Annotated in this window: 39 protein-coding genes; 15 read left to right on the forward strand and 24 right to left on the reverse strand. The window is 69.5% G+C overall.

What is annotated here, in order from left to right; genetic code table 11:
* The first annotated feature begins 1,139 nt into the window (after positions 1-1,139).
* A complete protein-coding gene (locus KBX34_RS26375) occupies positions 1,140-1,319 on the forward strand; it encodes a transposase (RefSeq protein ID WP_307871500.1) in 180 nt (59 codons plus the stop codon).
* Between the two features lie 56 nt (positions 1,320-1,375).
* Here the strand turns inward: KBX34_RS26375 and KBX34_RS26380 are convergent, their stop codons facing one another.
* Both KBX34_RS26380 and KBX34_RS26385 read right to left on the reverse strand, forming a co-directional pair.
* Positions 1,376-3,127 carry a glycoside hydrolase family 2 protein gene (locus KBX34_RS26380; protein ID WP_210927579.1) on the reverse strand — a complete coding sequence of 584 codons (1,752 nt, stop codon included), beginning with the start codon at positions 3,125-3,127 and terminating at the stop codon, positions 1,376-1,378.
* Positions 3,124-4,464 (reverse strand): MFS transporter, encoded by a 1,341-nt coding sequence (locus KBX34_RS26385; protein WP_307871501.1) that lies wholly within the window; start codon positions 4,462-4,464, stop codon positions 3,124-3,126. The genes KBX34_RS26380 and KBX34_RS26385 overlap by 4 nt, the downstream gene beginning before the upstream one ends.
* 207 nt (positions 4,465-4,671) lie before the next feature.
* Between KBX34_RS26385 and KBX34_RS33820 the strand changes: the two genes are divergently transcribed.
* Positions 4,672-5,079, forward strand: coding sequence for a creatininase family protein (locus KBX34_RS33820; RefSeq protein WP_247672261.1), 408 nt, complete (start codon positions 4,672-4,674; stop codon positions 5,077-5,079).
* Positions 5,080-5,114: 35 nt separating this feature from the next.
* On the opposite strand, the gene KBX34_RS26395 is transcribed toward KBX34_RS33820, so the two are convergent.
* From KBX34_RS26395 to KBX34_RS26410, 4 genes are all read right to left on the reverse strand, one after another.
* Positions 5,115-5,363, reverse strand: a complete 249-nt coding sequence (locus KBX34_RS26395) for a hypothetical protein (RefSeq protein ID WP_210927580.1) — start codon at positions 5,361-5,363, stop codon at positions 5,115-5,117.
* A 347-nt stretch (positions 5,364-5,710) separates the two neighbouring features.
* Entirely contained in the window at positions 5,711-6,067 is a 357-nt protein-coding gene (locus tag KBX34_RS26400) for a hypothetical protein (protein ID WP_210927582.1), read from the reverse strand.
* A gap of 185 nt (positions 6,068-6,252) precedes the next feature.
* Positions 6,253-7,152 (reverse strand): AraC family transcriptional regulator, encoded by a 900-nt coding sequence (locus KBX34_RS26405; RefSeq protein ID WP_210927583.1) that lies wholly within the window; start codon positions 7,150-7,152, stop codon positions 6,253-6,255.
* Between the two features lie 78 nt (positions 7,153-7,230).
* Positions 7,231-7,989, reverse strand: coding sequence for an SDR family NAD(P)-dependent oxidoreductase (locus tag KBX34_RS26410; RefSeq protein ID WP_210927585.1), 759 nt, complete (start codon positions 7,987-7,989; stop codon positions 7,231-7,233).
* Between the two features lie 320 nt (positions 7,990-8,309).
* Between KBX34_RS26410 and KBX34_RS26415 the strand changes: the two genes are divergently transcribed.
* Positions 8,310-8,777 (forward strand): hypothetical protein, encoded by a 468-nt coding sequence (locus KBX34_RS26415; protein ID WP_210927588.1) that lies wholly within the window; start codon positions 8,310-8,312, stop codon positions 8,775-8,777.
* Here KBX34_RS26415 and KBX34_RS26420 read toward each other — a convergent pair.
* The 5 genes from KBX34_RS26420 to KBX34_RS26440 form a co-directional block, all read right to left on the reverse strand.
* Entirely contained in the window at positions 8,763-9,518 is a 756-nt protein-coding gene (locus KBX34_RS26420) for a hypothetical protein (RefSeq protein WP_307871502.1), read from the reverse strand. The genes KBX34_RS26415 and KBX34_RS26420 overlap by 15 nt on opposite strands.
* Complete coding sequence (locus tag KBX34_RS26425; RefSeq protein WP_210927589.1) at positions 9,485-9,646, reverse strand: hypothetical protein; 162 nt, start codon at positions 9,644-9,646, stop codon at positions 9,485-9,487. The genes KBX34_RS26420 and KBX34_RS26425 overlap by 34 nt, the downstream gene beginning before the upstream one ends.
* 92 nt (positions 9,647-9,738) lie before the next feature.
* Positions 9,739-10,299, reverse strand: coding sequence for a hypothetical protein (locus KBX34_RS26430; protein WP_210927591.1), 561 nt, complete (start codon positions 10,297-10,299; stop codon positions 9,739-9,741).
* Positions 10,300-10,409: 110 nt separating this feature from the next.
* Positions 10,410-11,648 carry an ATP-grasp domain-containing protein gene (locus KBX34_RS26435; RefSeq protein ID WP_247672262.1) on the reverse strand — a complete coding sequence of 413 codons (1,239 nt, stop codon included), beginning with the start codon at positions 11,646-11,648 and terminating at the stop codon, positions 10,410-10,412.
* A gap of 2 nt (positions 11,649-11,650) precedes the next feature.
* Positions 11,651-13,045: an MFS transporter gene (locus KBX34_RS26440; protein WP_210927595.1), complete on the reverse strand. Its 1,395-nt coding sequence runs from the start codon at positions 13,043-13,045 to the stop codon at positions 11,651-11,653.
* A gap of 158 nt (positions 13,046-13,203) precedes the next feature.
* Here KBX34_RS26440 and KBX34_RS26445 point away from each other — a divergent pair, with 158 nt between their 5' ends.
* The 3 genes from KBX34_RS26445 to KBX34_RS26455 are packed head-to-tail and all read left to right on the forward strand — an operon-like array spanning position 13,204 to position 16,313.
* On the forward strand, positions 13,204-14,064 hold the full coding sequence (locus KBX34_RS26445) for a TauD/TfdA family dioxygenase (protein WP_197699617.1): 861 nt from the start codon (positions 13,204-13,206) through the stop codon (positions 14,062-14,064).
* Positions 14,065-14,104: 40 nt separating this feature from the next.
* The gene (locus tag KBX34_RS26450) at positions 14,105-15,358 is read left to right on the forward strand and encodes an ATP-grasp domain-containing protein (protein ID WP_210792648.1); all 1,254 of its coding nucleotides are present in this window, start codon (positions 14,105-14,107) and stop codon (positions 15,356-15,358) included.
* A 4-nt stretch (positions 15,359-15,362) separates the two neighbouring features.
* A complete protein-coding gene (locus tag KBX34_RS26455; RefSeq protein WP_210927597.1) occupies positions 15,363-16,313 on the forward strand; it encodes a GNAT family N-acetyltransferase in 951 nt (316 codons plus the stop codon).
* A gap of 212 nt (positions 16,314-16,525) precedes the next feature.
* On the opposite strand, the gene KBX34_RS26460 is transcribed toward KBX34_RS26455, so the two are convergent.
* Entirely contained in the window at positions 16,526-17,437 is a 912-nt protein-coding gene (locus KBX34_RS26460) for a TauD/TfdA family dioxygenase (RefSeq protein WP_210792650.1), read from the reverse strand.
* Between the two features lie 267 nt (positions 17,438-17,704).
* Here KBX34_RS26460 and KBX34_RS26465 point away from each other — a divergent pair, with 267 nt between their 5' ends.
* Positions 17,705-18,982, forward strand: coding sequence for an amino acid deaminase (locus KBX34_RS26465; protein ID WP_210927599.1), 1,278 nt, complete (start codon positions 17,705-17,707; stop codon positions 18,980-18,982).
* Positions 18,983-19,052: 70 nt separating this feature from the next.
* Here KBX34_RS26465 and KBX34_RS26470 read toward each other — a convergent pair whose 3' ends face one another.
* A complete protein-coding gene (locus KBX34_RS26470; RefSeq protein ID WP_210792652.1) occupies positions 19,053-19,934 on the reverse strand; it encodes a GNAT family N-acetyltransferase in 882 nt (293 codons plus the stop codon).
* 4 nt (positions 19,935-19,938) lie between these two features.
* Positions 19,939-21,192 (reverse strand): helix-turn-helix domain-containing protein, encoded by a 1,254-nt coding sequence (locus tag KBX34_RS26475; RefSeq protein WP_282102682.1) that lies wholly within the window; start codon positions 21,190-21,192, stop codon positions 19,939-19,941.
* 362 nt (positions 21,193-21,554) lie between these two features.
* On the opposite strand from KBX34_RS26475, the gene KBX34_RS26480 reads away from it, so the two are divergent.
* Both KBX34_RS26480 and KBX34_RS26485 read left to right on the forward strand, forming a co-directional pair.
* Entirely contained in the window at positions 21,555-22,763 is a 1,209-nt protein-coding gene (locus KBX34_RS26480) for a fatty acid desaturase family protein (RefSeq protein WP_210792653.1), read from the forward strand.
* Complete coding sequence (locus KBX34_RS26485; protein ID WP_210927603.1) at positions 22,760-23,896, forward strand: aminotransferase class V-fold PLP-dependent enzyme; 1,137 nt, start codon at positions 22,760-22,762, stop codon at positions 23,894-23,896. The genes KBX34_RS26480 and KBX34_RS26485 overlap by 4 nt, the downstream gene beginning before the upstream one ends.
* Positions 23,897-23,946: 50 nt before the next feature.
* Here KBX34_RS26485 and KBX34_RS26490 read toward each other — a convergent pair whose 3' ends face one another.
* The 5 genes from KBX34_RS26490 to KBX34_RS26510 form a co-directional block, all read right to left on the reverse strand.
* Positions 23,947-25,215 (reverse strand): helix-turn-helix domain-containing protein, encoded by a 1,269-nt coding sequence (locus KBX34_RS26490; RefSeq protein WP_210927604.1) that lies wholly within the window; start codon positions 25,213-25,215, stop codon positions 23,947-23,949.
* A gap of 206 nt (positions 25,216-25,421) precedes the next feature.
* Positions 25,422-26,837 (reverse strand): glutamine synthetase family protein, encoded by a 1,416-nt coding sequence (locus tag KBX34_RS26495; RefSeq protein ID WP_210927606.1) that lies wholly within the window; start codon positions 26,835-26,837, stop codon positions 25,422-25,424.
* Positions 26,834-27,580, reverse strand: coding sequence for a thioesterase II family protein (locus tag KBX34_RS26500; protein WP_210927608.1), 747 nt, complete (start codon positions 27,578-27,580; stop codon positions 26,834-26,836). The genes KBX34_RS26495 and KBX34_RS26500 overlap by 4 nt, the downstream gene beginning before the upstream one ends.
* A 5-nt stretch (positions 27,581-27,585) precedes the next feature.
* A complete protein-coding gene (locus KBX34_RS26505; protein WP_210927615.1) occupies positions 27,586-29,553 on the reverse strand; it encodes a non-ribosomal peptide synthetase in 1,968 nt (655 codons plus the stop codon).
* A gap of 79 nt (positions 29,554-29,632) precedes the next feature.
* The gene (locus tag KBX34_RS26510) at positions 29,633-32,641 is read right to left on the reverse strand and encodes a type I polyketide synthase (RefSeq protein ID WP_210927617.1); all 3,009 of its coding nucleotides are present in this window, start codon (positions 32,639-32,641) and stop codon (positions 29,633-29,635) included.
* A 174-nt stretch (positions 32,642-32,815) separates the two neighbouring features.
* Here KBX34_RS26510 and KBX34_RS26515 point away from each other — a divergent pair, with 174 nt between their 5' ends.
* From KBX34_RS26515 to KBX34_RS26535, 5 genes are all read left to right on the forward strand, one after another.
* Positions 32,816-36,064, forward strand: coding sequence for an AMP-binding protein (locus tag KBX34_RS26515; RefSeq protein WP_210927619.1), 3,249 nt, complete (start codon positions 32,816-32,818; stop codon positions 36,062-36,064).
* Positions 36,061-37,305, forward strand: coding sequence for a cytochrome P450 (locus KBX34_RS26520; protein WP_210927621.1), 1,245 nt, complete (start codon positions 36,061-36,063; stop codon positions 37,303-37,305). Before KBX34_RS26515 ends, KBX34_RS26520 begins: the two co-directional genes overlap by 4 nt.
* A 110-nt stretch (positions 37,306-37,415) precedes the next feature.
* On the forward strand, positions 37,416-37,823 hold the full coding sequence (locus KBX34_RS26525; RefSeq protein WP_088947628.1) for a RidA family protein: 408 nt from the start codon (positions 37,416-37,418) through the stop codon (positions 37,821-37,823).
* Complete coding sequence (locus KBX34_RS26530) at positions 37,823-38,806, forward strand: alpha/beta hydrolase (protein WP_210792661.1); 984 nt, start codon at positions 37,823-37,825, stop codon at positions 38,804-38,806. Before KBX34_RS26525 ends, KBX34_RS26530 begins: the two co-directional genes overlap by 1 nt.
* Before the next feature lie 662 nt (positions 38,807-39,468).
* Positions 39,469-40,107, forward strand: coding sequence for a CGNR zinc finger domain-containing protein (locus tag KBX34_RS26535; RefSeq protein ID WP_210792662.1), 639 nt, complete (start codon positions 39,469-39,471; stop codon positions 40,105-40,107).
* Positions 40,108-40,443: 336 nt separating this feature from the next.
* Here the strand turns inward: KBX34_RS26535 and KBX34_RS34115 are convergent, their stop codons facing one another.
* On the reverse strand, positions 40,444-40,578 hold the full coding sequence (locus KBX34_RS34115) for a hypothetical protein (protein ID WP_255508804.1): 135 nt from the start codon (positions 40,576-40,578) through the stop codon (positions 40,444-40,446).
* A 262-nt stretch (positions 40,579-40,840) separates the two neighbouring features.
* Here KBX34_RS34115 and KBX34_RS26540 point away from each other — a divergent pair, with 262 nt between their 5' ends.
* Entirely contained in the window at positions 40,841-41,197 is a 357-nt protein-coding gene (locus KBX34_RS26540; protein WP_210792663.1) for a nuclear transport factor 2 family protein, read from the forward strand.
* A gap of 82 nt (positions 41,198-41,279) precedes the next feature.
* On the opposite strand, the gene KBX34_RS26545 is transcribed toward KBX34_RS26540, so the two are convergent.
* From KBX34_RS26545 to KBX34_RS26560, 4 genes are all read right to left on the reverse strand, one after another.
* Entirely contained in the window at positions 41,280-41,483 is a 204-nt protein-coding gene (locus KBX34_RS26545; RefSeq protein ID WP_013283833.1) for a cold-shock protein, read from the reverse strand.
* Positions 41,484-41,826: 343 nt separating this feature from the next.
* Positions 41,827-43,080 carry an iron-containing alcohol dehydrogenase gene (locus KBX34_RS26550; RefSeq protein WP_210792664.1) on the reverse strand — a complete coding sequence of 418 codons (1,254 nt, stop codon included), beginning with the start codon at positions 43,078-43,080 and terminating at the stop codon, positions 41,827-41,829.
* A 105-nt stretch (positions 43,081-43,185) separates the two neighbouring features.
* Complete coding sequence (locus tag KBX34_RS26555) at positions 43,186-44,646, reverse strand: NAD-dependent succinate-semialdehyde dehydrogenase (protein ID WP_210927623.1); 1,461 nt, start codon at positions 44,644-44,646, stop codon at positions 43,186-43,188.
* Between the two features lie 150 nt (positions 44,647-44,796).
* Positions 44,797-45,299: TOBE domain-containing protein (locus tag KBX34_RS26560; RefSeq protein ID WP_210927625.1), on the reverse strand; the 503-nt coding region annotated here is incomplete at its 5' end.

Raw genomic sequence — 45,299 nt, forward strand, 5'->3', positions numbered from 1 at the left:
CCCAGCGCGACGCCCTGCCCGCGGTACCCCAGGGCGTAGGCGGTGGACGCGTTCACCGCGACAAGTTGCCATGGGGAATCGACCGCAGCGCCAGGGTTAGAAGGATTATGGCCGGTATAGTAACCATATTCCGGCGTTTCCCAACTGGCTTTAGCGGCATCTAGTTCCCCTGGCCTAGTGGCGACAAAGCCGGGGTCTCCGGGGTACGCTGGCCCGCCGCCTGCATGGCCAGGGATCGATGTCGGACCGGCCTTAGGTGATGCCGAGGCGAACCCCGCCGGAAACAACGCGATGCTTCCTCCGGCAGCAAGGGCACCTCCCAGCCGACGCAGAAACTGCCGCCGATTCACGAACCTCATGCTCATCTCCGACTCCTTCCGATGGGTCGATATATCTAACGGACCAGGGCGGCCCGTTGCGTCCCAGGGCCATGGTCTGCCTGCGCTGGTCGGGGCAAAATAATGTGCCGTTCTGCCGCTTCTGTCAGACGGATGTCGACGGCTTTATTCGGGATCCCGACTGCGGCGCGAGCCGAAGTATGAACGTCGGGCGCCAACTGTTTTTGGGGCCGGCACCGAGGGTGACTTCGACGCCGGGAACGCTTCATGCCAGTGGCAGTGCAGACGGCACAAGCCCGGTAACCGGCAACAGCCATTGCGAGCCGACGCGGTGCGCGCACCTTTGTGGCGTCAACCGCGATCAGAGGGAACCCCTGCCACGTCAGAACGGCGGACTGGATCGCTCCCACGAGTGGGCCTCCCTCCATGGTCACCAAATTAGACTGCGATGGAACTCCTTCGTCAAGGGGGCAAAAGCTGTCTACCAGAAACGGTTTTTGAGTGACCGTCCATATCTTTTATGTAACTGTTGTGCACTGGGCCACAGGTTACATCCACGGAAGTGGTGTACGGCTTGTCCATAATGGGCTTTTTGCGTAGATAAGAGACGGTCACCGCACGATCCTTCGAGGCGGCAAAGTCCGAGTGAAGGAGTGTGATGCGCGATGGCCGTACCTGAGAAGCGCGAGCCCTGCTGACCTGCTGTGCGAGCAGATCGCGGGCACGTCGCCGAATCTGTTGCAGCGATGATCAGAACGTCCGCGCAGGCAGTGACCCGCCGAAGCCGACGCGGTCTGCGGCGTGGGTTACCGGCAGCGCAGCGACGAGCGGGCCAGCTCCCGCAACGGTTACCGGCGGAGGGAGCGGGATGCCCGGGCCGCGACGATCGACCTTCGGATCCCGAACTGCGCCAGGGCTCCTACTTCCCGGACTGAGCTGACTCACCGCCGGCGGGCTGAGCAGGCCTTGGTGTGGTGGTAGCGACCTCGTATCTGCTCGGCTGGGCCGAGGAGGCACGTAACCGCTGGTAGCCCTCGTCAGAGACGTAGCTGCCGGTTGACCTCTGCCACCAGCTCGGCGGGCAGTTTGAGCAGCCGGCGGTCGTAGCTGAGCAGACCGTTCACCTCGTCTTCGACATCGGAGAGTTGGGTGTAGACCGTGGCGCTCAGACCTCTGGCGATCGCCGGAGCGATCTGTTCGGCATGCAGTCGGCGGAAAGCCGCACCGAGCGACGCCGCGTCGCGGAAACGGCGGTAGCCGAACTCGCGATCGGTCGACGTGTGCCCGCTGACGGCAAGGCTGTAGCCGCCGTACTCGGACAACACCAGCACCCGGTGGTCCCGGCCGCGCCGCGGCACCCGGAAACGGCGGAAGTAGACGTGCAGGCTGCGCAGGTCGCCGCCGCCCTGGTCGTGCCAGCCGCTGGCGTGGTCGACACTGCGGGTCGGGTCCAGTGCGGCGACCTCGGCGGCGATCGCGGCGGCGTCGAACTGACCCCACCCCTCGTTGAACGGCACCCACACGGCGATGCTGACGACGTTGCGCAGCTGCTCGACGGTGTCGTGCAGCTCAGCCCGGAACTGCTCGCGCCCGGCGTCGTCGTCGCGGGCGAACCACCGCCGGCGTCGGTCGGTCAGCCGCAGCGGGCTGACCGCCGGAGCGGTGACTACCAGCGGCCGATACCGGCCACCACCGTTGACCATGTCCTGCCAGACCAGCATGCCGAGACGATCACAGTGGTAGTACCAGCGCGCCGGCTCGATCTTGATGTGCTTGCGGAGCATGGTGAAGCCGAGTTGCTTCATGGTCGCGATGTCGTGGACCAGGGCCTCGTCGGAGGGGGCCGTGTACCAGCCGTCGGACCAGTAGCCCTGGTCGAGGATGCCGGCGTGGAAGTACGGTGCGCCGTTGAGCAGCAGCCGTGGCGTGCCGTCCGGGGCGGGGCCGACGCCGAAGGAGCGCATGCCGACGTAACTGCGGACCCGGTCGTCGCCCAGGTCCACAACCACCCCGTAGAGGTACGGGTCCTCGGGGCTCCACCGCCGTGCCGCAGGGACCGGAACGCGAACCGGCCGTCCGGCGGGTGCCTGCGCCACGCCTACCACGTCGTCGCCGGCCAGGATCGTCACTGTCGCATCGAGGGCGCCCGGGTCGGCGTGCACCGTCACCTCGAGGCAGCCCTCGTCGAGCAGCGGGGTCAGGCTGAGTCGCCGTACGTGCCGCGCGGGCACGCACTCGGCCCAGACGGTCTGCCAGATCCCGGACTGCGGGCTGTACCAGATTCCGCCGCGGCGCAGCCGCTGCTTGCCGCGCGAGTGGTGAGCGGTGTCGGTGTCGTCTCGTACCGCGACGGCCAGCGTGTTGTCATCGTCGTGCAACGCATCGGTGATGTCGCAGTGAAACGGCAGGTAGCCGCCGGTATGCCTGCCCACCGGCGTGCCGTTGACAAGAACCTCGCAGGTCTGGTCGACGGCCCCGAAGTGCAACAGCACCCGCGCCGACGGGTCGGGCCGGAAACCGTCGGGCAGTCGTAAGATCCGGCTGTACCACAGTGTCTGGCCCGGTAGCAGTTGCCGGTTGACGCCCGAGAGAGGCGTCTCCGGCGAGAACGGGACGATGATCTCCCCGTCGTACCCCTGCGGCTGTTGGTGGCTGTCGGTGATCGCGTACTGCCAGCGGCCGTTGAGGTTGAGGTAACTGTCCCTGACCAGTTGCGGGCGGGGATACTCCGGCAACGGCCGGTCCGGGTCGAGCGTCTCGCCCCACGGGGTCAGCAGTGGCCGGATCATCCGCGCGTCGCCGAGTCGTACCGGCGGCGCAACGTCAGCACCGGCACGACGATGAGGGCGAGCACTGCCAGCGCCGCCAGGAAGATGCCCGGCGCCGGCACCTGTTTGACCACGCCGAGGTCGGTGTAGGTCTCACCGGTGCCGTTGATGACCGCCGCGCCGAGGTAGGGCCCGACGACCATCGGCAGCAGGATCGCGAAGATCATGCGCAGGCCCTGTACGTGGCCGGCGCGCTCCGGCGGGGAGAAGTCGCGTACCAGCGCCCCGATCGGGGCCAGCACCAGCATGAAGCCGGACATCATCAGCAGTCCGGCAGCGATCACCTGGCCGGTGCCACGGGCCAGGTACATCGAGAACAGACCGGCCGCGTACACGGCGACGGCGGCAAGCAGGAAACTGACCCGGCCCATCCGGTCGATGAACCGGCCCACGACCACGCTGACGAGGGAGGCGCCGAGCAGCACGACGCCGAGCACGAGGGCGTAGCCACCGATGTCCAGGTAGCGCTGCAGGTAAATGATCAGATATGGCAGGAAGACCTGGGTCGAGACACCCCAGATCGACCATGCGGCCAGCGCCAGGTAGAGCCGGGGGTTCGCGCGTACGGCAGCCGGGCGCAGCCCGTACAGCATCGAGCCGAGCAGGCGCTCGCCCCGACGGACGGGCACGGGCTCGTCGCGGACCAGGAACCAGGCCAGCACCCCGACCGCGGCGGTGATCCCACCGACGATCAGGAAGAACGTCCGCCACTGGCCGGCGCGGGTGAGACCGTCGAACCCGCCGAAGACGGCGAGCATGGCCAGTAGCGGCATCGCGGCCAGCACCGACTCCACCCGGCCTCGGTTCGCCGGTCGGGTCACGTCCGTCACCCAGGCCTGGAACGCGGCGTCGTTGGCGCCCGAGCCGAGGAACGACATCAGGCAGTCCAACGCGATTACGGCGAGCAGTGCCAGTAGCACCGCGTCGGCCGCTGGTGCCAGTGCGGCAACAGCGTCCACAGTGAGCAGGCCGAATGCCGCGGTGGAGACACCCCACGCGAGGTAGCCGCCCGCGATGAAGGCCCGGCGACGGCCGGACCGGTCGGAAATCGCTCCGATCAGCACGGTGGCCGCCGTCGCGGCCAGCGCACTCGCCGCGACCATGGTGGCGATGGCGGTCGGATCATCGGTGATCGTGTCGTGGACGAACACGTTGAGGTACATGTTCTCGACCGCCCAGGCCAGTTGGCCGACGAAGCCGAGCAGCACCAGTGAGGTCCAGGCGCGTCTGCCGAGCCGCGGGTCACCGGGGCCGGCGGGGGAGAACGTCGCGGGACCGGTGGCGGTGGGTACGGGCACAGCGCACCGTCCTTGCTAGCCGAGCCGGGGGCAGCCCGAAAGTGAGAGAGATTCTACAGATGTCCGTGTCTCGGCTGAGGGTGCCGTTCAAAGATCGAGGCGGCACCGTGGTGTACCGGCGTACCGCAGTCGGATGAGCAGGCGGTAGCCGAGCCGGGTGGCCGGTACTTCGAGCATCGCGTCAAACGGCTGCTACCCGGTACGGCGGTGGCGGATCTGGTGGCTCTCACCGATCTGGTCGCGCCGCACGGGGCGCGGCTGTCACGCAACGCCCGCCGAGAGTTTGCCGACGGTGCGCAGGAACGGTTCGTCAACCAGCGCTGTCACGGTGCTGGGCTTGCCACGGCTAGGCAGCGGCTAGACGAGCTCGTCGAGGCCCTGCGCTACAGCGACGAGGCTGACTCCCTGACTCGATCCGGCGTCGAACACCCGGTCCTCATCAACGGACACGGCGGCAACTACGTCCTGTCGAACGTCGTTCAGGGGTACACCGCAGCCAGCGGACTCACGATGAGCCTGTACCCGCAGGGCCATGACTGGACCAAGGCCCGCACCGATGCCGGCATGGAAACCAACAGCCACGAGGACATGCACGCGGGCGAGCTGGAGCCGTGAGGTTTCCTGACGCAGGACCGGATGTTGCGAATCCTTCAGGTGCTCAGCCCGTTGGTGTCGGCTATCTCTTCGCGGAGACGGCGCTGCTCGGCCTTGCTCAGCGAATTGCCGTCGGTGACGTGTAGGGCCCATGGTGTTGGGCAGGGGCCCTCGTGAGCGGTGTCCGGGCAGAGAGTTTCGACCAGACGATCGGTCAAGGCATCGACCTCGCTGGCAGCGGCGACCACCGGGATGGTGATCCGCCATAGCTGGGCTCGGCCGTCATCGGCCTCGGGAGTGGTCATACGCGGTATCTCCATCTGTCGGCAAAGGGCCGGCGCCGACTCAGCAAGCCGGCGCCGACCTCACACGCAAGCCCATTGTGCAGTCCACCGCCCGGCAGTGCTTGGTGCGGCAGCCTCGCGGCGCTTTGCTGGACAAATCTTTCTTGGCGCTTTTGACCGCGGCGCTCTCGGTCTTGCCGCTGCCGGCGCCCCAGACGTAACCAGTGCATTTTGAGTCGTTGCCGACCAACCCGCAATTGGCCTTGCATTTCCACGCTTGGCCATCGAGGTCGTACTGGTTGACCGGATCGGCGGGGTAACCGTCCTCGTCGGGGGAGCCTGGGAGGTCGGAGACAGCGACGAGGAGTTCAGATCCTTCGCTGTAGGTTTCGCAAATCCACACCGATGCATGCGATGACTGAAGTGGCGTCGGCAGCCAAGAAGAGCTGAAAGTGGTAGGGAGGATCGAATTGGCTCACCTGGCCAAGTCGTAGCGGCTGTTCGTCGAGCGCGTGGAGCGCCTTGACGGCCGCTGCAAAACCGAGGGTCGGAGTACCCCGCTTCCTAATGAGCACCTCCCGCACCCGGTAGATGCGCGCAAGCCTGCTTGCAGGGACCAATCCGTCCCAGATGTCGAAGGAGGCCCCCAGCCCAACGGCTTTACGGCACTTCTTGTTGACGGCACTGTCCTCGGCAAGCAGAGCGATCAAGTCCTCACGGTTCACCAGGCGACCGTACAGCCGCTCGTACAGCCAAACCGACCCGCCGACACCGACGCTGAGGGACAGGCTGACGAGGTGTGCAGTCGCCCGACCGGGCATCCGTAATCTTTCTGATCCCAAGGCCGCTCACGGCCGCCGAGGGCGAGATGCGCCGCACCGGAACACCAAGATCCCCGACAGGGTCGAGGTCAGGGCAGCGCGGTGACGAGTTCTGCTGGCGGAGTGCGGAGCTGGGTGTCCTTGCTGGGCGGTGTGCCGAACATGCGGCGGTATTCGCGGCTGAACTGGGAAGGGCTGTCGTAGCCGACGCTGAGACCCACACCGGTGATGTCTGAGGGGCGGCTGGCGAGCAGGAGCCGTGCTTCTTGCAGGCGGATGCGTTTTTGGAACTGGATGGGGCTCATCCCTGTGACGGTCTGAAAGTTGCGGTGGAACGCGGAGACGCTCATGCCGGCGATTTCCGCCAGGTCCTCTACGCGGAAGGCGGTGGCGAAGTTCTCCCGGATCTGCCGCACGGCGCGGTTGATGTGGGCCAGTCCGCTGTCGGCGAGACCGAGTTGGCGGATGGCGACTCCCTGCTCGCCGCGCAGGAGATGCCAGAGGATTTCCCGCTTGACCATGGGAGCGAGGATCTTGCGGTCTGCGGGCTGCTCCAGCAGGCGCAGCAGGCGCACGATGGCGTCCAGCAGTGAAGGCGAGGCCGTGGAGACGGCAATGCCGGGTGATGCGGTGCGTGGGGTGGTCGGCAGGTCTCGGGGGTCGGCTTCCAGGAGGAGCTCAGCGAGGGCTGAAGGAGCGAGAGTCATGCCGAAGCCGAGGGTGGGCTGCCCGGTGTCCAGGACATGGCCGGTGACGGGGAGATCGGCAGAGGCGATCAGGTACTCGCCGGGCCCGTACTCGTAGAGGCGCTCGCCGAGGGCGAGGCGTTTGCCGCCCTGGGCGATGACTGCGAGCACGGTCCCCGACATCCCGATCGCCGAAGCATTGGGATGGGTGAACTTGCATACCCGGATGCCGTCGATCGCCGTGCTCATGTCGGGCCGCGCGTGCCGGTTGAGAAGCTCACGCATTTCGTCCAGGGCAGGCATGAATCCATTTTTGCACGAACCTGCACACGGGCTCGCTGGCCGGGCAGGATTGGGCACGCATCCGACGGTAGAAGTGGTTCAGAGGTTCTGACCTCCGGAGACTTCGATGTCCTGGGCGGTGATCCACCGGCCTTCCTCGGAGACCAACATGGCGATGACCATGCCGATGTCGTCGGGCTCGCCGACGCGGCCGAGAGTGAAGGTCTTCGCCAGTTCCGGGATGATCTGCGGGTTCTTGCGAAACGCGTCGTCGGCGAAGCGGGTGACGGTGGCTCCCGGTGCGACCGAGTTCACGCGGATGCCGCGGGGACCGAACTCCTTGGCCATGTAGCGGGTGAGCACCGCCACGGCGCCCTTGAGGGCCGCGTAGACGGAGTACCCCGGCGCGGTCACCTGGGGCAGCGTGGAGTTGCTGGTCAGGTTGACGATGGCACCGCCGTCGGCGAGGAGCGGCAGCAGGGCCTGGGTGAGGAAGAAGGGCCCCTTGAACAGGCCGTCCGTGAGCCGGTCGAATTCCTCCTCGCGGGTGTCCTCGATCATCGCCATGCCGGCGAATCCGGCGTTGTTGACCAGGTGGTCGAAGGAGTCCCGCTGGAAGGTCTCGCGCAGCACCTCGGCGACGGTCTCCCGGAAGATGGTGAATCCCGCCGTGTCGCCGAGATCCAGGTGCAGCGCCACGGCAGTACCGCCCCACTGCTCGATCTGGGCGACGGTGTCCTTGGCACCCTGTTCGTTGGAGCTGTAGGTCAGGATGACGCCCGTACCGCGCCGGGCGATCTGCAGGGCGGCGCTCTTGCCGATGCCGGAGCTTGCACCGGTGACGACGGCTACCTTCATGGTGTGCCTCCTGGCTGAGGATTCGTTCGTCGGAATCCGTGGGGAGTGTGTCCCTTCCAGGAGACCGCTGCGCCGGGCCCGCGAAAAGAATGATCCTCTTCGCCTCTTGCCCAATCCTCTTGCACGGCCGGGGCAGGGCCCATGTCAGCCGTGCCGGGAGCGTTGGCCTTTGCGTGACTGCCCGGCTCGTCGCCGTTCTGCGCCTGCGCGTGGGCAGGATCGTGCAAGGATCCGCCAGGATGTCCCTAGCAGCCCTCCCGGCGTGACGGTTGACTTGCCTCAAACGCCATTTCCGTCAGGCACGAGTGAGGCAGCCGACCATGACCGACACCGCGGACAGAAGCTACAACGTGGGCGCGGTCCGGCGCGCTCTGGCCATCGGTCCAGGCTCGCCGCGCGAGGCACGCACCATCGACATCACCACCCTGGGCGGGCGCCGGTCGCCCAAGGCGCATCGAGATCTGGTTCCACCATGTCGGCGGCCGCTGGTACCTCAGCGGGATGCCGGTGCCCGAAGCTGGTACGCGAACCTGTCGGCGCATCCCCATTTCACCTTCCACCTCAAGAACGGCGTCCGGGCGGACCTGCCGGCCACGGCAGTGCCGGTCAAGGATCCCGCGGTGCGCCATCGCGTACTGTCCGGCCGCAACGGCCGATGCCCGCTCCCCGCGGCTCCGAGCGCACTGGCCCCTCCAGTGCGCTCGGAGCGACGAGATGAGATCGTCCGGGCTTGTGGGCTCCCCGTCATGGTTTCCCGGGTAGTCGGGATCGGATCAGATGCCGAGTGACCTTCGGGTGGCTTGGACGGTGTCGAGCAGTTCCTCGTAGCAGTCGAAGCCGCGCTCGATGCAGTCCATGTCGATCCCGCATTCGCGCTGTCGAGTTCGCAGCAGCGACTCGTCTGGCACGTACGCCGGGAAGGTCAGGAAATCAACGTCGGGAACCCGTTCCCGCAGCACGGCGATGTCGTCGTGCCCACCTTCTCTGAGTTGAAGCCAACCGTTGAGGTCGTCGTAGACGACCGCGCCCGCGGCGATCCCTTTCGTCCATCCGGTGAAGAGCGCGGCGAGACTGGTGGCCGCCCGAGCCGAGCCCCAGATGTCGGGGGTGAACTCGTAGCGCCAGATCTCGCCCTCATGATCACCTGCGAGTACGAACGTGTAGACCAAATGCTCGAAGTTGAACAGCCGCACTTGATGCCGCCACGGGAAGGGCGTGCCGATCGATATCGCCAGGGTGTCGAGTTCCTCGCCCCCGTCGGTCGGCCACGGCATGATCCATCCCCCGTTGGGCAGCAGCCGTCGGGGCGGCCATTTCTGCGACTGGAACCAGGCCAGCTGCTCGGCGACGTGGTCCACACCGAAGAGCCGGTAGACCAGGTCGGGGGGCTGCGCGACGGGCGCTTCAGCGTGCTCGGGCCAGTCGAGGCCCGCAGCTGTCGCCGCCGCACGGTACTGCGCGACCGCGTCACGCAGCACGCGCATGTCGTCGAGCATCAGGGCACCGCCGGTGAGTTGGGGGTCATGCACATGCTGGCTCCGCCCTCGCTGACCCGGAATCCAAAGCTCGGCCCGTTCGCCGCGACCCATGGCTTCACCGGCAGCACGATGAACCGCTCGCCGTCGGCTACGTCGCACTTGCGGAAGAACGCAGACATCTCGGTGCCCTGTGGGCTCGACTCCGAAGGCGGGACCGGTTGGAGCCGGGCCCGGGTGGGCTGGCGTGGGCACGCGCTGCGGGGCCGTCGAACTAGTTGCTGTCTCTGGCGGGTGGCATCGCCTGCACAGACGTCTTCGCGGTCAGTCGCGCAGCGAGCCGCTCGTCGAGGTACGCGGCCAACTGCGCGTCCTCACCCGAGGTCATTGTCGTACGGCAGAGGTACCGCGGCTCGTGCCGGTCGGCGCAGTCCACGCGGTAGGCCTCCCGCAGCCGACTAACATGCTGGATCGCCGCCCATGGCACCCGCAGTGAGGTGTGGACGGTGTGCCACTCGATGGCATCCGTGCTGAATACATACCGCAGGGGCGCCAGCATTTCCGGGTTGCGCCGCAGGTGCAACGGACCGTTGATCAACCCGGCAAAGCACCAGATCACCCCGAACGGGAGGCCAAACAGCCCGGCGAGAAACCACGCACCCTCGGCCATGAACGTGCCGAGGCTCGTGATGGAAAGAAGCAAACCTGCGATGGCAAACGTACGGCTGGTCCGCCGCACATCTCGCCGCAGCAACCGTGCGAACCTGGCATCCGGAGTGACAACCAAGTCGAATCCGTCTTGGAGGCCTACGTTGCTGAGCTTCTCGTCGCCCACATGCACCCCTCGCTGTCCTTCAATAGGAGCCCTCGGCGAAATCTAGCCCCTGCCGACCCGCACCGCGATCATCGCCAGTTGGCAGAGCTTCTCCTCGTCGAGACGCACACCTAGGCCTTGCCTCCGCTGGGGACGGTGGTGCGGCCGTCGGCGACGGCGATCTGGAAGGCGGCGTCGATAGCGGCGACGTTGCGGGTGATGTCGCCGCGGGTGGCGGCCCGCATGATGACGACGCCGGCGTAGACGGACGAGTCGAGCGGCCCGCTGACGTTGTCGCCGACGCGGGTGGTGATGGTGGCGTCGACGACGCAGTCGAGGCGCAGCAGTTCCTCTCGGCTGGTGATGGCGGTGACGGTGCCGGCGGGGCGGGGCAGCATGTACTGGATCATGTGGTCGTCGCGGGGTGCGGGGGCGATGTCAACGCCGGCGCCGGTGGCGAGGTCGAGGAAGGTGTCCCACAGGTCGATGCCGTACTGGTGGCGGATCTGCGCGGTGATGCCGCCGCCGCCGGGGCGGCAGGCGATCTCACCGATGAGGTAGCCGTCCGGGCTCTTGAAGACTTCGAGATGGGTGACGCCGTCGCGGAGCCCGAGGGCGTCGACGACCTGGGTGTGCAGGTCGGCGATGAGGTGGGTTTCGGGGTCGTGGTCGGGCAGGGTGTACGAGCCGATGACGCCGCCGACACTGTCGAGGACGGGCGCGAAGTAGCGGGACACGGGCGCGAACCGCACGTGACCGTCGATGACCACGCCGTCGCAGTGGTATTCGGCTTCGATGTCGACCATCTGTTCGGCCAGCAGGGGGAACGGTGCGGTGCGCATGGCGGCGCGGCTGTCGTCGGCGAAGACGTCGTGCAGGTGGTCGGGGTCGCGGATGACGACGACGTAACCGGCGCCGCCGCCGCACGCGCGTTTGACGACGACGGGCCAGCCGAGGTGCCGGGCGGCCTCGACCGTGTCGTCGAGGGATTCCATCCGCCGGAACGCGGTGACGGGCAGGCCGGCGGCTGCGAGTTTCTGCTTCATCACGAACTTGTTGGAGAACGCGTTGGCGACCTCATATCCGGGGCCGGGCAGGCCCAGGTAGGAGCGCAGGTAGCCGCCGGCTTGGACGCTCCATTCGGAGGGTGCGACAACCCAGTCGAAGGGGTGCCTCTCACGGATTCGCAGGGCGGCGAGCCGTACGCCGGTGAGGTCGGCCACGGAGTCGACGAGTTCGACGTCGGTGCCCGGGTCGTAGAAGTGCCGGTACTTGTCGATGGTGATGACGGAGAGCCGGACGTCGGGGCGGTCCTGCAGGAGCCGGGCTCCGGTGCGGCAGTTGGAGTTGACGAGCAGCACGTTGGGCATGGTCACCCCACCGTTTCCTGAGGCACGGCGTGGGCCATGGCGGGGGTTTCCGTCCGGACGGGTCTGGCGTCGGTGGACCGGCTGGTGCGGGTGGGCGATCTGGTCCAGATGACGACGGCCAGTACGGCGGTGACGGCGGCGGGCAGAAAGACGAACACGGAGCCGGTGAGGCCGACGGTGAGGCCGAGCAGCAGTGACGACAGCGGCACGGTGCCGGTGATGAAGGTACGGATGACGGCGTTGACCCGGCCGGACAATTCGGCGGGAATCTCGGCTTGGCGGTAGGCCATGGTCGTGGCGTTGACACCGCCTTCGCCGAAGCAGAGCAGGCAGAACGCGATGACGACGAGGATGGGCGCGACGAGCAGCAGGCCGACGGAGCCGAGGGCTGCGACGCCGAGCCACACGCCGATGCGCAGGTGGCGTCGGTGCGGCCCGTTCGGTGCCAGAGGGCTGACCCAGGAGCCGATGGCAGCGGCGACGGCACCGAAGGAGACGGCGATACCGAGCGCACCAGGGGACCAGTTCCACTGGTTGGTGCCGATCGTGAGGATGGTGGGTTCGACGGCGCCGGCGCCGAGGTTGTAGAGGGCTACGGCTGCGGTGAGCCGGCGCAGGTCTGGTCGGGCCCGGAAGTAGGCGATCCCTTCGCGGATCTGCTCTCGCATGGTGGGGCCGTGGCGTTCGATGACGGTGCGCACCTTGGGTAGGAACAGGGCGGCGACGGCGGTGACGAGGAAGCTGCCGGCGTCGATGATGAGGGCCCACGTGACGCCGGCGGCGGCGATGGTCAGACCGGCCAGGGCAGGGCCGGCGAACCGGGCGACGAGCTGCGCGGAGTTGAACCAACTGGCTGCCTGGTCGAGCCGTTCGCGGGGGACGAGGGCGGGGATCAGGCCGTAGTCGCCTGCCACGTCGGAGACCACCTTGGCCAGGCCCATGACGGCGAGCATGACGAAGACCAGGGCGACCTGTTCGAACAGGAGCAGCAAGGGGATCATGGCCACGGCGGCACATTGGACGATCTCGCCGGCGATGAACAGGGTGCGCCGGTCGTGCCGGTCGATGAACGCGCCGAGGAGCGGGGCAAGCAGGAAGGGCGCGGTCTGGGCGGCCATGCTCGTGACGGCGAGCAGGCTGGAGCCGGTGGATTCGAGCAGCGCCCAGGGCACGGCCAGGTACAGGAACGTGTTTCCGGCCATGGAGATGGCCGTCGCTCCGGTGTACAACCAGAACTTTCTCATGATCTTCCCATCGCCGTCGCGGCCGGGTGCGGCTCTCGCTGTGTGGGGCAGGGCCTTGGCGGTGCGGCGGACTCCGTTGGGGAAATCGTCCGGCGCGGCTATCCGTCGACAGTCATGTTGCCACGTCTTGCCAAATCTTGGCAATGCGGTCACGATGATGGCGCGATGAGGGGTGCTCCCGCTTCGCAGGATTGGCAACAATGGCCAGGCCTTGTGCGTGCCAGGCGAGCCAGGCGCAATCCACGCCCACACTCATCCGAGAGAGAGGCAGTACCGTGGCGCAGACCCTCGTGGCCCCATCGTCCGTCACCGTGACCCGGCTCGCGGGCAACATCGGCGCCGAGATCGGTGGTGTCGACACCAGCGGACCGCTCAGCGACGCCGCCGTCGCCGCCGTCCGTGCCGCCCTGCTGGCGCACAAGGTGGTGTTCCTCCGCGACCAGAACCTCGACTACGACAGCCAGCAGGCGTTTGCCGAGCGGCTGGGCGAGCTCACGCTCAGCCACCCCATCTACGCCGCACCGGAGCGCCGTCCCGCGTTGCGCGAGATGGACTCCGCCCATGGCACGAAGGCAAACCACTGGCACACCGACCTGACCTTCATCGAGCGCCCACCCGCGTTCTGCCTCCTTCATGCCAAGATCATTCCGCCGGTGGGCGGGGACACGATGTGGGCGAACTGCGTCACCGCGTACCAGTCGCTGCCCGCTCCGCTGCGCGCACTCGCCGACGAGCTGCGCATCCTGCACAGCAACGACTCCGACTTCACCGACGACACCGTGGACCACCGCGACGACTACGTGTCCACCGCCTACGTCGCTGAGCACCCGGCTGTGCGGGTGCACCCGGAGACCGGCGAGCGTGCGCTGCTGCTCGGTGGCTTCGCCCGCAGCGTCGTGGGGATGACCCCGGCCGCCGGCCGCGACCTCATCCGGCTGCTGCAGGAGTACGTGACCCAGCCCGAGCAGACCGTCCGCTGGCAGTGGCGCGTCGGCGACCTCGTCATCTGGGACAACCAGGCGACGATGCACTACGCGATCTACGACTACGGCCGGGAGCGCCGTCGTGGCGAGCGACTGACGACCATCGGCCAGACCCCGGTCGGCATCGACGGCCAGGCCAGCGTCACCATCGCCGGTGACACCTCCGCATACAGCGCCGGCCTGCGCTGACGCCACGGCCCTTGTCGGACCGTGAGGAAGAGGCTGTGACATGAAGAACGTGCTGCTGATCAACTCGGGTCGCAAGGCCGTCGGCTGCGCACTCCAGGAACGGGACGACATCCTGCTGTCGGTCATCTCCATGCCCGGCTACCTCGACTGGTACGACGCGGGCACCGACCTGGAGGTTGTCGACACCATCGAGAACCTGGATCTGGTACGCGCGGCCGCCCTGCGGATCCGGGAGCGTAATCCCTTCGACTACGTGGTCGCCCCGTCGGAGTGGAGCGTCCCTGCCGGAGGCTTCATCCGTTCCTACTTCGGCATCCCCGGGCCGAGCTTCGACGTGGCGAACGCGTTCTCCAACAAGTTCGTGATGAAGCAGAAGGTCGCCGCGGCCGGGCTGCCGGTGGCGAGGTTCCGTCGGGTGAACACGCTCGGTCAGCTCGTCGCCGTCGGTGACGAGCTGGGCTGGCCGTACGTGCTCAAATCCGCCTTCGGCGGCGGCTCGGAGAACGTGTTCGTCGTCCGCGACACCGAGCACGCCAAGTCGATCATGGCCGGGGAGACCCTGGCCCGTCTGAGCGACCTGGACAGCCCGATGCTGGCCGAGGAGTTCGTCGACATCGACACCGAGTTCCACTGCGACGGGGTCGTCGTCGACGGCAAGGCGGTGTTCGCCGCCGCCTCCCGTTACCTCGCCCCGGTCCTCGACAGCCTCGGCGGCGTGATCGGCTCGTACACGCTCCCGGACGACCACGCCGACGCCCGCCTGATCTGCGACCTGCACGATCGGGTGATCACCGCACTGGGGCTCCCCGACGGCGTCACCCACCTGGAGGTTCTCAAGTCCTCGCGCGGCTACCTGGTCGGTGAGATCGCCTGCCGGACCGCTGGCGGCGGCATCCCTCTCCAGCTTGAACACCAGTACGGAGTGGACACCACCGACGCCCTCATCGCCACGTCCATCGGCGACCCGGTCGAGTTGGACGTCCCGTCCCGATCCGACTACATGATCCAGTACATGCTGCCCCGGCCGGTGGGCACCGTCACCGCGATCAGTGCCGCCGCCGACCTGCGCTCCGCGCCTGGCGTGGAGTACGTCGAGATCAGCACGAAGGTCGGCGACCACCTCGCCGGTCCGGTGGACTCCTCGGTCTACGCCGGCATCGTGCTGATCCGGGCCGCGACCGAGGCGCAGGTGGCCGAGCGATGCGCGGAGATCGCGCGCCGGTACCGCATCGACGTGGCAGCGGAGCCGGTCGGCGACTCTGCGACGGCTGTCCTGGCCGAGACGAGGGGGTGACGCTGTGCGGATCACCGACCACCATGGCCTGGCTCTCGCTGACATCGTCCCGGAGGAGGTGGCGCAGCGGCCGTGGCGCGGCAGCGACAAGCACATCGACGTGGTACGCCTGCCAAACCCCCCGGACGATTTCCTGCCCGAACTCGCCGGACTCGGCTTCGTCCACAAGCCGGAACTGCTGTCGTGGCGCGCCGAACTCGGCCCGGACGAGGAGGAGTTCCTGGCCCGGCTGGCCACGAAGCCACGCCAGGACATCAGGCGCTCCATCCAGCGGGCCGAAGCCGCGCTCACCCTGACTGTCCACGACACCCTGCCGGCGCCGTTGCTCGACCGGTTTCTGGACCTGTACCGCTCGCGTGTGGCGGAGATGACCTACGGAATCACTATCGCGTGCCGGTACCGGGACGCGATGCTCGACGGTCCGGACAAGTACTACGGCGTCTTCGCGATGGACGGCGCGGAGATCGCCGGCGGGTGCCTGGTCCGTGAATGCCCGGACGAGGAGACGGTGCGCATCCGCTTCTCCGCCGTGACCGAGGAGTGGCGCCGGGCCAGCCTGGCTCGCACCCTCTACTTCGGGGCGATGCGAGTGGCCCGCGACAAGGGCTTCAAGTGGGTGACGCTGGGCGATGAACCCAACCTGTACGGCCACCTGACCAAGATGGGCCTGTTCCCATTCAAGGTCGCCATGGGCTTCCACCCGGTGCCGTCGCAGGACAATCACGACCCCGAGGGCCGCGACCTCGCTGACCTGGTCCTGACCGGCACGCACCTGAGCGGGCCCGGGCTGATGCTCGGGTATGTGCCCGGCCGTCGCCACGAGCGGCAGTTGACCGGGTACGTCATCAGCGACGAGCCGGTGGACCTGAAGCGGATCGCCGCCCCGTTCCTGGACGCGGTGGTCCAGGTGCCGCCTGGTGAGCGCGCCGCCTCGGCGGCGGTCCCGCTGCCCTGAGCGGCGCTGCTTGTCCCCGCTGCCGACACTCCTGGACTGACTGACGCGACGGCTCCCGGTCCCGCCGGGAGCCGTCGTCGTGTTCCACCACGCCCGCCGCCTGATGAATCCCGTAGCGGCTCGCCGATGGCCGGTGACACGGCGAACCCCGGGTGTACGCCGGCGGACCGGCGCACACCCGGGGAACTGGCCCCGCTCACGTTGGCGGTGGGCTACATGCCCGCGCCCGCCACGAAGTCGGAGGTGTTGCCCTGCAATGTGACAGCGGGAGCGCCGTCGACACCGACAGTGGTGGTGCCGGCGACGGTGACCCGCTCACCGCGGCGGTGCTCGGTGTAGTCCTTGATCGCGTAGTGCAGGGTCGCCTGGTTGTCCCAGATCACCAGGTCGCCCTTCTGCCACTTCCAGCGCACCGTGTACTCGGGCTTGGTGGCGTACTCCGTCAGGATCCGGAGCAGGTCGCGGCCGGCCTGCGGGGTGTAGCCGGTGACAGCCCGCGCGAACCCGCCCAGCAGCAGGCAGCGTTCGCCGGTTTCCGGGTGCACCCGGACGGCCGGGTGTTCGGCCGCGAAGCGGTTCTTGAGGTACTTGGTCCGCACGTCGCCGTCGTAGGTGGCGTCGGTGAAGTCCGAATCGTTGGAGTGGACGACGCGCAATCCGTCGGCCAGCGTGCGCAGTCCCTCCGGCAGGTCCCGGTATGCCGCACCGGTGTTGGCCCAGATCGTGTCGCCGCCGACCTCGGGGCAGACCACGTTGTGCAGGAAGGCGAAGGCCGGCGGGTTGTCCATGTAGGTGAAGTCCGCGTGCCAGTAGTTCGCGCGGGTGCCCTCGCCGCGGGAGTCCATCTCCCGCAGCAGCGGCTTGCCCTCGGGGCCGCCGTAGATCGGGTGCCCCAGGGTCAGGGTGCCGAACCGCTTGCCGAACGCCACCAGACGGTCGTAGTCCAGATCCTGACGCCGGATGAAGATCACCTTGTGCGTCAGTAGCGCCTGCCTCAGTTCGCGGATCACATCGTCGCTGAGGTCCTCGGAGGCGTCCACGCCGAGGATCTCAGCGCCGATGTTGCCCGCCACCTGCCGGATCCGGACCCGGGTGTTGACGGGGTTCTCGATGGTGTGAGTCACCTGGTCCTGCCCTTCCTTGTCGGAGTCGACGGCTCTGCCCGCGTGGAGCCTGGGAGGTGCACACGCTCCACGTCTGGGCGCCTGGCCAACGCCGCCGGTCTTGAGAGCCATATTGCCAAGTCTTGCCAGCCCTGGCAACGCCTGAATCCGCAGTATGAGAACTACTTTTCAGTCAGCAGCAACCTCGGCTCGGCGTTCGCCGATTGCTGGCCGTTGCCAAGTCTGGCAAGCTTTGGCAAAGCGCATCGTCTCGTGGGAGGGCTAAACATGATCGATACCGAGGCCGTGGAGGCGATCCGCCAGGAGCTGATCACCTGGAGGTACAAGGGGCTGCCGGTGGCGCTGGACGGCTGCACCATCGCCAACGCCGCGGAACGCGGGCTCAACCTGTTCGAGGACGGATTCCTCGGGCCGATGCTCGTGCTCGACGACGACGCCCTGACCCACAACCTCACCACGATGGCGAAGTGGTGCGCCGACCGGGGAATGCAGCTCGCCCCGCACGCGAAAACGACGATGGCGCCGCAGCTCTGGGCTCGCCAGATCGAGGCGGGGGCGTACGGGCTGACTGCGGCCAACACCGCCCAGCTGCGGGTGTACCGCGCCTTCGGGGTGTCCCGGGTCATCTTCGCCAACGAACTGGTCGACAGTGCCGGGCTGCGCTGGGTCGACGAGGAACGGTCCGCGGACCCCGGGTTCGAGTTCGTCTGCTTCGTCGACTCGGTCGAGGTGGTGACCCAGATGGAGGCCTCGCTGCGTCAGGTGGGCGCCGCGCCGGTGGATGTCCTGGTCGAGGTCGGCCGGACTGCCGGACGGGCCGGGGCGCGGTCGGTGGCCGAAGCGACGGCGGTGGCCCGCGCGGCCGCGGCCAGCCCACTCCTGCGTCTCGTCGGGGTGGGGGGCTACGAGGGTGTGCTGGTCAACGACCCGTCGCCGCACAGCATCTCGGTGGTCAACGAATTCCTGCACCGAATGCGCGACCTGACCATCGCCCTGCATCGCGAGGGACTGTTCGAGACCGACGAGATCCTGCTCACCGCAGGGGGCAGCTGCTTCTTCGACCAGGTCGCCGAGGTGTTCGGCGGGCCGTGGCCGGGCATGTCGGTGACCACCGTGCTGCGCAGCGGGTGCTACGTCACCCACGACGACGGCTTCTATCGGTGGATGTCGCCGTTCTCGCGGGGCGAGGCCGCCAACGGCTCGCTACGGCCGGCCCTGAAGCTGTGGGCGCGGGTCACCTCGATGCCGGAGCCAGGGTTGGCCCTGCTGACTGCCGGCAAACGGGACCTGTCGTTCGATGCCTGGCCGCCGGAACCGCAGCTGGTCCGCGGCGTCGGCGGCGAGATCCGTGAGCTGGCCGACTGCGCCATCCGTGCGGTCAACGACCAGCACGCCTTCCTCACGCTGCCCGCCGGGCACGGGCTCGCGGTGGGGGACTGGGTCATGCTCGGACTGTCCTACCCGTGCACGGCCTTCGACAAGTGGCAGCTGATCCCGGTCGTGCGGGGCGAAACCGTTGTCGACTTCGTCCGGACCTACTTCTGACGAGGCTGCCCGGTGTGGGCGGCGCCGCCGTGGCGACGCCGCCCACACCGGACGGCTCGGGCCCCGCTGACTAGAGAAAGTGGCCGCTGGCAAGGTACGGCGTGGGTTCCGTCATGCCCCGTAGCGCAAGATAGCCCTCCTGGCCGATGTCCAGCCGGGCGGCGAGCCCCACGTCGATCGCCCAGTGGTTGGCGGTGGTGATGCAGTTGATCAGCGTCGGCCCGTGCGACGAGGCCAGCGCCTCCCACAGCAGCGAGGACGCCGTCTGCGGGTCCTCGGCCGCCAGCAGCTTCGCCTGCCCGAGATCCTCGTCGATGAACACGTACCCCTGCCGACCCGACTGCCGGGACACCACCAGACGCATCCGGCGAATCATGTATTCGTGGTCAGGGCCGTGCCCGGCGCCGCGCCGGCTCACGTCCAGCCGATCCATCCACTCGATGTCGTTCTCGTCGCCCTCGCTCAGGCCGGAGACCGTCGGCAGCGTGGACCGGTCCACGGTGCCCACCATGCGCATCTGCGGATAGAGCAGGAAACCCGCCAACCGGTAGCGGCGGGTGGCCCCGGGGTGCACTGTCGACGAGAACAGCCCCGGACGCCCATCGGCATGGGCCAGGACGGCGTCCATCAGCTGTCGGCCCAGCCCGCGCCCCTGGTGCTGGGGCAGCACGCCATACGTGGCCAGATACCAGACCTGTTCCCGATTCTGCGAGATGGCGAAGCCGACCATGTCGTCACCGTCCATGGCCGCCCAACAGCCGCCCGGATCGGTCTCCACGAGGTACGACATCCGGTCGATCCACTGCTTGCCCACCGCGGCGGACCGGGGCTGAACCTCCGGCTCGCTCACCCGGCGGCTGAGCCGGTCGCCTTCGAAGAAGGTCGCCGCCGAGGCTCGCTCGGCGGCTGGCACGTCCTCGACCCGCATCGGCCTGATCTGCGTCTCTCCCACGATCTCAACCGTCCTTTCCGCTGCTCGCCGGTGGTCGTGCGCTCATTCCCCGTAGCCTGGCCGACGCCGACAGCGTCTCGGCCAGACTGCGCCAGGCCTCCGCCGCCAACTCCAGGTTGTGCGCCGCAGTGGCGTTGTGCGCCAGCCGCTGCAGGTGCGCGATGCCGGCCTCGGTGTCGCCTCCGACGATGGAGAGTCGGCCGCGTAGCACCTCGATCCGCAGCCGATCCCGGAACGACAGGCGCCCGTCCGAGTCGTCGATCCTGCCGGCCAGATCCTGGGCCTCGGCGAACCGCCCCTCCTCGAACGCCAGGTGTGCCTGCAGGGAGAGCATCTCCTGCTGGTGCAGCTCGGACCCGATCATCCGCAGCACGGGGGCGACCTCCTCCAGGCGGGCACGTGCCTCCGCAACCTGCGCCGGGGTGCTCTGCAGGTACAGCGAAGCAGCGGCGAGCCTCAGTCGCACCCACAGCTTGAGATCTTCGTGGCTGTCCAGCAGTCGCAGCGCCTGTTCCAGCATCTCCTGCGAGGCACGGTAGTCACCCTGGCGCATGCTGACCGTCGCCGATGCCCACAGCGCCTCCACGTACGGGGTGCCCGGAGTGCCTTCGGTGAGGGCGCACAGCAGGTCGGCGTGCCGGCGTGCCTCGCTCAGCCGGCCCGCCTCGGCCTCGGTGGGGATCAGCACGTGCAGGGCGGCCGTCCGGTCCGGCAGAGCGAGCGCGGTGGACAGTTTGACGGCCCGCTCGGCGTACTCGCGGGCCTTCACGATGTCGCCGAGGACTCGCAGGCATCGCGACATCCGGGTGCACGTGCGCACCAGCAGTTCGGGCACGTCAAGTTCCTCGGCCAGCGCGAGCAGCTCGGTCAGCAACGCGTACGCCGCCTCGTGCGCGCCCTCGTCACTGCGCAGCCCGGCCAGCAGCCACAGGGCCTGCCAGCGCAGCTCCGGCGCGCGTCCGTCGTCGAGGCGGAGCGCCTCGGCCACGCGTTCGGCGCTGTCGGTCTGCACACCCGACGTGACCGAGGCGAGCACGATTGCCAGTGTTGCCGACATCGGCTGGGAGAGGAACGCGGCCTCCTCGACCCCGAGCCGCTCTGCCAGGTACGCCACCACACGTGGCGTGGGTTGCCGGGCGCCCGACTCCAGCCGCGACAAATAGCCGGTGGAGATGTAATCCCCTGCGAGTGCAGCCTGCGACAGTCCGCGTCCCAATCGGAGGGCCCTCAAGCGTCGACCGAACTGCGGCTGATCCAATGTCTCATCCCTGAGGTGTGGGAGGCGGTGCCACTCGGCATCGACTCACATCTGCCGAGACACGCAATCACGGCAGAATGCAGACGGGTTGCGGCATCACGAATGTGATCCCCCCAGCGCCTCTTGGTGGCTTGACCGTAGTCGTGGAATAGCGGCCTTGTCAACGTCAGGCAACAGCATTGTCAAAGACGTTGCCGTCCTCTACCGTCGTCGCTGAGCGCCACCCTGTCCCAGCTCGCCATCCATTCCGCCAGCCGCCGGCTGGTCCCGCGGCCGGTCGCCAGCGGGCGCTGGGTTCGCCACTGCTGGCGGCCTTTTGCCACGTGCACATTCCGGCGCGTGCCCTCTGCGAGGAGTCTCGAATGGCCTCGGTGAACACCCTCAGCCCGCCCACCGACCTCGACTTCAGCAAGCTGTCTCCCGAGATCCGGCGCGAGCTGCGCAAGCTGTGCCGGTTGGACAACCACCACGGAATACTCGGCGTCCTCTTCGACTACGCGGTCGTGGCATTCGCCGTGTACCTCAGCGTGGGCGTGTCGTACTGGTTCTACCCGGTGTCCCTGGTGCTCATCGGGTCCACCCAGCGTGCCCTGGTCAACCTCCTGCACGAAGCGTCGCACAAGGTGCTGGCACGCAATCAGACCTTGAACCTGGTGCTCAGCACGGTCTTCACCGGGCACCTGGTGTTCCACATGCACAACCCCTACCGCAGCTCACACATCGGCCTCCATCACCGCTACCTCGGTGACAGGGACAAGGACCCCGACTACAGCTTCCACGTGGAGTGCGGCATCTACGATCCGGGCGGCTCCAACCGGGCCTTCTTCCTGCGCAACATTCTCCTTGCGGCTCTGGGTCTGCGAACCCTCGAGTATGTCCGCTACGTGGTGGAGGACCGGCTGCTGTTCCGCGAGGACCAGATTGCCGTCTCGATGCCGATCAGCCTGCGGGCCGAGCGCTGGCTGCTGCTCGGAGTATGGACGGTGCTGCTGACCCCGATCGTGTCCGGCGGCTACCTGCTCGAATTCGTCCTGTTCTGGATTGTGCCGCTGTTCACCACCGCGGTCGCCATCGGCTGGCTGTCCGAACTGGCCGAACACTTCCCGTTGCCGGAGAGCGAGAACAGGCAGATCCTGATGACCCGCAACCGCCACGGCTGGGCCATCGAACGGTTCCTGCTGGGGCGCCACAACGACAACTACCACCTGGTTCACCACCTCAACACCGGCGTGCCCTTCTGGAACATGAAGAAGGCCCACCGGATCCTGCTCGGCGATCCGGCTTACGCGTTGTGGGACGGGATGTGGGCCGGCATCATGACCCGCTCGCCGGGCCGCAGGGACAAGGAAACGCTGATCAGTTACGCCGGGAAATACCGCGAGTGGCGTCGCACCGGCGGCGATCCCGGCGACCCGGGGCAGCGCAGTTTCGCCGAGATCGCCGCGCTGGCCAGGCACTCGTGGACGCCGCCACCGCAACCACAGCCGGCACCGGTGCCCGCTCCAGCACGGCCAGTGGCGGCGCCGCCGGAGCCCGCGGAGTCGCCCGTACCGGCCAGGGCCCGACGATGACGGCTGGCATGATCCACCTCAACACCGCCGGCGCGGGCCTGCCGGCCCCCGGCGTCACGGCCGCGATGACCGGCTACCTCGAGGCGGAGGCCACGGCCGGGCCGTACGAAGCCGAACAGGCCCGCGCCGACGATCTCACCAACCGGGTGTACGCCGTGCTCGCGGACCTCGTCGGTGCGCAAGCGGAGCACATCGCCCTGTTCGCCAGTGCCACCGACGCGTGGTGCCGGATCGCGTGCCAACTCACCCTGCCCCAGGGAAGCCGGATCTGGACGACCCCGTACGAGTACGCGGGCAACCTCATCGCCCTGCAGCGGCTCGCCGCCCGCCGCAAGTGCTCCCTCGAGGTGATCCCGGTGGGCGGCGCCGGCGACCTCGACCTGGAGTGGATGCGCGCCCACCTCGACGATCGGGTGGCGCTGGTGTCCGTGGTCCACATGCCGTCGGCGGTCGGGCTGATCCAGCCGGTCGAGCAGATCGGCGCGCTGTTGGCCGGCTCCGCAGCGGTGTACGTGGTGGACGCGTGCCAGACGGTGGGCCAGATCCGCGTCGACGTCGATGCGATCGGCTGCCACGCGCTCACTGCGGCGGGCCGCAAGTTTCTGCGCGGCCCGCGCGGTACCGGCTTCGCCTACCTGCGCCCCGACCTGTGGGACCGGATCGACCCCGTGTTCTACGACCTGCACGTCGCGCAGGCGCTTTCGCTGCACGAGCACCGGTGCGACGTGGACACGGCGGCCCGGTTCGAGACCGCCGAACGTGGCAACGCCGCGATACTTGGCCTGCTCGCCGCCGCCGAGTACGCCCGCGCCGCGTCGCCGGCGCCGACAGCCGAGGTGTACTCGGCACTGACCGCCACCATTCGGCAGACACCCGGTGCCCGGCCATTGATGCCCGGCAGCCGACACAGCGGCATCGCGTCCTTCACGCACGACCGGCTGGCGCCGGAACGGATCCGTGACGCCCTCGCCGACGACGGGCTCAACACCTGGGTCGGCGTCGGCGCGCACACTCCGCTGTACCTGGCCGCGGCCGGGATCGAACGGTTCGTGCGCACGTCGGTGCACCACTACAACAGCCTTGCCGACATCGAGGCGTTCGGCCGGTCGCTGCGCCGTGTCTGCGCCGCCTGACCGATGTTGAAATGGCCTGCCGCCGAGGGGCGAACGGGCACCGGACCGGTTCAGCCGGTGGCGGCTCGGCCGGCGAGGGCAGGGCCGTCACCGTACGGCTTGGCCAGGGTCTCCGCGAGGTTGCGCCACAGCTCGGCGGCGAGCTCGACGTTGTGGGCCTCGTCGGCCTGGCGGGCGAGGTCCTGCAGCGCCCGTATGCCGCCGTCGGCCTCACCGCCCAGAATGGACAGACGCGCGTGCAGGGCGGCGAGCTTGAGCCGATCGCGGAACGACAGCAGCGACCGCTGGGTGGCGGCCGCCTCGCACAGCACGCGCGCGTCGTCGAGCCGCCCCTCGGCGAACGCCAGGTGAGCCTGGAGGCTCTGCAACTCCTGGTGCTGGCGCTCGGTGCCGATCAGGTTCAGGACCGGGCCGACAGCATCGAGTGCGGTGCGGGCCTGAGACGGCTGCGCCGGAGTGATCTGCAGATACAGGGAGGCGGCGGCCAGGTGCAGCCGGATCCACAGCTGCAGGTCGTTGCGGCTGTTCGCGCCGGACAACGCCTCCTCCAGATACGCGATGGCGCCGGCGTGGTCACCCTGCCGGGTGCGGACCGTCGCGGCCGACCAGAGCGCCTCGACGTGCAGCGTCCCGCCCGCAGGCTTGGTGAGGTGGCACAACTCGTCGGCATGGGTGCGGGCCTCATCGAGCTGGCCCGCCTCGGCCAGCGCGGAGACGAGGGCCTGCAGGGTCGCCGCGCGGTCGGTGAGCGACAGCTCGTCGGCGATGCTGTGCGCCTGCTGCGCGTACTCCCGGGCGCCGGTGGTGTCGCCGAGGGTGCGCAGGCAACGCGACAGCTGGGTCTGCGCGCGGGCCAGCAGCGGCGCGACGCCGAGTTGCGTGCTCAGCTTGACCAGCTCCTCCAACAGGTGGCGCTGCTCGTCGCGCTCGCCGGCCTCACCGCGGATCTCCGCGAGCAGCCAGAGCGCCTGCCAACGCTCGGCCGGGTCTCGCTGGCCGTCGGTACGCAGCGCCTCGGCCAGTGGTTCGGCGACGCGGTCGTCACCGCTGGCGGAGATCATCGCGGCCAGGATCTGGGTGAACGGGGAAGCTTGCACGACGTTCACCGGGTCGGCGTTCGGGTCTTCCAGGACCGATGCCGGCACGCCGAGGCGCTGTGCGAGGTACGCCACCACACGGGGGGTCGGACGCCGGGCCCCGGACTCGAGGCGGGAGAGGTAGCCGGTGGAGATTCCACCCTTTGCCAGCGCCGCCTGGGAAAGGCCGCGCTTTTCGCGCAGTGCGCGAAGCCGGGGCCCGAACTCGGACTGCTGCAGCATCTCCAACCCCCAAGGCCAAGGTCTCCGACAACCGACATCAAGCGCCGCAGGTATGACCGCCGGTAATGACTCGGCATTGCCACCGACGGTATGTGGTTGAAAAGGAGTATAGCCACGCCGACGGGCCGCGTGACAGCGTGCCGGCACAGGGGTTGCCTCGACGGGTTGCCGACGCATTGCCGCGTCGGCAACCCTGCGTATCCGGGTCAGAACCGGGTGTTGTGCAGGGCGTACACCTCCGACTCGGGCATCGCCGCCAGGTCGCGGACGTCTGCGCGCTTGATCGCGGTGTAGAGGTCCCGGCGGGGCGAACCCAGCACCGACATCAACAGCTCGTCGCGCTCCAACGCGGCAACCGCCTCAGCCAGGCTGGCGGGCAGGACGGTGACCCCGCGGCGCCGCAGTTCCGCGTCGGACAGGGTGTTCGGGTCGACGGTCAGTGGCGGGCCTGGATCGAGCCGCCGCCGTACCCCGTCCAACCCGGCATGGATGACGGCGCCCAGCGCCAGGTACGGGTTGGCGGTGCCGTCGCATGGTTTGATCTCGACGTTGGTGGTGCCGGACTCGTCGCCGCCCAGCACCGACGGGACCCGGACGGCGGCCTCGCGGTTGTCGAAGCCGTAACACCCGTAGGCACCGGCCCACCTGCCCCGCACCAGCCGCGCGTAACTGTTGACACTGGGGCACAGCAGGGCGGTGAGCGCTGGCAGGTGCGTCAGCACCCCGGCGATGAAGTGGTGCGCGACGTCCGACAGCCCCGCCCCGGGCGCGGCGAACGCGTTGTCGTCGCGCCAGAGGGACACGTGCAGGTGGTTGCCATTGCCGCGCAGCCCCGAAAGCGGCACCGGGGCGAACGTGGCGCGCAGCCCGTGCTGCCGGGCCAGACCACGGGTGAGTATCCGCTGCCACACGTGGTTGTCGGCGGCACGCAGTGCCGGGGCGGGCCGGACCGTGACCTCGTGCTGGCCCGGAGAGGTCTCCGGGTGGTACTGCTCCACCGCCACACCGACCGAGCGCAGGGCGCGGATCAGCGCGATCACGTAGCCGTTGGTGACGTCGAACGCCTCGTTGTCGAGCGTGAGCCCGTCGTCGAACGGCACCCCGTCGCGCAGCAGCGTGAACTCCGGTTCGAACGCGGCCACGACGGCGTACCCCTCCTGGTGGGCCTCGGCCACGGCGTCGCGGAGGAACGCTCGCGGACACGCACCCCACGGGGCACCGTCCCTGGTGAGCAGGTCACCGAGCATCGCCGCGGAGCCCGGCGCGTGCGGCAGCAGCGCCAGGGTGTCCGGGTCGGCGGAGATGCGTACCTCGTCCATCACCGCGAACCCCGGCACCGGCTGGGCCTGGTCCAGCAGGCTCGCCGCCTGGCGACCCACCGACAGCGGCACCCCCGACCGTAGCCGGCCGGGGAGCACCTCCCGGCCCACGCCCTTGCCCCGGAGGATTCCGTTGTGGTCCACCCACAGGAAGCGGACGATCTCCAGGTCGTGCCGCTCGACCAGTGCCAGGACGTCCGCCGCGGTCCGGCGCGGCGACCCGTCCACGGGACCGACATCGTCGGCGGGCGAACGGGGCAGGCCGGTGGTCACAGATCCCAGCGCGGCGGAGGTGATCGTCACGGCCCACTCCTCACCGGCGCGGGCAGGCAGTCGCCCAGCAGCGCCAGCGGTGGCTCGGCCACCAGGTAGAAGTGGTCGCCACGGACACCGTACGCGCGGACCGTCCCGGTGGTCAGCGTCGACCACGGGCGGCAGTCGGCGTCGTCGTCGGCGTCGCCCACGATCGTCGTCACCGGGCACCGCAGCATCGGCCCCGCGCCCGGTTCGTACGCGTGGAACATCCGGCCGTCGGCACGCACGTACGGCAGGACCAACTCCTGGAACTCGGGGTCGGCGGCCAACTCCGGGTCCGTGCCGCCGAGCGTCAGCAGGCGCTGCACGACCGCCGCGTCGTTCAGGTCGTCCGGGTCCGACAACTGCTCCGGCCCTGGGTACGGCGCGTTGCGCGATCCCGACGCGAACAGGTGGAACGGCTCGATCCCACGCTCCTGCAGCGCGACAGCGGTCTCCAGGGCGATGGCCGCGCCCATGCTGTGACCGAACAGGATCAGCGGGCGGTCCGCCAACGGCACCAGCGCGTCGGTGATCTGCGTGGCGAGCCGGCGAAGGTCGGTGGGCGGCGGTTCGACGATCCGGTGCGCGCGGCCGGGATAGCAGACAGCGTGCACCTCGACGCCGGGCAGACGCCCGCCCCACGAATGGAACATGGCGGCGGAGCCGCCCGCGTGGGGGAAGCACACCAGACGCACGTCCGGGTCGGTGAGCGGCGCTGGGCACCGCAGCCAGGTGGTGGATTCGCGCATCGTCATCACTCTGCCTCCTGCATCAGGCCGGTACGCCGGGCGCGCAGCGCGCGGGCCCGCTGGGCACGGGCGGAGCGGGCCTCGCCGGTGGCCGTGTCGGCGTCGGCCGCGTCGCCGCCGTCGCGCAGCAGCGCCACCTGCGACGCCACAGTGGTGTGCTGGAACAGGGCGACCACCGACAGTCGGCACCCGGTGCGCCGCTCCAGCGTGTCTCGTAGCCGGAACATCGCCAGCGAGTGACCGCCCAGGTCGAAGAAGTTGACGTCGGCGGGGACGTCGTCGCGCTGCAGCACATCGGTCCACGCCGCACTGACCTGCACGGCCAGCTCGGCCAGGTCCGCTGTGGGCGGCCGGGCCGGTCCGGCCGGCGTCGCCGCCTCGACGGCCGCGGGGCCGGCGTCGGCCAGGCCGCGCAGTGCGGCCCGATCGGTCTTGCCGTTGGCCGTGCGCGGGAAGTGGTCCAGGACCACGATCCGGCTCGGCACCATGACCGCCGGAACCCGGTCGGTCAACTGCCGTCGCAGGGACTCCGGAGCAGCACCGGCGAGAGATAGGACGAAGCCGACCAACTCGGTGTCACCGGCGGCGGGGACGACCACGGCCTCGCGGACGCCGGGCAGCGCGCACAGCTGCGCCTCGACGGCCGAAAGCTCGATCCGATGACCGCGGACCTTGACCTGATGGTCCCGGCGACCGAGGAACTCCAGGGTGCCGTCGTTGGTCCACCGGCACAGGTCACCGGTGCGGTACATCCGCTCGCCCGGGATGGCCGCGAACGGATCGTCGCGGAACGCCCGGGCAGTGGCCTCGGGCCGCCCGTGGTAGCCGCGGGCCACACCGGCGCCGGCCACGTACAGCTCGCCCGACTCGCCGACGGGGACCGGGCACAGCTGCTCGTCCAGGACGTACACCCGGGCGCCTGGGATGGGGCGGCCGATGGTCACCGGGGCTGGTGCGGTGAAACGCTGGTAGGTCGCCCACACGGTCGCCTCCGTCGGGCCGTACTCGTTCACCAGCTCGCAGCGACCGGAGGTCTCGACGAAGTGCCGCTCCACCAGCTCCTGCGGCAGGGCCTCACCGGCCACGATCGCGGTCCGCAGTGACTCCAGGCGGCCCCCGCCCATGCGCGCGGCGGCATCGAGCAGGTAGCTGTACAGCGAGGGGATGCACAGCAGATGGGTGGCCCGGTGGTCGTCGACCAGTCTGACCAACTGCTCCGGGTCGCGTACCTGCGCGCCGGTTGCCACGATCAGGCAGCCGCCTGCGGTCAGCGTGCCCCACAGGCCGGCCACCGAGGAATCGAAGCTGAGCGGGGACACCAGCAGGAACGTGGGTTCGCCCGGGTAGACCAGGCGCCGGGCCAGGGTCGAGGCGGCCAACTGCCCGTGCTCGACCACCACGCCCTTGGGCTCCCCGGTGCTGCCGGAGGTGTAGATGAGGTACGCCGGGTCGGTGAGCAGCACGGGGACGTCGACCGGTGCCCCGTCGGTGCCGGCGGCGGTGTCGCCTGCCGTGACCGGCACCAGGGGCAGGCCCGTGCCCGCCAGACGGTTCGCGGTGCCGTCACTGACCAGGGCCGCGCTGACCTGGGCATCGGCGAGGATCTCGGTCAACCGCTGGTCGGGCTGGCCGGGGTCCAGGGGTACGTACGCCGCGCCGCAGCGCAGCACGGCGAGGATGGCGGCGACGGTGGCCGTGCTGGCTTCGGCGAGGACCGCCACCCGGTCGCCGCGGCCCACACCGGCGTTCGTGAGCGCGGCGGCGATTCGGGAGCTGCGTGCGCCGAGTTCGGCGTAGCTCATCTCGTCGGTGCCGCAGCGCACCGCCGGCCGGGACGGCGTGCGCGCGGCCACCGCGGTCACCAGGTCCGGCACCGGCGGCAGCGGACCGTCCGGCAGGGGACCGCCGAGGTACGCCGGGCACGGCAGGTCGGACGGTGTGCCCAGCGGCGGGGTTATCGACAGCGTGGTCATGGACGAGCTCCTTCTTCCCTGGTGACAAGGGTGCGGACGGAGGTGCGGTAGCGGCGGACGGCGGCCGCCCCGGCGTCGATCAGCCAACCGCGACAGGTGCGCGGTCGCTGTCGACCAGGGCTCGGCACATCGACGTGTGATCGCCGAGCGTCGGGCGGGTCATGAGGTCGCGGATCGGCACCCGGATGCCGAGTTCGGTACGTAGCCGGCGAGCCAGGTGGGTGATGCTCAGCGAGTCGCCGCCCAGCGCGAAGAAGTCGGCGTCATCGGACAACTGGTCCCGACCGAGCAGATCGGTCCACAGCCGGCCGAGCAGCGACGGCACGTCCTGCTCGAAGGCCCTGGCCGGTCGGTCGGCGCCGGGCGCCGCGCCGATGCCGCTGTCGCGCCCGGTCGCGAACGCGGTCGCAGCCGCCGCCGGGGCGGTGACGGGCAGCGGGACGACAGCCGGCGGGTTGTGCCCGGCGGGCGCCGGTCTGGCCTCGGCGGCCAGGTGGCGTGGCCCGTGGAAGGCGTAGCCGGGAAGGTGGACGCGGCGCCCGGTGGGACACGTCGCGCCGATCTCCACCGGCTGCCCGACGGTCCACAGTCGTCCCAGGGCGGTGGGCACCGCCTCGTCGTCGGCGCCGGGCCGACCGCCGCACAGCGGCACGGCCGTGAGGCCGCCGTTTTCCACCAGAGTGGACAGTGCGTGCCCTGGCCCGACCTCGACCACGATCGCATCGGCGAACCGCTCGCCCAGCCGTCGCAGTGATGGTCCGAACCGCACCGTGTGGCGCGCCTGTGCGGTGAACAGGGTCGCGCCAACAGGGGCTCCCGGGAGGAGCAGTTCACCGCTGTTCGTTGCCCACGGCAGCGTGGGCGGTCCGAGTCGCATCCCGGCCAGTGCATCCCGCAATGGCGCAACCGCGGCGTCGACGAGCGCGGTGTGGAACGCGCGCCGGCTGCGCAGCCGCCGCGCACGCACCCGGCCGCTCAGCCAGGCCTCAAAAGCGTCGACGACGTCCGGCGGGCCGGCCACCACGGTGTGGTCGGGAGAGTTGACGGCAGCGGTCTCCAGCGCCAGGCCGGATGCGCGTACCAGGTCAGCAGTCTCCTGTTCGCCGCAGGTCAGGGCGAGCATGGCACCGGGTGGGCACTGCTGCATGGCCGCCCCGCGCACGGTCACCAGCCGGGCGGCGTCGGCCAGGTCGAGCACACCGGCCACGCACGCGGCGGTGATCTCGCCGAGACTGTGCCCGGTGACGGCCGCCGGGTGCAGGCCGAGCTCGCGCAGCGCCATCGCGGCGGCGTACTCCACAGCGAACAGGGCGGGCTGGGCCAGGGCGGTCTCGGCCAGGTCGTCGGCGGGGAACCCGGGGTCGAGCAGCGCGCGGCCGACCAGTTCAGCGGTGGTGGGGCCGTACTCGTCGAGCACTGTCGCCAGCGCGGCGCTGAAGCCCGGCAGGTCGGCGGCCAGCGGCCGGGCCATGCCGGGGTACTGGGCGCCCTGCCCGGGAAAGGCGAACACCAGCGGTGCCGGGCCGGTCGTGGGCACGCGGCAGTGCGCGGTGGTGCCACGGGACTCCAGCCGCTCGGCGAGTTCGTCGGTGTCGGTTGCGACGACGGCGAGTCGCTCGGCCAGGTGTGCTCGGCCGGTAGCCAGGGTGCGCACCACGTCCTGCGGCAGGACGTCGTGGGTGCGGAGGTGCGCGGCGAGCCGGGTGGCGGCGCGGTCCAGCGCGGCATCATCGGCTGCGGACAGCACGACCAGGTGGCGGCCGGGGCGGGCGCCGCGGGGGGCGGTGCTCTCGACCGGGGGCTGCTCCACGACCACGTGGGCGTTGGTGCCGCCGACACCGAACGCGCTGACCCCGGCGCGCCGAGGTTCCGTGCCGGGCCATGACCGAGCCTGCTCGGGCACGTACAGCGGCGACCCGTCCTGTTCGAGGAGCGGGTTGAGCGTGCTGTGCCCGGCGACCGGAGGGATCACCCCTTCCCGGACCACCATGATCGCCTTGATCAGGCCGGCCACACCCGCGGCGTTGTCGAGGTGGCCGGTGTTCGCCTTCAGCGCGCCCACAGCGACCTGGCCGGGGCGGGCACCACTCGCGCGCAGGGCCGCGGATGCGGCCGCCCACTCGATGGGGTCGCCGATGCGGGTGCCGGTGCCGTGGCTCTCCAGGTATCCGATGGAGTCGCCGTCGACGTCGGCGGCCCGCAGGGCAGCGCGGATGACGGCCTGTTGGCCTTCGACGGACGGCGCGTAGTAGCCCGCCTTCGCCGAGCCGTCGTTGTTGATGGCGGTACCCAGGATGACCCCGTGCGGGGCGGGACCGTCGTCGAGGGCGTCGGCGAGGCGCCGCAGCACCACGCAGGCGACACCGGACCCGGCGACGATGCCGTCGGCGCTGGCGTCGAACGGGCGGCAGTGACCGGTGGGGGAGTGGATGCCGCCGGGCACGTGCAGGTGCCCCGCCTGTGGGAAGGCCATCCCGGCGGCGACCACGAGCGCTTGGTCGCAGTCGCCGTTGAGCAGTGCCTGCACGGCGAGGTGTACCGCCACCAGCGACGACGAGCAGGCGGTCTGCACCGCCAGTGCGGGGCCGTTCAGGTTCAGCCGGTAGGACAGGAGGCTGGCCAGGAAGTCGGGCTCGGTGCCGTGCAGCGCGTCCTCCAGTGTCAGCGGCGTGAGCTGGCCGCCGGCTACCATCCGCCGCAGGTAGTCGCTGCTGCTGGCGCTGGCGAACACACCGGTGGCGAGGCCGGTGTCGAGCGGGTTGGCGCCGGCGTCCTCAAGGGCCGACCAGGCGCACTCCAGCATCAGCCGGTGCTGCGGGTCGAGCATCTCGGCCTCGCGCGGGCTCATCCGGAACAGCACGTGGTCGAACCGGTCGGCGTCGGCGAGGTGGCCGTGCACCGCCACGTAGTCCGGGTCGTCGAGCAGGTCCGGGGGCACACCTTCGGAGGCGAGTTCCTGTCGCTGGTAACGACGGGTGAGCACCCGGCCGGCAGTGAGAGCGTCCCACCACTGGGTCAGCTCCGGTGAGCCGGGAAACCTGCCGGCCATGCCGGATACGGCGATATCGAGGGAACGGTCGCGTGCCATGCACCCACCTTTGATCGGTCACCAGGAGCACCGTCCGGCGTGGATCGATGCGGTCTACATGCCCGGGCTTGCCAGTAGGTTGCCAGACTAGGCAATGTCATGGCAACGTTCGTGTTGAACATGGCGACGCACGTCGCCTGATCACCCCGAGAGGTACCGACGAGGGGAAACAGCGTGCACGCAGACCCGCGATGGTCGGTCGGCTCGCCCAACACCGCTCCGGCGGAAGGGCTGCACGAGACCGTGGCCCGGCAGGCGCGGTGGCGACCCGGCGCCGTCGCCGTCGTGGAGGGCCCTAGCACGATCACGTACGCGCAGCTCGACGCCGCCGCGGATGCCTGGGCGGCGGGCCTGGTCGCCGCCGGGGTGCGACCCGGCGACCGGGTGCCGATCCTGCTGCCACGCAGCGCCGACCTGGTCGTCGCGCTGCTGGCGGTGCTCAAGACCGGAGCCGCCTACTGCCTGCTGCCGCCGGACTGGCCCGCGCCGCGCCTCGACGCCGTGCTCACGGACCTGCGGCCCCCACTGGTGGTCACCGGCACCGAACCAGCCGGGGACCTTGCGGTGCCGGCATGGCCGATCTCGGCCGCACCGGTCAGCGCGGGCCCCGGCTTCCGGTCCGTGGCCGTCGCCGCTGCCGACCCGTGTTGCGTCTTCTTCACCTCCGGCACGACTGGCCGGCCGAAGGGGGTGGTCAGCCCGCACGGGGCCACCGCCCGCCTGTTGCAGCCCGGCGGCTTCGCCCGCTTCGACCACCGGACGGTGATCCCGCTCGCGGCCGCCACCCCCTGGGACGCGTTCTCCCTCGAACTGTGGTCCGCCCTGCTCAACGGGGGCACCTCGGTGATCGTGGCCGATCCCTACCTGTCGGCGTCGGCCCTGCGCCACGGGGTGGCCCGGCACGGTGCGAACACCGCGTGGTGCACCGCAAGCCTGTTCAACCTGATCATGGACGAGGCGCCCGACGCGTTCGAGGGCCTGGACCAGGTGATGATCGGCGGGGAGCGGCTGTCCGTGCCGCACGTACGCCGGTTCCTGGGGCTGCATCCCGACACCGTCCTGCTCAACGGTTACGGCCCGGTCGAGTGCACGGTCTTCGCCACCACCCACCGCATCCGCGCCGACGACTGCGAGCGGCCCGGCGGCATTCCACTCGGGCGACCCGTGCCCGGCACCGAGGTGTACGTGTTGGACGGACAGCGCCCCTGCGCCGTCGACGAAACCGGCGAGATCTGCCTGGCCGGCGACGGCCTGGCGATCGAGTACCTCGGTGACCCCGCCCTCACCGCCGCCAAGTTCACCCGGATCCGCGTCGGCGATCGTGAGGTCCGCGCCTACCGCACCGGCGACCTCGGCACCTGGGACGAGGACGGACTGCTGCACCTGACCGGCCGCGCCGACCGTCAGCTCAAGATCCGTGGCAACCGGGTGGAGCCGGCCGAGGTCGAACGCCAGATCGAGGAACTGCTCTCCGACGTACGACACTGCCGGGTGGTGGCCCGCGCCACCGGCCGCGGCGACCGGGAGCTGGTGGCGTTCTGCGTGCCCGTCCGCGACGGTGACCCGCTGCCCGAGGCGACGTCCCGGATCCGCGACGCGCTCGTCGCCTACCACCGTCCGGCCGCAGTGGTCAGCGTCGCCGCGTTTCCGCTCACCGCCCAGGGCAAGCTGGACGAGCGGGCGCTGCTGGCGCTGCTGACACCCCCCGCTGTCAACTCCGACCCGGCTGCGGGCTGCGACCCGGCCACCCTCGGCGACCCGGTGCTGCGCGACGTCGCCGAGTGCGCCGCCGCCGTCCTCGGTGTCGGCACGATCCCGCTGGACACGCCGTTCCCCGAGATGGGCCTGACCTCGCTCGACGCCGGCCGGGTGTGTGCCCGTCTCTCGGCGCGCACCGGCATTCCGGTGCCGGTGTCCTGGGTGTACGAGTGCCCGACAGTCACCGGCCTCGCTCGCCGGCTGTCCGACGCGACCGCCGTCGCGGGGGCAGGGCGGGAGGCGGCCCTGTCAGTACCCGACGACGACGCGGCCCCGCTGACCGCCGTTCAGGTCATGCAACTGACCCGGGAACTGCTGAACCCGGCCGACCGTACCGGGCACTGCCTGCTCAGCTGGGTCGTCGAGGGCGAACTCGACAGGTCGGCCCTGTCCGTCGCGATCGCTGCCGTACACCTGCGGCACGAGTCACTGCGCGCGGCATACCTGCTCGACCCGGAGCCGGCGGCGTGTCCCGACGACGTGCCGGCGCCCGCGCTGACTGTGCTGCCGCCGCAGGCCGGCGTCGACGCGGCCCTCGCCGCCGCCCGCGAGGCGCTCGCCGCGCCGCTCGCACCGCAGGACGCCCAGGTGTGGCACACCGTCCTCGTGCCTGTCGACGTGCTGGAGCCGGCAGCGCCCACGGCCGTGTTCGGATGCGCGGTGCACCACGTCGCCTTCGACGGCTGGTCCGAGGCCGTCCTCGCCAACGATCTCGGCACCGCGTACCGGATCGCCCTGGGCGACGCCGACCCCGACCGGCTCGCGGTCGCGCTCGGGCCCGGCCCCGCCCTGGCCGACCTGGTCCGCGCCGAACTGGCCCGCTGCCGACTGGCCGAGCCCGAACGCCGCCTCGCCGAGGTGCGCGCCGCCCTGGCGGGTGTGCCGCCGTTGCGGTGGTCGTCCGATCCGTCAACCCTCGACGGCGATGGCACGGAATCCGACGGCCGCGTTGCACCCGCCGAGAGCGCCGCAGCCGACGGTATGACCGCGTTCGACCCCTCTACAGGCACGACGGCACCAACCGCGATCGTGCCGATCAGGTCGCGCCGGCAACCCGAGCGGGTCGAGGTCAGGCTGGCCGCGGACGCCCTCGCGGCCGTTGACGCCGCCGCCGCAGCAGCCAACGTCACCCGCTTCGTCGTCCTCCTCGCCCTCTGGGCGGCCAGCGTCGCCGACGTCACCGGCCAGCGGGACGTCGCCTTCGGGGTGCCGGTGGCCCGCCGCGACGACCCTGCCCTGGAACGCGCGATCGGCTGCCACATCACCATGGTCTGCCTGCGACTGCGCGATGCCGCGTGCGCCGGTGACACCGGTGCGGTCCGGATCGTGGGCCGTACCGTCCAGCAGATGCTCGCGGCCCAGAGTCTGGCCGGGTTCCACCTGCTCGGCGAGACCGGGCGGCCACCGGCGTACCAGACGCTGTTCGCCTACCAGAACAATGCCGTACCCGAGCTGGAGCTTCCGGACGCCCGCGTCACCTTCGTCCGGCAGCCGTATCTCGACCTGCCCTTGGAGTTGCACGCCGAGCTGTGGCCCGACGGCGACGGCCTGCGGCTGGAGGTCACCTACAACCCCGCGGTGGTCACCGGGAAAACCGCGGCCGACCTCGCCAAGCACTTTTCCGAGTACGTGTACAGCCAGGCGACGGGAGCAGTCCGGCCATGACCATCAGCACCATTCCGGCCACCACCACCGAGCCAGCGGAGATCGACGCGTCCGGCCGGGCCATTGCCGGCACGCCGCCGCTGTCCCGGCTCACCGACTCGGACCTGTACGCCACCGGCGATCCGCACCCACTGTGGGCGTGGATGCGCGCCGAAGCCCCGGTGCACTGGCAGCCCGCGACCGAGCTGCCCGGATTCTGGTCACTGACCAGGCATGCGGACATCCGAGCGGTCTACCAGGACAGCGCCACGTTCAGCTCGGCGCAGGGCGTGCTGCTGCGGCCAGCCGCAGCTGGCCCCGATCCGGGCGGCAACCTCACGCTCGCGCTCACCGACGCCCCCCGCCACAAGCAGCTGCGGACACTGATGGCCGGTTGGTTCAACACCCGCGCGGTGCGGGCGTTGGAGGGCTACGTGCGCGCCAGTGTCCAGGGCGTCCTGGACCGCGCGGCAGAGCAGGACACCTGCGACTTCGCGACCGACGTGGCGGGACGGCTGTCCCTGATGACGATCGCGCACATCCTCGGGGTGCCCGAAGCCGACCACGACAAGCTGTACCGATGGACCGACGAGGCTTTCGCGGCCCACAGCTCGCTCGTCTCCCACCCCGACATCGTCGACTACTTCATGGACCTGCTGTACCGCCGGATGGAGGAACCGACCGACGACCTGGTGAGCGCGCTGCTGCACGGCACCGTGGGCGGTGACCTGCTCACCGAGATCGAGGTCGTGCTCAACTGCGAGAACCTCGTCGGCGCCACCGAGAACGGCCGGCTGGCCCTCATTGGCGGGGCACAGGCGTTACTCGAACACCCGCAGCAGTGGAAACGCCTCGCTCAGGACCGTGCGCTGTTGCCCAGCGCGATCGAGGAGATCATGCGGTGGACATCGAGCGCCACCCACAGCGTGCGGACCGCCACGCGCCCGTACCAACTGCGCGGGCAGCGCATCGCCCCCGGCGACAAGGTCGTGCTCTGGCTTCCCTCCGCCAACCGTGACGAGGACGTGTTCACCAACCCGTACGAGTTCGACATCACGCGTACGCCGAATCGGCACATCGCCCTCGCCGTCGGTGAGCACTTCTGCATCGGTGCCACGCTGGCCCGGGCACAGATGCGGGTGCTCTTCTCCGAGTTGCTCGACGGGGCGTACGCGATCGAGTTGGACGGCCCCGCCCGCCGGGTCAGCTCGATCGCTGTCAACGGCACGGAGAGCCTGCCGGTCCGGCTGCGGGCGCGGTAACCGGCGACCACCGCCGCGCCCGCCCGGCAATCAGGCCCCGATCACTCGGCGTCCTGGAGCCGCGGTGGTCGCGTACGCCCGCACCATCACCGAATCCTCGGGAGGACACTGTGCCAACACCCCGCATCACCCACCTGGCCGAGCCCGCCGGTGTGCAGCCAAGCTCCGGTTACACCCACGTCGTCGTCGCGCGGGGCCGGCTCGCCGCCATCGCCGGGCAGATGGCGTTCGACGCCGATGGGGAGCTGGTCGGCCCCGGCGATCCCGAGGCGCAGGCGCGGCAGGTCTTCACCAACATGGGCCGCTGTCTCGCCGCAGCCGGCGGCAGCTTCGACGACGTCGTCAAGCTCACCTGGTTCGTCACCGACGTCGCGTTCGTACCGACGGTGCTGGCGGTGCGCGACGAGTTCATCGACACCTCCCGGCCACCGGCCAGCACCGTCGTGCAGGTGGTCGCGCTCTACCGCCCGGACCTGCTGCTCGAAGTGGACGCTCTGGCACTGCTGGAGGAGGCGTGATGACCGGGACCGTGGCCGCCGCAGTCCCACCACCGTTCGACCCCGAGCTGGCCGGTCCGCTGTCGGCGATCCTGTCCGAGCTGCCGATGCCACTCACCGTCGACCTGATCGCCGACCGACGGCAACGCTCCCGGACCGGCCGTCTGACCGACGCGCAGATCCGCCGCGATGGGGCGTTCGAGATCGAGGAACGGAAGGTCCCCGGCCCGGCCGGTGCCCCTGACATCACTCTGCTGATCTGCCGACCGGTGGGCGTCACCACGCCGGTTCCGGTGGTCTATCACACCCACGGCGGCGGCATGGTGGCCGGCAGCCACCGCAGCACCGAGCTCATCGGCGAGCTCGACCGAGCTCAGGCGCTCTCCCTCGCCGTGGTGTCGGTCGAATACCGGCTCGCGCCCGAGCACCCGGATCCGGCCCCGGTGGAGGACTGCTATGCCGGGCTGCTGTGGCTCGCCAGTCACGCCACCTCCCTCGGCCTTGATCCCGACCGGATCGTGTTGAGCGGTAACAGTGCCGGTGGCGCCCTGGCTGCCGGCCTGGCCCTGCTCGCGCGGGACCGCGGTGGTCTCAGGCCCAAGGGGCAGCTGCTGCAGTTCCCGATGCTGGACGACCGGTGCGCCTCGGACTCCTGCCGTCAGCTCGGCCGGGTCGGCCTGTGGGACGGGCTGTCCAATGAAGCGGGCTGGACCGCGCTGCTCGGCGAGCGCCGAGGCCTGCCGGCAGTGTCCTGTTACGCCGCTCCGGCGCGGGCGATGGACCTGTCTGGTCTGCCGCCAGCCTTCATTGAAGTGGGCTCGGTTGAGGCGCTGCGCGACGAGGGCATCGAGTACGCGAGCCGGATCTGGCGTGCCGGTGGGCAGGCCGAGCTGCACGTCTGGTCGGGCGCGTTCCACAGTTTCGACGAGTGGGTACCTACCGCCACGGTGTCTCGAACCGCCCACCAGGCCCGCGTTGGCTGGCTGAAGCGGGTGCTCGGCTGACCGAGGCCGGCCAGCAGCCGCGGGGAGCCGGGTCACCGCCGTGTGGGCGGCCCCGGCTCGACGCATGGGTGGGGATCTGCGCTGTCCGAGACAACGGGCTTGGCATATGCGAGGCAACACGGGAGGTCTTCCGTGGCTGTGCTCTGGTCGATGAACGTGCGACTACGTGCCGGTGGCATGGCCGGCCTGTCCCTATCTGTGGCGTATTTCCGCACCTTAACCGCAGTTGCCTAAACGGAGATTCACTCGTGCCAACCTCTGGCAAAACCTTGCCAAGCCATGGTGCTCCAGATAGGTTGGTCGTACCAGAGCGGACAACCCGACGCGGTACGACCGCCGGCTTTGCCCTCACCCGCATCCCTCAAATCTGGAGTTGACTGTGCGTAGGTGCGCCATGATCGCCGTTGCCGTCCTCGTCTCCGTGCTGTGCACGACCAGCCCCGCCTCGGCCTCCGACATCGACTGGCCGGTGGCCCCGACCTCCAGCGCACGGTGACAGCGCGGCTCACCGGACCCGCGGGGAGCCAGCCGTCGCAGGCGGGGTGGTTCGGTCCGTACGGCTCCTGTCCGATCAGGCCAGTGCCATCGACCGGATCACGTCACAGGCCAGGGCTTCGCGGCCGGGTTCGCCTGCCGTCCGAGATGTCGGCGGTGACCAGCTGATGGCCTCCTTCGACGAACCGGACCTGGCCAACGGAGACGCGCTCCGATGGCGGACAGGATCCGACACCGGTGGGCATGAGGGGGCCAGCACCGTCCTCCCTCATGACGCGGCACGGGCACTGGTTGCCGCTGCGGCGCTGGTGAACACGACCGGAGGAGACGGCGTCCAGCCCGACGATGCCGTGCTCAGACGCATTGTCCAGATCCTGGCCTGGGATGAGGGGCCGGCTTGTGGCAGGAACGACCTGCAGACGCTCCGCAGCCTCCGCCCCCGCCTCCGTGAACTCTGGCAGGCAACCGGAGACACCGCGGCGAGCGTGGTCAATCAACTGCTCCACGAGTTCAATGCACTTCCACAGCTGGTCAAATGCGGCAAGTGGGGTTACCGCTTGGAGGTCGCGCCCGCGGATGCGCCACTAGCGGCCCGCTTTGCCATCAGAACATCGATCGCCGTTGCCGACCTGCTTCGTCAGGGAGAGCTTCGCCGGCTACGCTCGTGCGCCCACCCCGAGTGCCACAACGTGATGGTGGACCTCTCCAAGAACAGGTCCAAGAGGTACTGCGACGGTCGTTGCGGAAATCGTGCGGCCGTCGCCGCGTACCGCGCCCGTATGTCGGCCAGCGCGACCAGCGGCTGACAGCGCCGGGAGGTCGGCCCCCGGCGATCCGGGCCGGCGGGGGTGCCCTTGAGCGGGTCGCCGCTGGGCCTCGCGCTCAGCGCGTGCGGATGTCCCCGTCGGTGTCGGACGTGGTGAGCACGGCACTGTCCGCTCTGGCAGCGACCGCCCGGACGTGACTCCATCGACGGGGCATCGGTGTGGACAACAGTGTCGTGCAACTTCCCGAGCGGTGTCGGCGAGGGCAGCCGAGCGGCCCTCGCCGCAGATCTATGCCGCTGCGGCAGGTGGGGATCCGACGATCGTCAGCCCCCACCTTCATCGCCGCACTTGGACATTTGAGCGATGCTGCCGGCGTCAGCGCCCGGTGGACACGATGTTTGAAGAATTCCCGTTCTGCTCGTCGCGCTTCAGGCGCTTCGCAGTCTGCTTCTCCTTGATCGTCTTACCCTTCTTCTTGACGTTCGCCTTGCTCGTCGAGTCCTTGGACATGATCGAACCTCCTGGAGCAGGTCGGTGAACGTGCAGCGTGGTACTCGCCTGATCGCGGCGTGCAGGTGACGGAAGACTCGCGCGGCGGCGCGAAGTCTTCACTGCACACTGACCCTACGCTGTTCCAGCTCTTACCAACGTTGGCATGCATCGCCGGTGACGGGCGATGGTTCGTGTCGCCTCACCGAGCTGGGCTGACGTTGCCGTTCTGCCGCGAGCGAATCCGCTTGTCTTGGTGCGGGGCGCTGTAGAGGATCGCTGGATGGATCTCCAGACTGCGGAACGGCAGCTTCAAGCCGCTCAGCGCGCCGCCGATGTCGAGTCCCTCGACGCGCTTCTGCACCCCCAGGTCGTGGGTGCTGGACCGGATGGCACGGTTTTTACCAAGGAAGATGACCTGGAGAGCTACCGCTCGGGGGCCCTGCGAATCACCAACCTGGTGGAGGAGTCGCTCGACGTCCAGGAAGACGGTGAGACCGGGGTGACCCGCACGGTCGCTGCGGTGGATGCCGTTCAGGGCGGTGCCGTTATGTCCGCGCGGTTGCGCTACACCCGGCTGTGGGTGCGTGAGGACGGCAACTGGCGGGTGTTGGCCGCCACCTTCGTCCCAGTCCAGTGAGCGTTGAGATGCCGTGGTGAGCGTATGAAACGCCGAACGGCGGCCCGCTGAATCAGTCGGGCCGCCGTTAGCAGAGTGTGGATCAGAGCGGGCGGATGTTCTCCGCCTGCGGGCCCTTCTGGCCCTGGGTGATGTCGAACTCCACCTTCTGGTTCTCGTCGAGGCTACGGAAGCCGCTCGCCGAGATCGCGGAGAAGTGGGCGAAGACGTCGGCGCCGCCGTCGTCCGGGCTGATGAAGCCGAAGCCCTTGTCGGCGTTGAACCACTTCACGGTACCTGTAGTCATGTCTGCTCCTCGCAGGCTGTTAGAGACCGCACTGTGCGGACCCTTACGCCGCTGCGTTGATCACCCGCGTCGAAACGACACGAAAACGAAAAAGCGCCTGGATGGGTTTGATACCCCATCAGGCGCTGAAAAACGTCTACGGAAATCAAAACTGCAACTCGGTTACCGTAGCACATGATCAGCCGCCGCTCAGATGGAGGTGAGTGGACCTGGTCACCTGGCTGCTTCATCGATGCCGCCGGGGGCCACAACCGTGAAGCGAACGTCGACCAGGCCGTCGCCGTCGCGATCACCCCGGCGGCCGGCTCGCGCTCGCCTTGGCCGCCCCACAGGGGACTCGTCGTCATGTGGAAGGGCGGTCACTGTCTCCGCTCGGAGTCAGGACGTGTCGGGTCCGATCCCCGGTCCAGGCCGCTTCGAGGATCGCGGTCAGGCTGGCGGTGTCGGTCGGGCCTGCATGGTTCTGGATCAAGCGGGTGACCCCACTGGCCATTTCCGCGAAGCGCGGGAGGTCGGCGCGTGCCACGCCGATGTCCGCCAAGGTGGGAGGGATGCCGATGTCGGCAAGGAGCCCGTCGAGCCAGGTGAGGAACGTGTCTGCGGCCTCGGCATCCGAGGCGCCGTTCACGTCGAGCCCGCACACCGCGGCGAGGATGGCCAACCGATCGCTGATGGCATCCCTGGCCGCGTCCAGCGCGTAGGGCAGTAGCAGCCCGACGCCCAGGCCGTGCGGGGTGTGCGTGGCTGCGCCGATGGGGTACTGGAGAGCATGCGGGGCCGCGTTGCCCGCGTGGGAAAATGCAAGCCCGGCGAGCATGGAGCCGTAGGACATGTCCGCGCGCGCGTCCGTGTCGCCTCCGTCCCGGACAGCACGCCGCAAGCTACGGGCGATCCGCTCCGCGGCCAGGAGCGCGTAGTGGTCGGTGATCGGATTGCGGCCGAGGAACACCTGCTCCACCGGGTCCCGCGGTCCGTGGGCCCGGGGTCGCGCGGTGTAGCTCTCCACCGCGTGACAGAACGCGTCGATGCCGGAGTGGGCGGTGACGTTCGCAGGGCAGGTGTAGGTGAGTTCGGGGTCGACGATGGCGAAGTCGGGCACGATGTGGACGCTGGAAACCCCCACCTTCAGCTCGCGGTCCGGGTCGGTCAACACCGAGACGGGTGTGAGCTCGGAGCCGGTGCCTGACGTCGTCGGGACCGCGACGAGAGGAAGCGTCGGCCCCGGCACCTTCGACTCGCCGTAGAAGTCGCGCGGCGTCCCACCGTGGCGCCGGATGACGCCGACGATTTTGGCGAGGTCAATCACCGTGCCACCACCGATGGCGAGGATCACGTCGGCGTCCACCTCGGCGGCGACCGAGACCGCCAGGGCCACATCGGAGAGTGGCACGTCTGGAGTCGCGTCGGAAAATACCCCGACGACCTTGACCTTTTCCCGCACGGCGGCCACGATCTCGGCCACGCCCGGCTGCCCCAGAAGAACCTGGTCGGTCACGATGAGGACTCGCGAGCCACTCTCGGCCACCACTCGTGGGATGTTCTGCGCGACCCCTTCGCCCACTATCAGCTGGCGTGGTCCGCGGAAGGTCTCAAGCATGTCAGTGCCTCTCCGGAACGTCGGCGGCGATGTGCTGGGCGGACGTCCAGGTCACCTGCGAGACCGGGACGGCGTCGGCAAGGTTGGCCCGGAAGGCGCAGGCGGTCACGGTAGGTCGATCGCCACATAGGTGAGGTCGAGGTATTCAAGGACGCCCTCGTGCGACCCCTCCTTGCCGATCCCGGACTGCTTCACGCCTCCGAACGGAGCTGACGGGTCCGATATCAGGCCACGGTTGATGCCGAGCATCCCCGTCTCCAGCCCCTCGGCGAACCGGAGCGCCCGCTGGAGGTCACGGGTGAAGATGTATCCGGCCAGGCCGTGCTCGGTGTCGTTGGCCTTCGCCATCACCTCGTCGTCGGACGTGAACGAGATGATCGGCGCCACCGGCCCGAAGATCTCCGCCTGCAGCATCCGCGCATCTTCGGGCACGTCGACGAGGACGGTGGGCGGGTAGAAGTGGCCCGGCCCATCCGGGCGCTCGCCGCCCACCAGGAGCCGGGCGCCGCGATCGACCGCGTCGGCGACGAGCTCCTCGATCTTGGTGACCGAGGCCTCGTCGATCAACGCCCCGACGTCCACACCCTCGTCGAGACCATGGCCCACCGAAAGCGCACCCATCCGCTCCGCGAAGCGCGCCGTGAACTCCTCGCGCACCGGCTCCTCGACGTAGATCCGGTTGGCCGCGATGCAGGACTCCCCGATGTTGCGCATCTTGGCCACCATGGCACCGTCGAGCGCGACGTCCAGGTCAGCGTCGGCACACACGATCAAGGCCGCGTTGCCGCCCAGTTCCATTGAGGTACGCAGCACGTTGTCCGCAGCCTGTCGTAGCAGCACGCGCCCGACCTCGGTCGACCCGGTGAACGAGAGCTTGCGGGTCCGACTGTCGGCCAGCAGTGCTGAGACCACCGCGCCGGCGCGCTTGGTGGTCACCACGTTGACGACGCCCGGGGGAACGCCGACCTCCTCCATGATGCGGGCCAGGAACAGCATGGTGAGTGGCGTCTGGGCCGCTGGCTTGGTGATCGTCGTGCAGCCCGCGGCCAGCGCAGGAGCGATCTTGCGGGCACCCATGGCCAACGGAAAGTTCCAGGGCGTCACGAAGACGCACGGTCCGACCGGCTTCGGCACGGTGAGGATGCGATATCCACCTGCCGGAGCGGTGCTGTAGCGCCCCTCGACGCGTACCGCCTCCTCGGCGAACCATCGGAAGAACTCGGCGCCGTAGGCCACCTCTCCCCGAGCCTCGGCGAGCGGCTTGCCCATCTCGAGCGTTATCAGCCGGGCGACCTCCTCGGATCGCTCGGTCAGTGCCCGGTACGTCGCGGTCAACAACTCCGACCGTTTCCGCGGCGGGGTGGCCGCCCACTCCGCCATTGCCTTGCTGGCCGCGTCCAGAGCGGCGAGCCCGTCGACGACGTCGGCGTCCGCCACCTCGGCGATGGTCTTGCCGGTGGCCGGGTCCTCGACGGCAAAGGTGGCTCCGCTTGCGGCGTCGCGCCAGGCGTCGCCGATCCGGAGCCGCCGGTGCTCGGGGGCCAGGACGTCCATCGGGTCACTCATCGCGTCGCCTCCTGTGATCTTCCTGGTGATGTCCGGCGTGCCTCAGCGATCGCCACGGCCGTCCCACCGTCGTCAGGCCGTGCACACTGGTGACGGTCCGACGCTCGATTGCCCCGTACGGGCGCATGTTGCCGTCGCCGCCCGGCGCGGTTACCGCCCCGCCTCGGACAGCGACAGCCCGGTGCCCGCATCAAACAGGTGCGCACGATCCAGGTCGACAGTGACAAGCAGCCGCTCGCCCGGCGTACCGGTGACGGTGGGTCGTGCCTTGACCTTGAGGATCTCCGTCCCCACTCGGACGTCGACCACTGTCCGGTCACCGAGCGGCTCAAGCCCGTAGAGCTCACCCGACAACGACGCGTTCCCACGCTGCTCGACGGACAGGTCCTCCGCGCGCAGGCCCAGCATCAGCGCACGACCGTCCTCGGCCGTGGCCCAGCGGGGCCTCGGCAGCGTCCACCCTTCAGCGCCGACCAGACGATCGCCCTCGGCGTGGCAGGCGAGCAGGCTGATCGGCGGGCTCCCGACGAATCCTGCGACCCACTGGTTGGCTGGACGCTCGTACACCTCGGTCGGCGTTCCGACCTGTTGCACCTTCCCCTCCTTGAGCACCGCGACCTGGTCGGCCATGGACAGGGCCTCGACCTGGTCGT

This window comes from Micromonospora sp. M61, from assembly GCF_018070245.1.
Classification (GTDB): domain Bacteria; phylum Actinomycetota; class Actinomycetes; order Mycobacteriales; family Micromonosporaceae; genus Micromonospora; species Micromonospora zamorensis.

Excerpts from the sequence above, each read along its gene's own strand:
- KBX34_RS26540 (WP_210792663.1), top strand. The coding sequence starts at position 40,841 with ATGGATCTCCAGACTGCGGAACGGCAGCTTCAAGCCGCTCAGCGCGCC.
- KBX34_RS26425 (WP_210927589.1), bottom strand. The coding sequence starts at position 9,646 with ATGTCTGCGTTCTTCCGCAAGTGCGACGTAGCCGACGGCGAGCGGTTC.
- KBX34_RS26550 (WP_210792664.1), bottom strand. The coding sequence starts at position 43,080 with ATGCTTGAGACCTTCCGCGGACCACGCCAGCTGATAGTGGGCGAAGGG.
- KBX34_RS26405 (WP_210927583.1), bottom strand. The coding sequence starts at position 7,152 with ATGCCTGCCCTGGACGAAATGCGTGAGCTTCTCAACCGGCACGCGCGG.
- KBX34_RS26485 (WP_210927603.1), top strand. The coding sequence starts at position 22,760 with ATGACGGCTGGCATGATCCACCTCAACACCGCCGGCGCGGGCCTGCCG.
- KBX34_RS26435 (WP_247672262.1), bottom strand. The coding sequence starts at position 11,648 with ATGCCCAACGTGCTGCTCGTCAACTCCAACTGCCGCACCGGAGCCCGG.
- KBX34_RS26465 (WP_210927599.1), top strand. The coding sequence starts at position 17,705 with ATGATCGATACCGAGGCCGTGGAGGCGATCCGCCAGGAGCTGATCACC.
- KBX34_RS26450 (WP_210792648.1), top strand. The coding sequence starts at position 14,105 with ATGAAGAACGTGCTGCTGATCAACTCGGGTCGCAAGGCCGTCGGCTGC.
- KBX34_RS26500 (WP_210927608.1), bottom strand. The coding sequence starts at position 27,580 with ATGCGCGAATCCACCACCTGGCTGCGGTGCCCAGCGCCGCTCACCGAC.
- KBX34_RS26505 (WP_210927615.1), bottom strand. The coding sequence starts at position 29,553 with ATGACCACGCTGTCGATAACCCCGCCGCTGGGCACACCGTCCGACCTG.
- KBX34_RS34115 (WP_255508804.1), bottom strand. The coding sequence starts at position 40,578 with ATGTCCAAGGACTCGACGAGCAAGGCGAACGTCAAGAAGAAGGGTAAG.
- KBX34_RS26530 (WP_210792661.1), top strand. The coding sequence starts at position 37,823 with ATGACCGGGACCGTGGCCGCCGCAGTCCCACCACCGTTCGACCCCGAG.
- KBX34_RS26545 (WP_013283833.1), bottom strand. The coding sequence starts at position 41,483 with ATGACTACAGGTACCGTGAAGTGGTTCAACGCCGACAAGGGCTTCGGC.
- KBX34_RS26510 (WP_210927617.1), bottom strand. The coding sequence starts at position 32,641 with ATGGCACGCGACCGTTCCCTCGATATCGCCGTATCCGGCATGGCCGGC.
- KBX34_RS26480 (WP_210792653.1), top strand. The coding sequence starts at position 21,555 with ATGGCCTCGGTGAACACCCTCAGCCCGCCCACCGACCTCGACTTCAGC.
- KBX34_RS26535 (WP_210792662.1), top strand. The coding sequence starts at position 39,469 with ATGGCCTCCTTCGACGAACCGGACCTGGCCAACGGAGACGCGCTCCGA.
- KBX34_RS26395 (WP_210927580.1), bottom strand. The coding sequence starts at position 5,363 with ATGACCACTCCCGAGGCCGATGACGGCCGAGCCCAGCTATGGCGGATC.
- KBX34_RS26410 (WP_210927585.1), bottom strand. The coding sequence starts at position 7,989 with ATGAAGGTAGCCGTCGTCACCGGTGCAAGCTCCGGCATCGGCAAGAGC.
- KBX34_RS26555 (WP_210927623.1), bottom strand. The coding sequence starts at position 44,646 with ATGAGTGACCCGATGGACGTCCTGGCCCCCGAGCACCGGCGGCTCCGG.
- KBX34_RS26380 (WP_210927579.1), bottom strand. The coding sequence starts at position 3,127 with ATGATCCGGCCACTGCTGACCCCGTGGGGCGAGACGCTCGACCCGGAC.
- KBX34_RS26415 (WP_210927588.1), top strand. The coding sequence starts at position 8,310 with ATGACCGACACCGCGGACAGAAGCTACAACGTGGGCGCGGTCCGGCGC.
- KBX34_RS26490 (WP_210927604.1), bottom strand. The coding sequence starts at position 25,215 with ATGCTGCAGCAGTCCGAGTTCGGGCCCCGGCTTCGCGCACTGCGCGAA.
- KBX34_RS26520 (WP_210927621.1), top strand. The coding sequence starts at position 36,061 with ATGACCATCAGCACCATTCCGGCCACCACCACCGAGCCAGCGGAGATC.